The sequence below is a fragment of the Collinsella sp. HCP3S3_E11 genome, assembly GCF_052067375.1.
GTDB lineage: Bacteria > Actinomycetota > Coriobacteriia > Coriobacteriales > Coriobacteriaceae > Collinsella.
In genome coordinates this window covers 1-45,965 of sequence record NZ_JBQHQI010000013.1, presented here as the reverse complement: position 1 = coordinate 45,965, position 45,965 = coordinate 1, and the positions used below count along the sequence as shown (strand labels likewise).

General features: G+C 59.1%; 42 protein-coding genes. 35 read left to right on the top strand and 7 right to left on the bottom strand.

Going from position 1 to position 45,965, the window contains the following annotated elements; translation table 11 throughout:
- Window positions 1-180: 180 nt before the first annotated feature.
- The 29 genes from ACTM86_RS07555 (at window position 181) to ACTM86_RS07415 (ending at window position 31,387) form a co-directional block, all read left to right on the top strand.
- Entirely contained in the window at window positions 181-1,662 is a 1,482-nt protein-coding gene (locus tag ACTM86_RS07555) for a DUF1846 domain-containing protein (protein ID WP_441016666.1), read from the top strand.
- A 193-nt stretch (window positions 1,663-1,855) separates the two neighbouring features.
- Complete coding sequence (locus ACTM86_RS07550) at window positions 1,856-2,239, top strand: hypothetical protein (protein ID WP_154515229.1); 384 nt, start codon at window positions 1,856-1,858, stop codon at window positions 2,237-2,239.
- A 180-nt stretch (window positions 2,240-2,419) separates the two neighbouring features.
- Complete coding sequence (locus ACTM86_RS07545; protein WP_154515231.1) at window positions 2,420-4,081, top strand: CTP synthase; 1,662 nt, start codon at window positions 2,420-2,422, stop codon at window positions 4,079-4,081.
- Window positions 4,082-4,083: 2 nt separating this feature from the next.
- Window positions 4,084-5,025 carry a site-specific tyrosine recombinase XerD gene (xerD, locus tag ACTM86_RS07540; RefSeq protein WP_441016669.1) on the top strand — a complete coding sequence of 314 codons (942 nt, stop codon included), beginning with the start codon at window positions 4,084-4,086 and terminating at the stop codon, window positions 5,023-5,025.
- A gap of 463 nt (window positions 5,026-5,488) precedes the next feature.
- Window positions 5,489-5,923, top strand: a complete 435-nt coding sequence (locus ACTM86_RS07535; protein ID WP_035137949.1) for a division/cell wall cluster transcriptional repressor MraZ — start codon at window positions 5,489-5,491, stop codon at window positions 5,921-5,923.
- A gap of 20 nt (window positions 5,924-5,943) precedes the next feature.
- The gene (rsmH, locus tag ACTM86_RS07530) at window positions 5,944-6,909 is read left to right on the top strand and encodes a 16S rRNA (cytosine(1402)-N(4))-methyltransferase RsmH (protein ID WP_441016672.1); all 966 of its coding nucleotides are present in this window, start codon (window positions 5,944-5,946) and stop codon (window positions 6,907-6,909) included.
- A gap of 90 nt (window positions 6,910-6,999) precedes the next feature.
- Window positions 7,000-7,470 (top strand): hypothetical protein, encoded by a 471-nt coding sequence (locus ACTM86_RS07525; RefSeq protein WP_427719178.1) that lies wholly within the window; start codon window positions 7,000-7,002, stop codon window positions 7,468-7,470.
- Between the two features lie 239 nt (window positions 7,471-7,709).
- Window positions 7,710-9,353, top strand: a complete 1,644-nt coding sequence (locus ACTM86_RS07520) for a peptidoglycan D,D-transpeptidase FtsI family protein (protein WP_427719181.1) — start codon at window positions 7,710-7,712, stop codon at window positions 9,351-9,353.
- Between the two features lie 124 nt (window positions 9,354-9,477).
- Entirely contained in the window at window positions 9,478-10,902 is a 1,425-nt protein-coding gene (locus ACTM86_RS07515) for a UDP-N-acetylmuramoyl-tripeptide--D-alanyl-D-alanine ligase (RefSeq protein ID WP_441016678.1), read from the top strand.
- Between the two features lie 3 nt (window positions 10,903-10,905).
- Window positions 10,906-11,925, top strand: coding sequence for a phospho-N-acetylmuramoyl-pentapeptide-transferase (gene mraY, locus ACTM86_RS07510; protein WP_154515238.1), 1,020 nt, complete (start codon window positions 10,906-10,908; stop codon window positions 11,923-11,925).
- A gap of 9 nt (window positions 11,926-11,934) precedes the next feature.
- Complete coding sequence (gene murD, locus ACTM86_RS07505; RefSeq protein ID WP_427794730.1) at window positions 11,935-13,341, top strand: UDP-N-acetylmuramoyl-L-alanine--D-glutamate ligase; 1,407 nt, start codon at window positions 11,935-11,937, stop codon at window positions 13,339-13,341.
- Between the two features lie 36 nt (window positions 13,342-13,377).
- Entirely contained in the window at window positions 13,378-14,871 is a 1,494-nt protein-coding gene (gene ftsW, locus ACTM86_RS07500) for a putative lipid II flippase FtsW (RefSeq protein ID WP_441016681.1), read from the top strand.
- Window positions 14,861-15,976, top strand: coding sequence for an undecaprenyldiphospho-muramoylpentapeptide beta-N-acetylglucosaminyltransferase (murG, locus tag ACTM86_RS07495; protein ID WP_441016684.1), 1,116 nt, complete (start codon window positions 14,861-14,863; stop codon window positions 15,974-15,976). The genes ftsW and murG overlap by 11 nt, the downstream gene beginning before the upstream one ends.
- A gap of 96 nt (window positions 15,977-16,072) precedes the next feature.
- Window positions 16,073-17,491, top strand: a complete 1,419-nt coding sequence (murC, locus tag ACTM86_RS07490) for a UDP-N-acetylmuramate--L-alanine ligase (protein WP_427719194.1) — start codon at window positions 16,073-16,075, stop codon at window positions 17,489-17,491.
- Window positions 17,492-17,496: 5 nt separating this feature from the next.
- Window positions 17,497-18,408 (top strand): UDP-N-acetylmuramate dehydrogenase, encoded by a 912-nt coding sequence (gene murB / locus ACTM86_RS07485; protein ID WP_154515248.1) that lies wholly within the window; start codon window positions 17,497-17,499, stop codon window positions 18,406-18,408.
- A gap of 205 nt (window positions 18,409-18,613) precedes the next feature.
- Window positions 18,614-19,630 (top strand): cell division protein FtsQ/DivIB, encoded by a 1,017-nt coding sequence (locus ACTM86_RS07480; protein ID WP_427719196.1) that lies wholly within the window; start codon window positions 18,614-18,616, stop codon window positions 19,628-19,630.
- A 200-nt stretch (window positions 19,631-19,830) separates the two neighbouring features.
- On the top strand, window positions 19,831-20,982 hold the full coding sequence (ftsZ, locus tag ACTM86_RS07475) for a cell division protein FtsZ (protein ID WP_441016690.1): 1,152 nt from the start codon (window positions 19,831-19,833) through the stop codon (window positions 20,980-20,982).
- A 210-nt stretch (window positions 20,983-21,192) separates the two neighbouring features.
- Window positions 21,193-21,993 carry a polyphenol oxidase family protein gene (locus tag ACTM86_RS07470; protein ID WP_441016693.1) on the top strand — a complete coding sequence of 267 codons (801 nt, stop codon included), beginning with the start codon at window positions 21,193-21,195 and terminating at the stop codon, window positions 21,991-21,993.
- Window positions 21,990-22,826, top strand: coding sequence for a phosphate ABC transporter substrate-binding protein (locus tag ACTM86_RS07465; RefSeq protein WP_154515256.1), 837 nt, complete (start codon window positions 21,990-21,992; stop codon window positions 22,824-22,826). Before ACTM86_RS07470 ends, ACTM86_RS07465 begins: the two co-directional genes overlap by 4 nt.
- 1 nt (window position 22,827) lies before the next feature.
- Window positions 22,828-23,754, top strand: a complete 927-nt coding sequence (gene pstC, locus ACTM86_RS07460) for a phosphate ABC transporter permease subunit PstC (protein WP_427719203.1) — start codon at window positions 22,828-22,830, stop codon at window positions 23,752-23,754.
- 3 nt (window positions 23,755-23,757) lie between these two features.
- A complete protein-coding gene (gene pstA / locus ACTM86_RS07455) occupies window positions 23,758-24,663 on the top strand; it encodes a phosphate ABC transporter permease PstA (protein ID WP_427727613.1) in 906 nt (301 codons plus the stop codon).
- A 12-nt stretch (window positions 24,664-24,675) separates the two neighbouring features.
- Window positions 24,676-25,479 (top strand): phosphate ABC transporter ATP-binding protein PstB, encoded by an 804-nt coding sequence (gene pstB / locus ACTM86_RS07450; protein ID WP_089571588.1) that lies wholly within the window; start codon window positions 24,676-24,678, stop codon window positions 25,477-25,479.
- 92 nt (window positions 25,480-25,571) lie between these two features.
- Window positions 25,572-26,429: a phosphate signaling complex PhoU family protein gene (locus tag ACTM86_RS07445; RefSeq protein ID WP_427719211.1), complete on the top strand. Its 858-nt coding sequence runs from the start codon at window positions 25,572-25,574 to the stop codon at window positions 26,427-26,429.
- A 120-nt stretch (window positions 26,430-26,549) separates the two neighbouring features.
- Window positions 26,550-27,323 carry a YggS family pyridoxal phosphate-dependent enzyme gene (locus ACTM86_RS07440; RefSeq protein ID WP_441016696.1) on the top strand — a complete coding sequence of 258 codons (774 nt, stop codon included), beginning with the start codon at window positions 26,550-26,552 and terminating at the stop codon, window positions 27,321-27,323.
- A gap of 342 nt (window positions 27,324-27,665) precedes the next feature.
- Window positions 27,666-28,886, top strand: coding sequence for an MFS transporter (locus ACTM86_RS07435; protein WP_002584949.1), 1,221 nt, complete (start codon window positions 27,666-27,668; stop codon window positions 28,884-28,886).
- A 301-nt stretch (window positions 28,887-29,187) separates the two neighbouring features.
- Window positions 29,188-29,493, top strand: a complete 306-nt coding sequence (locus ACTM86_RS07430) for a hypothetical protein (protein ID WP_007886038.1) — start codon at window positions 29,188-29,190, stop codon at window positions 29,491-29,493.
- 131 nt (window positions 29,494-29,624) lie between these two features.
- Complete coding sequence (gene sepF, locus ACTM86_RS07425; protein WP_154515266.1) at window positions 29,625-30,353, top strand: cell division protein SepF; 729 nt, start codon at window positions 29,625-29,627, stop codon at window positions 30,351-30,353.
- Between the two features lie 15 nt (window positions 30,354-30,368).
- Window positions 30,369-30,656, top strand: coding sequence for a YggT family protein (locus ACTM86_RS07420; RefSeq protein ID WP_427727642.1), 288 nt, complete (start codon window positions 30,369-30,371; stop codon window positions 30,654-30,656).
- A gap of 62 nt (window positions 30,657-30,718) precedes the next feature.
- Window positions 30,719-31,387: a DivIVA domain-containing protein gene (locus tag ACTM86_RS07415; protein WP_154515270.1), complete on the top strand. Its 669-nt coding sequence runs from the start codon at window positions 30,719-30,721 to the stop codon at window positions 31,385-31,387.
- 165 nt (window positions 31,388-31,552) lie between these two features.
- Here ACTM86_RS07415 and ACTM86_RS07410 read toward each other — a convergent pair whose 3' ends face one another.
- From ACTM86_RS07410 to ACTM86_RS07400, 3 genes are all read right to left on the bottom strand, one after another.
- On the bottom strand, window positions 31,553-32,074 hold the full coding sequence (locus tag ACTM86_RS07410; protein WP_441036931.1) for a nitroreductase family protein: 522 nt from the start codon (window positions 32,072-32,074) through the stop codon (window positions 31,553-31,555).
- Between the two features lie 291 nt (window positions 32,075-32,365).
- A complete protein-coding gene (locus ACTM86_RS07405) occupies window positions 32,366-32,989 on the bottom strand; it encodes a DUF47 domain-containing protein (RefSeq protein ID WP_427719219.1) in 624 nt (207 codons plus the stop codon).
- A gap of 66 nt (window positions 32,990-33,055) precedes the next feature.
- The gene (locus ACTM86_RS07400; protein ID WP_441016702.1) at window positions 33,056-34,105 is read right to left on the bottom strand and encodes an anion permease; all 1,050 of its coding nucleotides are present in this window, start codon (window positions 34,103-34,105) and stop codon (window positions 33,056-33,058) included.
- Between the two features lie 249 nt (window positions 34,106-34,354).
- Between ACTM86_RS07400 and ACTM86_RS07395 the strand changes: the two genes are divergently transcribed.
- The 4 genes from ACTM86_RS07395 (at window position 34,355) to ACTM86_RS07380 (ending at window position 37,459) form a co-directional block, all read left to right on the top strand.
- Window positions 34,355-34,693: a hypothetical protein gene (locus tag ACTM86_RS07395; RefSeq protein WP_154515278.1), complete on the top strand. Its 339-nt coding sequence runs from the start codon at window positions 34,355-34,357 to the stop codon at window positions 34,691-34,693.
- Between the two features lie 80 nt (window positions 34,694-34,773).
- A complete protein-coding gene (locus tag ACTM86_RS07390; RefSeq protein WP_154515280.1) occupies window positions 34,774-35,469 on the top strand; it encodes a Bax inhibitor-1 family protein in 696 nt (231 codons plus the stop codon).
- 136 nt (window positions 35,470-35,605) lie between these two features.
- Window positions 35,606-36,721, top strand: coding sequence for a TIGR02452 family protein (locus tag ACTM86_RS07385; protein WP_441016705.1), 1,116 nt, complete (start codon window positions 35,606-35,608; stop codon window positions 36,719-36,721).
- 78 nt (window positions 36,722-36,799) lie between these two features.
- Window positions 36,800-37,459: an SGNH/GDSL hydrolase family protein gene (locus ACTM86_RS07380; protein ID WP_441016707.1), complete on the top strand. Its 660-nt coding sequence runs from the start codon at window positions 36,800-36,802 to the stop codon at window positions 37,457-37,459.
- Between the two features lie 73 nt (window positions 37,460-37,532).
- Here ACTM86_RS07380 and thiD read toward each other — a convergent pair whose 3' ends face one another.
- Both thiD and thiC read right to left on the bottom strand, forming a co-directional pair.
- A complete protein-coding gene (gene thiD / locus ACTM86_RS07375) occupies window positions 37,533-38,363 on the bottom strand; it encodes a bifunctional hydroxymethylpyrimidine kinase/phosphomethylpyrimidine kinase (RefSeq protein WP_441016710.1) in 831 nt (276 codons plus the stop codon).
- Between the two features lie 177 nt (window positions 38,364-38,540).
- Entirely contained in the window at window positions 38,541-39,875 is a 1,335-nt protein-coding gene (thiC, locus tag ACTM86_RS07370; protein WP_427727600.1) for a phosphomethylpyrimidine synthase ThiC, read from the bottom strand.
- A 171-nt stretch (window positions 39,876-40,046) separates the two neighbouring features.
- On the opposite strand from thiC, the gene ACTM86_RS07365 reads away from it, so the two are divergent.
- Entirely contained in the window at window positions 40,047-40,562 is a 516-nt protein-coding gene (locus tag ACTM86_RS07365; RefSeq protein ID WP_441016713.1) for a hypothetical protein, read from the top strand.
- Between the two features lie 40 nt (window positions 40,563-40,602).
- Here ACTM86_RS07365 and ACTM86_RS07360 read toward each other — a convergent pair whose 3' ends face one another.
- Together ACTM86_RS07360 and ACTM86_RS07355 are read right to left on the bottom strand one after the other, a co-directional pair.
- Window positions 40,603-41,412 (bottom strand): YaaA family protein, encoded by an 810-nt coding sequence (locus ACTM86_RS07360; protein WP_441016716.1) that lies wholly within the window; start codon window positions 41,410-41,412, stop codon window positions 40,603-40,605.
- Between the two features lie 103 nt (window positions 41,413-41,515).
- A complete protein-coding gene (locus ACTM86_RS07355; RefSeq protein WP_427794724.1) occupies window positions 41,516-42,913 on the bottom strand; it encodes an aminopeptidase in 1,398 nt (465 codons plus the stop codon).
- Between the two features lie 166 nt (window positions 42,914-43,079).
- Here ACTM86_RS07355 and polA point away from each other — a divergent pair, with 166 nt between their 5' ends.
- Window positions 43,080-45,830, top strand: coding sequence for a DNA polymerase I (polA, locus tag ACTM86_RS07350; RefSeq protein ID WP_441016719.1), 2,751 nt, complete (start codon window positions 43,080-43,082; stop codon window positions 45,828-45,830).
- Window positions 45,831-45,965: the final 135 nt, after the last annotated feature.

The window sequence follows — 45,965 nt, the reverse complement described above, 5'->3', positions numbered from 1 at the left end:
CGGCATACCAGATCAACTTGGGTCTCGTGGGCTCGGAGATGGTATAAGAGACAGCCCCCACATAAAGGGTAGTCAAAAAAGCCCCGTCCCAAATTAGCTGCCCCGGCCTCGTCGGTGGGGGAGGGTCTGCTCCGCTATAATCGCCTAGGACATTAAATGGAAACGGGACGGGAGCCATACATGCGCCAGGGTTTCGACAACGCGAAGTATATCGAGCTGCAGGCTGCTCACATTAAGGAGCGCATCTCGCAGTTTGGCGGCAAGCTGTATTTGGAGTTTGGCGGCAAGCTGTTCGATGACTATCATGCGAGCCGCGTGCTGCCGGGTTTTGAACCGGACAGCAAGTTCCGCATGCTCAAGAGCATTGCCGACGACGTCGAGGTCATCATCGCAATCAATGCGAACCATATCGAGAAGAACAAAGCCCGTGGCGACTTGGGCATTACCTATGACGAGGACGTCCTGCGTCTGGTCGATCTGTTCCGCGGGAACGGATTTGCCGTTGCCGCTGTGGTTATCACGCAGTATGCCGGTCAGCCCGCTGCCGACGTCTTCCGCAATCGTCTAAACGCGCTCGGCATTCCCGCCAAGCTGCACTATCCCATCGAGGGCTATCCGCACGATGTCGACCTGATCGTTTCTGATGAAGGCTACGGCAAGAACGAGTTTGTCGAGACCACGCGTCCGCTCGTTGTCGTGACGGCGCCCGGCCCTGGCTCGGGTAAGCTCGCCACCTGCCTGTCGCAGCTGTATCACGAGCACAAGCATGGCACCGCTGCCGGCTATGCCAAGTTCGAGACCTTCCCGGTCTGGAATCTCCCCCTCACGCATCCGGTGAACATTGCCTATGAGGCTGCCACGGCAGACCTCGATGACGCCAACATCATCGACTCGTTCCACCTTGAGGCATATAACAAGACCACGGTCAACTACAACCGAGACGTTGAGGCGTTCCCGGTTGTTCGTGCCCTGATGGAAAAGATCTTGGGCGAGAGCCCCTATCAGAGCCCTACGGACATGGGCGTCAATATGGTCGGTTTTGCCATTACCGATGACGATGCATGCCGAGATGCCTCCAAGATGGAGATCGTGCGCCGCTATTTTGCCGCGGTTGAAAGCGTGCGCCGTACTGGCGTGGGCGATGAGCAGGTCGACCGTCTCAAACTCATTATGAAAAAAGCCGGCATCGACAAGAACTATTCGCCGGCACGCTCGGCTGCTCTCACCAGGGAGCAACTGACGGGCGGTCCCGTGGGTGCCATGGTGATGCCGGACGGTTCGGTAGTGACCGGAAAGACCTCAACGCGTCTGGGTGCCGCGAGCTCGCTCATCATGAACGCGCTTAAGCATGTTTCGGGCGTCGATCTTGAGCTCGAGGTCATCAGCGATGAGGCGATTGAGCCTATCAGCAAGCTCAAGACGCATTTCCTTGGCAGCAAAAACCCGCGTCTCCACACCGACGAGACGCTCATGGCGCTCTCTATCACCTCGGCCACGAGCGAGACGGCTACTCGTGTTCTTTCGGGTCTTGAGCAGCTGCGCGGCTGCGACGCCTTCTTTAGCGTGATTATCTCGCCTACGGACGAGATGGTGCTGCGCAAGCTGGGCATTAACGTGTGCTGTGAGCCCAAGTTTGAGCGCCGCGGCTTCTTCCATCGCTAAGATTGAGATGAGACGCCGCATCGGAGTGCGCACCCGATGCGGCGCTTAGGGGGTTTTAGGGCTATATTTGCCGAAATTTAGGCCGTTTACCTGCCCAAAAGCGATTTGCGCGGTATACAATTACCTCAGTGGATACATCCTTTGCGGGGCTACCCATGATGGATGTTGCCGGCCATCGAGGGATGCGCCGGTCATGCGCGGTGCTTTTGATGCTCGTGCTCGGTTTGAGGAGGCTGCCATGGCGGGCAAGGGTCGTGCGAGTGTCAACGATATGAAGCGTGTCGAGGTGCTGGTGCTGATGGAGATCGCTCGGCAATCTAAGGGAAACGGTGTGCCGTACGGTTTCTCGCGCAAGACACTCTCCGAGTGCGTAGGGGTTTCGCCGTATCGTGCCCGCGCTGCAATCGACCGTTTGGATTCTGATGGCCTTATCGAGGTCGTTTCTCGTTATAACGATGATGGCGGCCAGCTTGCAAACGGCATATGCCTGACCGGGCGAGGCGAGTGGTACCTTAAGGGTGTTCGTGCCGGCATGCTTGTTCAAGATATGTTGAAGGATGAGACTGCCGATCGGTAACAACACGGCAGTTTCGACGAGCCTGCACCGCCCAAAGCTACTTGGGCGGTGTTTTGTTTCGAGATGGAGAAATGCGGACATGCGGGTGAAAAATAGCGAGCGGCTTGCTTTTCGAGTATTACAATGAAGACCCGTAAGATGTGAATGGAAAACTTCTACGGGAAGCGCAGGTAATTCAATATGACCAAGCATGTGTTTGTAACCGGCGGCGTAGTTTCGTCCTTGGGTAAGGGCATCACCGCGGCCTCGTTGGGCCGTCTGCTCAAATCGCGCGGCTACAAGGTGACGATGCAGAAGGCCGACCCGTATCTGAACGTCGACCCCGGCACCATGAGCCCGTTTCAGCATGGTGAGGTCTTCGTGACCGAGGATGGCTACGAGTCCGACCTGGACCTGGGCCATTATGAGCGCTTTATTGACGAGAATCTGACCCGTGATTCCAACTTTACGACCGGCGCTATCTACAAGAGCCTGATTGCCCGCGAGCGTCGCGGTGACTTTTTAGGCGGCACCGTTCAGGTGATTCCGCACGTCACCAACGCCATTAAGGATAAGTTCCGCCGCATCGAGGAGCAGACCGGTTCCGACGTGGTCATCACCGAGCTGGGCGGCACGATTGGCGATATCGAGTCGCAGCCGTTCGTGGAGGCCATCCGCCAGTATCGTAAAGAGGCCGGTCCCGAGAACGTCTGCTACATCCACGTGTCGCTCGTCCCCTATATCGCCGCCGCGCACGAGGTCAAGACCAAGCCCACGCAGCATTCGGTCAAGGAGCTTCGCAGCTTTGGCATTCAGCCCGACATCATTGTGCTGCGTTCTGATCACCATATCGACGATGCCATCCGTGGCAAGATCGCAAGCTTCTGCGACGTCGATACCGACTGCGTCTTTACCAACGAAGATTGCGCGAGTATTTACGATGTGCCGCAGCTGCTCGCCGAGCAGGACTTTGACCTGCGCATTTGCGAGCGCCTGGGCTTGGACCCGCGCGAGCGCGACATGAGCGAGTGGAACGAGTTCCTGCGCAAACAGAATCATGCCAACCACCATGCCGACAAGGTCAAGATCGCCGTTGTGGGCAAGTATACCCAGCTCCCCGATGCCTACCTGTCGGTTATCGAGGCCCTGCATCATGCAGGCGTTTTCTATGATCGTCATGTGGACGTGCAGCTGGTCGACGGCGAGAGCCTCGACGAGCAGAACGTCTCCGAGGTGCTGGGCGACGCATCGGGTATTTTGGTGCCCGGCGGCTTTGGCAAGCGTGCCCTGGAGGGCAAGATTCTTGCTGCCGAGTTTGCTCGCGAGCATAAGATTCCATATCTGGGCATTTGTCTGGGCATGCAGGTCGCCGTGTGCGAGTTTGCCCGCAACGTGGTCGGCCTTGCCGGCGCTAGCTCCTCCGAGTTCGATCCGGACGGTCCGTTTAGCGTAATTGACCTGATGAGCTCGCAGGAGGACGTGACCGAGAAGGGCGGCACCATGCGCCTGGGCGCCTATCCGTGCAAGCTCGCTGCCGATACCCTTGCGCGCGAGGCCTATGGCGAGGAGCTTGTCTATGAGCGCCACCGTCATCGCTTTGAGTTCAACAATGCCTTCCGCGACCAGCTCGAGGACGCGGGTTTGGTTATCTCGGGTCTTTCGCCTGACGAGCGTCTGGTCGAGATGGTCGAGCTGCCGCGTGACGTGCATCCGTGGTATGTGGCCACCCAGGCCCACCCCGAGTTTAAGAGCCGTCCGACCAAGCCGCAGCCTCTGTTCCGCGAGTTCGTGCGCGCCTCGATTGGCCAGCACGAGGGTGTCGATCGCCTGCAGGTGACGCCCATGAACCTCGCGACGGACTAAGGGTGCCAGCGAACGAAAGACATACCGAAGATACTCCCTCGTTGCTCGATACGGTGACGGGGGAGTATCTTGATTACCTTGCGGTCGAGCGAGGCTTGGCGCGCAATACGATCGCGGCATATCGTCGTGACTTGACGACTTACTGTTCCTACCTGGAGCGGGCCGGTGTTGAGTCCTTTGAAGGCGTGAACCGTCAGATAATAGAGGGTTTTGTCGGTGATCGGCGCGACGGGGGCTACTCCGATGCCTCGGTGGAGCGTGCAGTTGCGGCCGTGAAAGGTTTGCATGCCTTTTTGGTTCGCGATGGAATCGTCGCCCAAAACCCGACGGCTGCACTGCGCCTGCCCAAAAAGGCGGAGCGCCTTCCGGAGTGTCTCTCGGTAGGGGATGTCTCGGCGCTCCTCGACCAAGATTTCCCGGAAGGGGAGATGGGTTTGCGGGACCATGCCATTTTGGAAGTGCTCTATGGATGTGGCCTGCGCGTGAGCGAGTTGGTGGGGCTCGATGTGGGCGACGTTCATTTTGACGACGGCTTTGTGCTGGTGCGCGGCAAGGGCTCGAAGGAGCGGCTTGCCCCACTCGTGGGAAGTGCCGCACGGGCTATGGCTCAATATATTGCTGATGGGCGTCGGCGCCTGGCCGCTCATGCCCGCGGGTCAAAGACGCCGGCAGTCTTTTTAAATAAGAACGGTGGTCGCCTGTCGCGTCAGAGTGTTCACGTCATATGCGAGCGATACGGGCGTCAGGTGGGACTGGTGGGGCTTCATCCTCATACCTTGCGTCACTCCTTTGCGACCCATATGCTTGCGGGCGGTGCCGACCTGCGCGTGCTACAGGAGATTTTGGGACATGCCGACATTTCGACCACACAGGTCTACACGCATGTCGACCGCACGCAGCTGACCGAGGTCTACCTGGCGGCTCATCCGTTGGCGCATCGCTAGCGACTCTTTGACCTGCATATTTACAACTAATGGGGGACGGACCCCAGGTTGTCGTGACGCGGTTTTGTGCGCGTATCGGCAATCTGGGGTCCGCCCCATCTTTTGTCTTGCGCCGATGCGCCGGTGGGTCGCGCGTGACGTTGGTGGGGAAGTTTGGGGGGTGATGTGAACGGCGCGTAAAGGGACACAAAATTCGCCTCAAGGTCAACTTGAAGGTTGAGGTTGAAAGCCGGGCTGCTACAGATGGCATCCCGGCTTTGCTGTAAACACAACATATTGTGTTTTCGAACATATGAACGAGGGTGTTTTACAGCATATAGAGGGTGGAGTGGTGGGGTGTTGTGGGGGAAGGTGTGGGGAAAGATGTTGAAAAATGGGGCAGTTCCCCATATTATTAATGACGTCGACAGGCGGGGTGGTTCCCCGCGTACGTGCCATCTGAGTAACCGAGGGGAGGGCGCACATGGGAATGACGGGTGCATACGAGCGCAATCTCGATGCAAAAGGTCGTCTGTCCCTGCCTGCACCCCTTCGCGAGGAGCTTGGAGAGCATGTTCGCGTGTTCAAAGCCCTGGATGTCGATGCTCTGTACGTGTTCTCTGCCGAGGCCTTCGATAAGTGGGTCGAAGGACTCTTCGCGGGTCGTGAGGGCCACGAGGGTTTTAACCCGCGTGACATCAACGACCAGAAACTCATGAGGGCGATCAACAAGCGCACCACCTCGATGGATGTGGACAGCGCCGGTCGTATCGGTCTTTCTGAGTCTCTCCGCAAGCAGGCGAACCTCGACCGCGAGGTCACGGTTGTGGGCAACTACGACCACCTCGAGGTTTGGGACCGTGCTACGGCCGATGAGGACGATGACGATGAGGCTCTGCTGGACCTCTTCTTCTCGTAAGGGCAAGGCATGAGTAACGGATGGAGCGTGGGATCTTGACACAAGAATATCGGCATGAACCTGTCATGCTCGGCGAAGTGCTTGAGTCGCTGCAGCTAAAGAGCGGATCTGTCGTCTGCGATTGCACCCTTGGCGGTGCCGGTCATTCGGTAAAGATGGCCGCGCAGGTGGGAGAGACGGGTCTTTTGCTCGGCGTCGATCAGGACGACATGGCCCTCGAGGCCGCTGGTGCCCGTCTGGACCGCGAGGTCCCCGGCGTCCCGCATCAGCTGCTGAAGGGCAACTTTGGCGACTTGGACGAGCTGCTTTGCTCGGCCGAGGTGCCCGGGGTCGATGGCTTCCTGTTCGACTTGGGCGTTTCGTCACCGCAACTCGATATCCCTGGCAGGGGCTTTTCGTATAACGAAGATGCCCCATTGGACATGCGGATGGATCCGGGTAACAACACCCTAAACGCAGCTGAGGTCATCAACACCTATAACGAACACGACCTCGCCCGGATTCTACGCGTCTATGGCGAAGAGAAGTTCGCCTCGCAGATCGCACGCGAGATCGTGCGTCGACGCGAGTCCGAACCGATTGAAACCACCGGTCAGTTTGTCGAGATCATCAAGGCTGGCATTCCGGCTGCCGCTCGTCGGCATGGCGGACACCCGGCCAAGAAAAGTTTCCAGGCCATTCGCATCGAGGTCAATCATGAACTCGATGTGCTCGAGAGAGGACTTGACGCCGCCACCAGGTGGCTCAACCCGGGCGGACGCATCTGCGTCATCTCGTATCACTCGCTCGAGGACCGTATCGTAAAGAACCACTTTAAGGAGATGAGCCAGGGGTGCACGTGTCCGCTGGAGATTCCGGTGTGCGTGTGCGGCAACGTGCCGATACTCAAGGTCATCACCCGCAAACCCTTGGTTGCCCAACCCGATGAGGTTGCGCGCAACCCTCGGGCGAGATCAGCCAAAATCCGCGTGGCGGAGCGCTTGTAGCGTTACGCGCGCGATATTGGACCTCCCGCTCGCACCATAAACGAAGCTTAAACACACTACCAACGTACTCGGGATGGGAGGCGGCATATCATGGGCTACAACACCTCAAACGCAGCGCTCGCCTATGATATGAACGCCATGCCCGCCTACCGCGAGGCACCGCAGGCGCCCGCTGCTCCTCGTGAGCAGCGCACACCGCGCTTTGATGTCTACACGGGCGCGGGCCGTCAGGCAAACCAGGCGGTAAGCCCGGTTTTCATGAGCGTTCTTAAAACGTTTTGCATCATTGCGGCTATCTTCATGACGATTGGCGTCGCCCGCGTGGCGCTTGCAAGCGTTACGGCCCAGGTGCTCAACAGCAACGCCGAGCTTACCAACACGCTCGAGAAGGCGACCGATGAGAGCTCTGACCTTGAGGTCATGCACTCTGTTTATGGTGCCGATACACGCATTCGCGATCTTGCGGGCGCTTATGGCATGGTGGAGCCCAGCGAGAGCGTTACACTTGATTTTTCGCAGGATGCAGCCGCGGGCGCTAGCTCGGCTGCGGCTGTCCAGTAATAAGACGGTAGCTGAGTATGACAAATGATTATCGCCGCGGTCCAGACGGGAGTCGCGGGCAGGGACGTCCCTCTTCGCGGGGACGTTCTGGTTATCAAGGATCGGGTCGGTCATCTTACAACTTGGGGTCGAATCGCGGCAACGACCCAACGTCGCGCCTTCGCGGCTCGGATGACCCTCAAGTACGCAATAGCAGATCGAATAGACGATCTTCGACCGAATGGCTTACGGGGACGCCATTGCCTCGCCGTAATGCCGTCATGGGTTGTATCGGTTTGGGCCTGGCTGCGGGCGCCATCCGCCTTGCCGACTACCAGATCGTAAATGCCGATGAGTTGCGCGGGCGCGCCGATGCTCGACGCCTGCTTGCGGAGACGCTTTACGCCAAACGCGGCACGATCTACGACCGAAACGGCAACGTGCTGACGTCATCGGTCGAGTGCAGCAATGTCGCCGTGAATCCACAGCTGATCGAGGATGTCGATAAAACGGTATCGGCCTTGGTTAAGGCGACTGGAATCGATAAGAAGACTTGCCGCAAGCTGGTTCAGTCCGATGGCACCTGGGTGTATATCAAGCGCCAGGTGGACGAGGACGATGCCGCGGCATTGAAGAAGAAAAATCTGCCCGGCGTGCTCTTTGAGCAGGCGATGAAGCGGGTGTATCCATACGGCAATCTGGCTTCGCAGGTTCTAGGCGTGGTGAACGTTGACAACGTGGGCCTAACGGGACTTGAAAAGCAATATGACAAATTGCTGACCGGAACAAACGGCACGCTGGTACGAGAGCGTGCGAGGGACGATAGCTATATTGCGGGTGGCGCCTATAAAAAAGTCGCCGCCATCGATGGCGTTGACATCGTGACGACGCTGGATGTCAATATCCAGCGTGCAGCAGAGGACGCTCTGGCGGAGGCGGTCGAGAAGACCAAAGCCAAGAACGGTTCGGCTTTGGTGACAGACCCTACTACCGGCGAGATTCTGGCCGCCTGTTCGTATCCGACCTACGACCCGACCAATTTGGAGAACGCCAAGACCGAGGATATGAACTTGCGCTTGGTCACCGATGCGTATGAACCCGGTTCGGTCTTTAAGACGCTCGTTGCAGGTGCGGGTTTCGACTTGGGCGTCGTGCGCTCGAGTACGTCGTTTGAGGTGCCGGCGAGCATTAAGGTCGGCGACGATACCGTCACCGATGCCGATAAGCGTGACTACGCCATGACCATGGATGTGCGCGAGATGATGCGCCGCTCATCCAATGTTGGCTTTGTATTGGTCGGGCATAAGATCGGCGCGGACGATTTTGCCGCGTACGTGGACAAATGGGGCGTTGGACACAGTTCGGGCATCGATTTTCCCGGCGAGAGCCTTGGCATTGTCAAGGAGCGTGACCAGTATGACGGCGCCACGTTGGGCTCGATGAGTTTTGGCCAAGCGCTGTCTGTCTCGCCGATCGAGATTGCGCGCGCCGTGGGCGGCATTGCCAACGACGGCGTGATGATGACGCCGCACTTTTATAAATCCAGCAAAGGCGAGGAGAAGGACTGGGGCGAGGGCGAGCAGGCGATTTCTGAGGACGCCGCCGCCCAGGTGATATCGTGCATGCAGACGGTCGTTTCCGAGGGCACGGGTGTCGGGGGCGCCGTCGACGGTTACGACGTGGCGGGTAAGACCGGTACGGCCGAGCGCGCCGATGAAAAAGGCGGCTACCTCAAAGCGAGCTATATGTCGTCCTTTATGGGGTTTGCCCCGGCGCAAGCACCCAAGGTTTTGTGCTATATCACGCTCGACGGAACGCCGAGCGGTTCGGATGCTGCCGCCGTGCCGTTCCAGGTCATTATGGCTAACGCGCTCGATGTGTTGGGTATCCCACGCACCAAGTAGGGGGTTACAATCCTGAAAAGGGCTGTCGATTAATCTGGAGGGTGTTCACATGCCCTGCACCACGCATGCGCGGCGCTGGGATACAATACGCCGATAGCATTATTAGGTTTACAGGGGAGCTGCAATGATAGAGATCGCCGTCAACAACCTCGCGGCCGCAACAGGGGCCCGGACCGTGACGGGAGAAGCCGATCGGGTATGCCGTGGGTGCGTTATCGACTCGCGCCAGGTTGAGGAAGGCACGATTTTTGTTGCCTTTCCGGGTGAAAAAGTCGACGGCAACGATTTTGCTTCCCGCGCCATCGAATCGGGCGCCGGCGCTGTTGTGATGACGCGCGAGCCCAATGCCGAGCTTGTATCGCTGGCTCAGCGTAAGGGCTGCGCCATCCTACACACCGATGATCCCGAGGAATTTTTGCTGCGCCTGGCACATGCCTATCGCACGCAGCTTGGCTGCCTCGTGGTTGGCATTACCGGCTCTATCGGTAAGACGACGACCAAGGATGTCCTTGCGGCAGTGCTTGCCAAGCGCTATCGCGTTTGGGCCACCAAGGGTAATTTCAACAATCTGATCGGTATGCCGCTCACGGTTTTGGCCGCTCCTGCCGACACCGAGGTGCTGGTTCTCGAGATGGGTATGAACCATTTTCACGAGATCGAGCGCCTTTCTCGGTCCGCCAATCCCAACCTTGCCATCGTGACCAAGATCGGCACCTCTCATATTGGAATCCTGGGAAGTCGCGAGAATATCGCCCGCGCTAAGTCCGAGATTGTTGGGGGCATGTGTGCCGCCGACGACCTTCTCCCGTTGCTGGTTTTGGGCGGCGAAGACGACTTCACCTCGTTCATTCGTGAGACGTTTGCCGAGCCCGCGGGTATCGACGTGATGCTGGCGGGTGTTTCGGATGTTGATGAGGTTTGCGCCCGCGGCATTCACATTGATGATGAGGGCCGCCCGGTCTTTACGCTTGACTTTGGCATGGGTGAGTCCGTTGACACCATGCTCGCCATTCCCGGCGTCCAGTCCGTTCCCAATGCCGTTAAAGCCGCCGCAGTTGCCTATCGTTTGGGTGTGACCCCCGAGCAGATCGATGCTGCCTTTAGGGGTATCGCGATTACCGGTCATCGTCAGGAGATCAAACACGCCAAGAGCGGTGCCCGCATTATCGACGACTCGTATAACGCCAGCGCCGAATCCATGGCTGCTGGCCTTGACCTGCTGTGCTCGCTTTCGTGTTCTGGCTCTCGAATGGCGATTCTGGGCGAGATGGGCGAAATGGGCGACGAGGCCCCCCGCATGCATGAGCTGGTGGGCGCCTATGCCGCGGCTAAGAAGCTCGATATGCTGGCGTGCGTGGGCGGTGAGCTGGCCGCTCGTATGGCCGAAGCCGCGCGCATGATGGGCATGGACGAGGACCGCATCCAGGTGTTCTCCGATTATCAGCAGGTGCTCGACCGTATGGCCGGCGCACTTGAGAAACATGACGTTGTGCTGGTCAAGGGCTCTCGCTTTGTCGAGCTCGACCGCTTTGTGGAAGGTGTGTGCTAGCCCATGTTCGGGAACCCCGCGTATCCTACATACCAGGCCTTTTTGGGACTTGGCATCGCCGCCGCCATTGCGCTGCTGCTCATGCCGTGGTGGATCAAGCTTCTTAAGGTCGAGGGTATCGGCCAGCAGGTCCGCGCCGATGGACCCAAACGCCACCTGATTAAGCAGGGCACGCCCACCATGGGCGGCGTTGTCATTCTCGTAGCCGTTTCGCTGACGTGCCTTTTGATGGGCAAGCTCACCACCGAGCTTGTGCTCGTGCTGCTTGCCACGCTTGCAACCGGCGTTCTGGGCCTTATCGATGATTTGACCTCTGTCACGCACGGTCGTTCGCTCGGCCTGACGCCCCACGCCAAGATGATCGGTCTCACCATCATCTGCGTCACGTTTACCGTGCTTGCCGTCAGCTGGTGCGGCGTTGCCCCCGAGATTCGTTTTCCCGGCGGTCTGACGATTGACCTCGGTATCTTCTCGACCACCATTGGTGGCCTTACCTTTCCGTGGCTCTACATCGTCTTTTGCTGGTTGATGATCGCCGGTCTTTCTAATGCCGTGAACCTGACCGATGGCTTGGACGGCCTTGCCGGTGGCACCTCTATGATTGCCATGCTTGCCATGGCTGCCATGGCGTTTTTGCACGGTGACGTAAACCTGTCTATCTTCTGTACCGCATGTGCTGGTGCTTGCCTGGGCTTCCTTTGGTTCAACTGCTATCCGGCGAGCATCTTTATGGGTGATACCGGCTCTCTTGCCTTGGGTGCAGCCTTTGCCTGCACGTCCATTATGACCAACACCGAGGTCGTCTCGCTCATCATCGGCGGCCTGTTTATCGTCGAGACCCTGTCGGTCATGATTCAGGTCGTCTACTTCCACTTTACGCATAAGCGCGTCTTCCTTATGGCGCCCATTCATCATCATTTCGAGAAGAAGGGATGGGCCGAGACTAAGGTCGTCATCCGTTTTTGGATTGTCGCTGCCGCTTTTGGCGCTCTGGGCCTTGCCCTGTTTTTCCAGTTGGGATAGTGGTTTTTTATGCCTCTTGCAGATTCCTTTAGCCTGCTCGTCTTGGGCCAGGGTAAGTCCGGTCTAGATGTCGCTCGCTGGGCGCTTGCGCACCCCGAGCGCGTGAGTACCGTTACCGTGTACGGTGGCGGCACGTCCGAGCCCAATGATGCCACGCGCTCGCTCGAGGCGCGCGGGGTATCGTTTGTCTACGGAACCGAGCAGGTCGAGGGCGCGTTTGATGTATGCGTGACGTGTCCGGGCATCTCGGAGTTCTCGGCATTCTTTAAGGCTGGCCGCGATCACGCTGTCCAGATCATGGGTGAGCCCGAGTTTGCCTACCGCCTGTCTCCCCAAAATTGGATCGCCATCACGGGCACCAATGGCAAGACGACCACCACGTCGCTGACCGACTACCTGCTTAAGGCAGCGGGCGAGGCGAGCGTTGCTGTCGGTAATATCGGTGAGCCTCCGGTGAACGAAATCGACGACCGCGCGCATAACGAGTGGTTTGTAGCTGAGCTTTCGAGCTATCAGATCGCAACGACCCAGGAGCTTCACCCCCGTGTGGCGGTGCTGCTCAACATCACCCCCGACCATCTGGGCTGGCACAAGAGCCATAAGAACTATGCGCTCGCCAAGATTAAGCTCTTCGAGAATATGGTCGATGATGACCTTGTGGTTATCGACGTCGAGGATGCCGGTATCCATGAATTCGATGAGTATGTCTACACGCCGGGTCGTCGCATCTGCAAGGTCGCCTTTGACGAGCCTGCGGGCGAGGACGCCGCATTTGTGCGCGATGGCAAGATGGTCATTCGCCTGAAGGGCGTCGAGACCCCGCTCATCGCCACGTCCGAGCTCAAAATCTCCGGACATCACAATGTCATCAATGCCCTGTGCGCTGCCACGGCTGCCCTGGCCGTCGGTGCCGATGTCGACGGTGTGTGTCGCGGCCTGGCCTCATTCCAGCCGCTGGAGCACCGCGTTGAGCCCTGTGGCGAGATCGATGGCGTGCGCTACGTCAACGATTCCAAGGCAACGAACACCGATGCGGTCGAAAAGGCCCTGACGGCGTTTCCCGACGACGACGTGATCTTGCTGCTCGGTGGTCACGATAAGGGCACGCCACTCGAGTCCTTCGCCCGCGTTGTCATGGACAACGTGCGATCGGTCGTCTGCTTTGGCGATGCGCGCGAGCGCTTTACCGCCGCTATGGACGAGGCCGATGTCGATGGTGACGTTGATATCGCTCAGGCTGACGACCTGCGCGACGCCGTCGACGTTGCCCGTTCGCTGTCGAGCCGAGGCGACGTGATCCTGCTTTCTCCCGCCTGTTCTTCGTTCGATGAGTTCTCGGGCTACGAGGAGCGCGGCCGCGTGTTTAAGGACTACGTGGCCCAGCTTGCCGCCGCAGCGAAATCGCAAATGGAATAGGGGCCGCCGGTGAGAGAGGAGAGCCCCCGACAAGGTATGAGGAGGCCCGACTCGGACCGTGCTTCCTCGCAGCGCAGTACGCCGCGTTCCGGTCGCGGCGGGCAGACGCTCAGCGAACGCTATATTGCCGGCGTCCCCGCCCGCATCATGCGCCCTCGTTTGATATTCATGGCGTGCCTGTTTACTTTAGTGTGCTTTGGTCTGCTGATGGTGTACTCGGCGTCATCGGTCGAGGCATTGCACGAGAACGGCTCGGCGACGTTTTTCCTGGTTCGACAGGCTACCTTTGCCGGGGTTGGCGTGCTTGCCATGGTTGCGATCGTTCGCGTCTTGCCGGACAGCTGGTTTGGGGAAAATGTACTTAGGATCTTCCTTATCGGCATGATTCTCTTGCTGTTTGCGGTATTTCTTGTCGGCAGTGGCAGCCGTGGCGCCACGCGCTGGCTCAACATCGCCGGTATTCAGTTCCAGCCGTCTGAGTTTTTAAAGCCGTTTGCCATCGCGTATTCGGCCATCATACTCGACCGTTTCTTTTCGCCCGGTGGCAACATCAACGAGTTCCTTCGTAAGATGGTCGTCTACTTGGGCATTTCGCTCTTTTTGATCTTTATCCAGCCCGATTATGGCACCGTCTTGATCATCTCGCTGACCCTCATGTGTATGGCGTTATTTGCGGGCCTAGACCCCAAGTTTATCATCGGCGTGATCATTCTCGTCATTGTCATGAGTGTGTTTGCGCTTGTTGCAGAGCCGTACCGCATGGTGCGTGTTCAGGTTGCCCTGAACCCTTGGGCCGACGAGTATGGCGATGGCTATCAGGCAACGCTTGCCATCATGGCGTTTGCTTCGGGCGGCTTGTTCGGCCGCGGCATCGGTAACTCCACCATGAAGTATTCGTATCTGCCCGAGGCACACAACGACTATATTCTGGCCATTATCGGCGAGGAGGTCGGTTTTGTCGGGACCGCGCTGCTCTTCTTGGTCTTTGCGATGCTGATTTACTCAGCGTTTCGCATTGCCGAACAGGCTGCGGACCGTCGCGGAGCGCTCATGGCATCGGGTTCCGCAGTCATTCTCGCGGTACAGTTTTTGATCAATGCGCTGGGCATCCTCAACGTGTTTCCCATGACGGGTAAGCCGCTGCCATTTATCAGCTACGGCGGTTCGTCGATTATCGTATCGCTTATGCTTGCGGGGCTGATCTTGCGCGTCTCGCACGAGAGCGCCCGTCGTGATGAGTACGACCGTCGCCGCGAGAGCTTTGCCGTTATGGACGAGAGCACCGCCGGCGTGCCCCATGTGCGCGGCGATCGCCCTTCGCGCAACGGTTTTACCGTCTTGGATGGCTCTGCGTCCGAGCCGGCGGCTCGTCCGCGCCCGCGAACGGCTCCGCAGGGGCGTCCCCAACGCCCGAACCCCCGAAGCTCGGGCGGCGGATATAATCGAATCAATTTGAATTCGGACCCGTCGGCGCGTCTGCGCACTGACGATCAGGGACCGCGCGTACGAAGGGATTTTCATGACCGATAAGATGACCGTTGCTATCGCAGCCGGCGGCACGGCGGGACATATCAACCCTGCGCTTGCCTTGGCTGAGGAGTTGCGCGACCGCGGACATCATGTTGTGTTCGTGGGCCAGTCGCACAAGCTCGAGGGTCGTTTGGTTCCCGAGGCCGGGTTCGATTTTGTACCTATCACGGTCACGGGCTTCGACCGTTCCCGTCCTTGGACCGCGTTGAGCTCGCTGTGGCGCGTCAATAAGGCCAAGCGCTCGCTCGCCAGCCATTTCTCAAAGGTTGGCAAGCCCGATGCTGCCATCGGTTTTGGTGCCTACGTCGAGGTCCCGCTGCTGGGCTGGTGCAAGGATGCGGGCGTTCCGTATCTGCTGCACGAGCAGAACTCTGTTCCGGGCCTGGCCAATAAGATGATGAGTTCCCATGCCGCCCGCGTGTGTATCTCGGTGCCGGCTGCGCGCTCTGTCTTTGAGCGCGAGGGCGACCCCGAGCATGTGCTCATGACCGGTAATCCGGTGCGCCGCTCGGTCATTGAGGGCGATCGCGCCCGCGGCCGCGAGGCACTTGGCGTGCCCGAGGATGCGACGCTTCTGCTCGTCTTTGGTGGTTCGCTCGGTGCCCAGCATCTCAACGAGCGCGTAGCCTCGCTCAAGAGTGAGCTGCTGACCCGCGAGAATCTCTACATTTTGCATTCGACGGGAGCCGAAGGCTTTGAGGACACCGAGCGTGCTTTGGCGCTGACGTCCGATGAGACGAAGCGCTATCGCGTCCAGCCCTACATTGACAACATGGGCGACATGCTAGCTGCAGCTGACCTGGTGCTCTCGCGCTCCGGCGCCTCGAGCGTGGCCGAGATTGCCGCCCTCGCCGTGCCTTCGGTGCTCGTGCCGTATCCGCATGCCACGGCCGACCACCAGACGACCAATGCGCGTTATCTGGTCGATGCCGGTGCCGGCGTGCTTTGTGCCGATGCCGATATCGATGCTCCGGCGTTTGCCGAGGAGCTGCTGCATCTGGTCGATGACGCCGCAGCGCGCGATGCCATGCGTCAGGCGGCGCGCGGGTTGGCTCAGGACCGCGCCGCCGCACTTTTGGCCGATGCGGTAGAGGGTTTGCGTTAGTTAGACGGGATATCGAGCTTGCGCTCGCGCGGATGCGGTAGGTGCGGTACAGTTAACGGGTTACAGGCAGTGTTTACGCAAGGAGTACACGAGCACATGGCTGATTCCCAGACTGCAACCTCCGCGCCCGAGTTCAAGAGCGCCCACTTTATCGGTATCGGTGGCGCCGGCATGAGCGGCATCGCTCTCGTTTTGCACGAGCGCGGCTATGCCGTTACCGGTTCCGACCTTAAGACCTCGCGCTACATTCGTCAGCTTACCCGTGCTGGCGTGAAGGTTCATGTGGGCCACGAGGCCGCCACGATCGATGAGGTCAAGCCCGACGTGGTCGTGGTCTCTACCGCTATTCCCGAGTCCAACCCCGAGCTTGTGCGTGCTCGCGAGCTCGGTATTCCTGTGTGGCCCCGCGCCAAGATGCTCTCGGCTCTGGGCCACGGCTACACCACCATCGCTGTTGCCGGTACGCACGGCAAGACCACGACGTCCTCGATGTGTGCCACCATGCTCGACCGCATGGGTCTGGATCCCAGCTTTTTGATCGGCGGTATCGTCGAGGGTTACGATACCAACGGAAAGAACGGCTCGGGTGACTACTTTGTCGCCGAGGCCGATGAGTCCGACAGCTCGTTCCTGTTCCTGAACCCCAACGTGGTCATCGTGACCAACGTCGAGGCCGACCATCTCGACCACTACTCGGGCATCGAGGAGATCGAGGCCACCTTTGCCAAGTTTATGGGCCTGGTTGGAGAGAGCGGTACCGTCATCGTTTGCGGTGAGGACCCGCATCTGGTCGAACTCGCCAAGTCGACGGGTCGCCACGTGCTTTCCTATGGCTTTGCCGAAACCAACGACGTCGTCTGCGTGCATCCGGATGTCAAGGGCATTCAGAGCGACTTTACCGTTCGCTTTGAGGATGGGACCGAGCATGCTGTCGAGATCAAGAGCAACCCCGGTCGCCACAACATGCTCAACGCCACGGCAGTGCTAACCGTTGCCCATGTCCTGGGTCTCGACGTCGATGCCGCAGCCGAGGCGCTTTCGAGCTTTGAGGGCGTCCGCCGCCGCTTTACCCATGTGGGCGATATTGACGGCATCACCGTGGTCGATGACTACGGCCATCACCCCACCGAGATCAAGGCGACGCTTGCCGCCGCCTCGTCGCTGGGCTATAAGCATGTTGACGTCGTGTTCCAGCCGCACCGCTATTCGCGTTTGCAGGCGCTGTGCGATGACTTTGCCGATGCCTTCGCCAATGCCGATAAGCTGCTGCTCATCGATGTGTTCTCTGCCGGCGAGATGCCGATTCCGGGCGTAACCTCCAAGATGCTCGCTGATACTGTGCGCGCCAAGCACCCTGGCAAGGAGGTCGTGTACTGCTCCAGCCGTCTCGAGCTCAATCGTGAGCTCGAGAAGATGGTAGGTGAGGGCGATCTGCTGCTTACTATGGGCGCCGGCGACGTTACGACCGTTGGCCCTGAGTTTATCGAGTATCTGACTGCCAAGAAAGACGCTTAGCCCCTATGGGTCTGTTTAACGCCGTCATGGCGCTTTCGGGCATGATCGACACGGATGTAGTCGAGGATGAACGCCTTGCGCGTCATACGAGTTATCGTATCGGCGGCAAGGCCGACCTCTTCGTGACGTGCCATAGCTATCATGCCCTTCGTCGTGCCGTGGCAGTGCTCGACCGTGAGCAGGTGCCGTGGGTCATTATCGGCAAGGGATCTAATCTGCTCGTTGCCGATGCGGGCTATCGCGGCGCCGTCATTTCGCTGGGGCGTGAGTTTCAGCGCACCGTTGTTGCCGAGGACGGTTGCACGCTGACCGTTGGCGCGGGCGTTATGTTCGCACGTTTGGTCAACGATGCCCTGTCGCGCGGGCTTTCGGGCCTTGAGTTTGCGGTTGGCATCCCCGGCTCGGTCGGCGGCGCCGTATCTATGAACGCCGGTACGCGTACCGAGTGGATAGGTTCGCTTGTCGAGGATGTGGTCACGTTTGACCCGGCATCCGGCATTAAGCATTATGCGGGGTCCGAGATTGCCTGGGGCTACCGTGAGTGCAGCCTGCCGCGTAACGAGATTATTCTCGAGTGCGTGCTTAAGCTCAAGCCTGCGCCTAAGGCCGACATTCGCGAGCGTATGGAGCGGTACCTGACGAGGCGCAAACGCACGCAGCCCATGGGTCGCGCTTCTTGCGGGTCGGTCTTTCGCAATCCACCCGACGCGAGCGTTGGCAAGCTGATTGAGGATTGTGGATTAAAGGGTTTTTCGGTTGGCGGTGCGGAAGTTTCGCCCGTACACGCTAATTTTATCGTTAATAACGGTACCGCCTCGGCCGATGACGTGGCCGCGGTTATCAGGCATGTGCACGGAAAGGTGAGGGAGGCGTATGGCATCGAGCTCAGACCGGAAGTCAAATTCCTCGGCTTCTAGAGCATCGAAACCTACCTTCCGCCGCGCCGGAGGGCGTTCCGGCGCACCCGTCCAGCCTCAACGCAAGCCCCCTGTGTCCTCCAAGCCCGCTGGATCCGTACGGTCCGCCAAACGTCCGGTCGTCGGCTCGCAACTTGGTGGACGCACTGCCGCAAAAAAGACGGTTTACCCGGCTCCGCGCCCCTCGGTGACGTCTAAGTCGGCGATGGGTGCCAAGCCCTCTCGCCCCATAGTGACGCCCAAGCCCTCGCTGGGGGCTAAAGCGACGCATCCCGGTCGTACGTTGGGCGCTGCCAAGCCGCGTTCGTTGACGTCGGTGCCCGCCACTAAGGCACCTGCGACCAATAAGGGTATCAATCCGCTGTCGTCGCTTGGCGCCATGGCGAGTAAGACGTCCGAGGCCGCCTCTGCCGTTAAGGGCAAGGGCAAAATCGTGGGCGGTATCTTGGCGGCTGTGGCCGTGCTTGCCGTCGTTGCCATCGTCGTTATCAATTCCGGCCTGTTTGCCGCTACCGATATTCAGATCGAGGGCAGCGAGCATGTGACCAAGCACGATGCCATGCAGCTGATCAGTCTGCCCGAGAACACATCGCTCTTCAACGTAAATCCCGACCAGATTACCGAAGATCTCAAGCAGAACCCGTGGGTTTCGGGCGTGGACGTTCAACGGCAGTTTCCCCACACGCTCGTCATTACGCCGACGGAGCGCAAGGTCACCGCGATCGCTTATATAAGTTCCGACGATCTTGCCTGGGCCATCGGCGACGATGACACCTGGATCGCACCGCTTTCGACCTCTGTGGAGGTGGACGACCAGGGAAATGTCGTCACTTCGGGTGAGGGCGCCAACACATTGAGCGGTATCGATGCTGCGTTGGCGCTGGCCAAGCACTACGGGGCCGTGCTGCTTACCGATGTCTCGGCTGATGTCGAGCCGGTTTCGGGGCGGGCTGTTTCTTCCAAGGCCGTTAAAGCGGGCCTGGATTACGTGCGTGGTTTTTCCGGCGAATTCTTGGCGCAGATCAAGGATATTTCTATACCTTCGGTCGAGGCCATCTCGGCGAATCTTGATAATGGCGTTGAGGTCTCGCTGGGCGATTCTGATGATATCGCCAAGAAGGAACGCGTCGTGACCAAGCTTCTGTCGCAGGTAGAGGGCGTAACCTACATCAACGTTCGGTCTCCCGGCAACTATACGTTTAGAAACGCACCGACCGCTTAGCGTCGGTGCGTGGCTTTGTTGAGGGGCCATACCACGCCGTTTATCTGGTTTGTTTGGTTTTCACGGTCAATTATTTGACTGATACGTTCATAATGTGCAAACATAATACGGTTTACCTTTGCATTTACTTTCAACCTGAAGGTTAATGTGCGCAGGGGTCAACCCATGCTATGGCTATAACCTTTGTTCGGAGGACCGACATGCACGAGACAGAGATCAACAACTACCTTGCCGTCATTAAGGTGGTCGGCGTCGGCGGCGGCGGTACCAACGCGGTCAATCGAATGATCGAAGAGGGCATTCGTGGCGTCGAGTTTGTTGCCATCAACACCGATGCTCAGGCGCTCGCGATCTCTGATGCCGATATCAAGGTCCACATCGGCACCGACCTTACCCGCGGCCTGGGCGCTGGCGCCAACCCCGAGGTTGGTCGCAAGGCTGCCGATGAGTCCCGCGATGACATTGCCGAGGCACTCGCTGGCGCCGACATGGTGTTCATCACCTGCGGTGAGGGCGGTGGCACCGGCACCGGCGCCGCTCCCATCGTTGCCGATATCGCGATGAACGAGGTCGGTGCGCTGACCGTCGCCGTCGTGACCAAGCCCTTCACCTTCGAGGGCCGCAAGCGTAAGAAGAGCGCCGAAGAGGGCATTAAGACCCTTTCCGATTGCGTCGACACCATGATCGTTATCCCTAACGACAAGCTGCTCGACATCGCCGAGAAGAAGACCACCATGCTCGAGGCCTTCGCGATTGCCGATGGCGTCCTTTCCCAGGGCACCCAGGGCATTACCGACCTCATCACCGTCCCGGGCATCATCAACCTGGACTTCGCTGATGTTAAGACCATCATGAAGCAGGCCGGCACCGCCATGATGGGTATCGGTACTTCTTCTGGGGACACCCGTGCCGTCGACGCCGCCCAGCAGGCTATTTCCAGCCCGCTGCTCGAGAGCTCTATCGATGGTGCTACGCGCGTCCTGCTCTCCATCGCCGGCTCCAAGGATCTGGGCATCCAAGAGATCAGCGACGCTGCCGACGTTGTCGCCAACGCCGTCGATCCCGAGGCCAACATCATCTTTGGTACCGTTGTTGACGAGTCCCTGGGCGATCAGGTGCGCATCACCGTTATCGCTACGGGCTTCTCCGACTCTAATGTCAACCGTCAGGATGAGCTCTTCGCTGCCCAGCAGTCCCAGAGCAAGGCTTCCGTTGCCGAGCCTCAGCGTACCGCTCCCGCTGCAAACTCGGCTCAGTCTGCCCCGACCCGCAACGTCGGCGGTACGGAACTTCCCAATTTTGGTAACGACCAGTTCGAGCTTCCCGACTTCCTTAAGCGTGGTAGCTTCTAGTTCGTTTTTCTCAACGACCTGCACGGGGTGTATCCATTTGGATGCACCCCGTTTTGTTTCTCGTTTGTAAACGAAAGCCTCCAATCTCTTTACGTTCCCCTTACGTTTGGTCCCTACCGCTGCGGGTATCCTTTTGTAGAAGTATGGCAGCCGTATGGCACGGACTGCTGCGGCTTGGCCGCGATACTTGTGTTATTAGGAGGCTTTAGTATGGCAGCACGTGCGGACAACGTTTCGCGTGTCGACCATGATGGAGTTACGTTGGTAGAGGGCGCGACGCACGATGTCCGCTTTGCCTTCACCGAACGCACTGGCGGTGTTTCCGAAGATGCGTACTCCTCACTCAATCTGGGCTCGCATGTTGGCGATGACCCCTTTGCCGTTCAAGAAAATCGTCGCCGCGTACTCGAGGCCATGGGTATTGCCGAGTGCGAGCACAACCTGCTTGTCCCCAATCAGGTACACGGTGACAATGTCGTGACGGTGACCTCGAACGGCGCCGATGATCTCGAGAACATTCGCGAGCAGATTGCCGAGGGCTGCGATGCCCTCGTCTGCACGGCGCATGAGGTGCCCGTGATGCTTTGCTTTGCCGATTGTGTTCCCGTTGTGCTGGTGGCTCCCGGCGGCTTTGCCGTGGTGCATTCTGGCTGGAAGGGCACGATTGCGCGCATTTCCGCCAAGGCGTGCCAAGCGCTCTGCGAGGCGGCTGGCTGCAAGCCAGACGACATCTCTGCCTATATTGGGCCTCATATCCTGGGTGACGAGTACGAGGTGTCCCAAGAACTTATGGACCGCTTTGCCTCCGAGTTCGCGTGCATCGATGCTGCCGCTTCTCGTATGCTCGATCTTTCCGCCGCCATTCGCGAGGCGCTGATGGACGCCGGCGTCGAAGCGAGAGGCATTGTGGACACCAAGCTCTCCACCGTTCGTCAGAACGACCGCTTTTATTCCTACCGTAACGAGGGCGGCACCTGTGGGCGCCATGCTGCGATCGGCGTGATGCTATGAGAAAGATCGCATCGGTCCTAAGCGCGGCAGTGCTCACGCTTACGCTGTGTGCCTGCTCCTCGGGATCTTCCACGTCTTCTATCACCGTGGCCGGCTCGACCACCTGCCTTCCCATTGCCGAGATTGCGGCCGAGGGCTTTAAGGAGGAGACCGGCACCGACGTGCTCGTCTCTGGCCTTGGCTCTTCTGCCGGTATCGAGGCCGTCAGCAACGGCACGGCTGACATCGCCAGCTCGTCTCGTGGCCTCAATGCCGACGAGCAGAACCTGGGCCTGACCCCGATTGTAATCGCGCACGACGGCATCGCAGTCATCGTGAACGACGATAATCCGGTCGACAACCTCTCGACCGAGCAGCTTCGCGACATATACGCCGGTAAGATTACCAACTGGAAGGAAGTCGGCGGAGAGGACCTGAAGATTCAGGTTATTAACCGCGATGAGGCGTCCGGTACGCGCGAGGCCTTCCGTACCATCGTGATGGACGGCACGCCGTTCGATCGTCGCTCTGCCGTTCTTTCGGGCACGGGCCAGGTGCGCGATGTCGTGTCCCGTTCGCGTGGTGCCATTGGCTACATCTCGCTGGGTTTTGTCGAGAGCCTCAACGCTAAGACTTCGGTTAAGGCTGTTTCGGTCAACCATGTCGAGGCATCCGAGAAGACGGTCGCAAGTGGCGGCTACCCCATCTCGCGCGACCTTTACTTCTTTGTGAAGGGTACGCCTTCGCAGCGTGCACAGGACTACATTGACTATGTGACGTCGGAGAAGATGGACAAGCAGATTCGCGAGGCGGGCTTTATTCCCGTCACCAACGACGGAAAGGGGAGTGAGTAGCATGGAAGCACAGGAAACCCCCCAGATTGAGCGAGAGGCTCAGGCGCCAAAAAAGCGTGAGTTGGCGTTGGTGTCGCGCAGCACCTATCTCAAAGAGAAGGCGCTGCAGTGGATCTTCTTTGCTTGCGCGTTCTTGGCGGTCGTTACCGTCATCCTGATTTTTGTCTTTACCACGTACTCGGCGTTGCCCGTCTTTACCGACATCGGTCTGGCGGACTTCTTTAGCTTTACGTGGGCGCCCTCCGAGGGCCACTACGGCATCATGTCGCTGCTGGCGGGCTCTGGTCTGGTGACGGTCGGTGCGCTCGCCATGGGTGTGCCCCTGGGTGTGGGCACGGCCGTGTATCTGGTCGAGATCGCCGGCAAGCGCGTGCGCAGTCTCATCAGCCCCGCCGTCGACCTGCTGGCGGGTATCCCCTCCATCATCTACGGTTTCTTTGGCATGGTCATCATCCGTCCGTTTATCGCGCAGCTGACCGGCGGTCTTGGCTTTGGTGCGCTGACGGCGTGGTTCGTGCTCGCCATCATGATCGTTCCCACCATCACCACGCTCACCATCGATGCCCTCAATTCCATTCCCATGGGCATTCGCGAGGCATCCTATGCCATGGGTGCCACCAAGTGGCAGACCATCTACAAGGTCGTGCTGCCTGCAGCCAAGTTGGGCATCGTCGATGCGATTGTCTTGGGCATGGGTCGTGCCATCGGTGAGACCATGGCCGTGCTCATGGTCGTTGGCAACGCTCCGGTCATCCCGGACAGCATCTCGAGCCCCATCTCGACGCTCACGAGCCAGATCGCGCTCGACATGAGCTATTCCTCGGGCCTGCACCGCTCGGCTCTGTTTGGCATGGGCGTGGTCCTGTTTATCATTTCCGCCGCATTGGTGGGCATCGTCCGTCTGATTTCCAAGAAGAAGAGGGGGTAGGCTATGTCCGATTCCGTTGACACGACGGTCGATACGACCTCGTCGCGCGAACGCATCAAGCGTGCCCTTTCCCATGGTAAGAAGGGCCGCATCAACAAGGATCTGTCCAACAAGATTATGCTCGGCGTGTTTCGTGCCGCGGCCTATATCACCACGCTGGTGCTGGTCGCCATCATCGCCTATGTAGTTATCAACGGTCTGCCGCACATCTCGCTCGACTTTATCTTTGGCTGGCCGCAGGGAGTAAACGCCGAGGGCGGCATTTGGCCCACTATCGTCTCGACCGTCTACGTGACGGCGCTCGCCATGCTCATCTGCACGCCGGTTGCCGTCTTGGCTGCGGTCTATCTGGCTGAATATGCCAAGCAGGGCAAGGTTGTCGACATCATTCGCTATGCTGCCGATGCCCTGGCCTCGGTGCCCTCCATTGTTATGGGCCTTTTTGGCTACGCCTTGTTTGTCGAGGCCATGGGCCTGGGTCTTTCGATGGTTTCGGCCGCCCTGGCGCTCGCACTTCTGATGCTGCCCATTGTCATGCGTACCACCGAGGAGGCAATCCGCGCCGTTCCGCGCTATATCCGTTGGGGCGCATATGGCCTGGGTGCCACCAAGTGGCAGGTCGTCTCCAAGATCGTGCTTCCTTCGGCTTTTGGTCGCATCGCCACCGGCATCGTACTTGCCATCGGCCGCGCCATCGGCGAGACCGCCGTGGTGCTCTACACCATGGGCCAGGCCATCAACCTGCCTATTTCGCCGCTCGATTCCGGTCGCCCCATGACCGTTCACCTTTATCTGCTTGCCAATGACGGCATCAACATGAACGCAGCCTACGGCACCGCGCTTTTGCTGATGGCGATTATTCTGGCCTTCAACCTGTTTGCGCGTTATCTGTCGCGCAAACGCCGCTAGTTAAGGAGTCCCATGTCCGTCTATCAGTCCGCTCCCACGCTGGAGCAAGCGGCCATCACGGCCAAGGATTTCAACTTTTGGTACGGTGACTTTCATGCGCTGACGGGGCTCGACCTCAACATCGCCAAAAACGCCATTACCTCGTTTATCGGCCCTTCGGGCTGCGGCAAATCGACGTTTTTGCGCTGTATCAACCGTATGAACGACCTTATCGAGGGCACGCGCGTCGAGGGCACCATGACGCTCGACGGCAACGATATCTATGCCGAGGGCGTCGACCCGGTCGACCTACGCCGCCGCGTGGGCATGATTTTTCAGCAGCCCAACCCGTTCCCTAAATCCATCTACGAGAATGTTGCTTTTGGCCCTCGTCTGCAGGGCGTGACTAGCAAAAGCGACCTCGATGACATCGTGGAAGAATCGCTCAAGCGCGCCAACCTCTGGAAAGAGGTATCCAATCAGCTCAACAAGGATGGTTTGGCGCTTTCGGGCGGTCAGCAGCAGCGTCTGTGCATCGCGCGTGTGCTCGCGGTGCAGCCCGATGTCCTTCTGATGGACGAGCCCTGCTCCGCCATCGACCCCACGTCCGTCTCCAAGGTCGAGGATCTGATGGCCGAGCTGGCGCCCGAGATGACGATCATTATCGTCACACATTCAATGCAGCAGGCAGCTCGCATTAGCGACTACACCGCCTTCTTCTTGCAGGAGGTTGCCGGCGAGCCCGCCACGCTCATCGAGTATGGTCAAACCGACGCGATCTTCACCAGCCCGGTGGATTCGCGGACGGAAGACTATATCACCGGCCGCTTTGGCTGATCGGTGCGACTAGTCCCAAGCCGATCGGACCTGGTCCGGTGCGTATTCACTGTGCGGGCGGCATGACCGCACCCAACTGATTGGAGTGAACCATGCGCAAACTGTTTTCCCGTCAGCTCGTCGAGGCTCGTCACGAGATGTTGAGCATCTACGAGGCTGTAGACCTGGCTCTTCACGACGCCGTGAAGGCCTATGTGACCGACGACCGCAAGCTCGCCACCAAGACCAAGAAGCGCACGCTTTCGATTGACGCGCGCTGCGCCAACCTGGAGGCCGTGTGCTACAACCTGATCGCTACGCAGTCGCCGGTCGCCTCCGACTTCCGCTTGCTGCAGACAATCATCTACGTCGACTTTAACCTGCAGCGCATGACCGATAAGGTTCGCCAGATCTGCCGCGCCACGCGTCATATGGTCAAGGCCGATATCTCGCTGCCCCAGGAGCTCGTCGGTACGGTTGAGGCCGAGGCCGAAGCCGTATACCAGGTGCTGGGCTCGTCGCTTTCCGCGCTCGTCACCAACGACATGTCCATCATCTGCAACCTGGCCGTCGAGGACGAGCCGGTGCATGCGGCCTATGAGAAGTTCTTCCGTACCTTCAACCGCATGGACGCGGGCGAGTTTATGGACGACGACAGCAACTATGACGATCTGCGCCGCGCCATCATGGTTTCGCGCTACCTCGATCGCATCGCCTCGATTTCCATCGATGCCGCCTGCCGTTTGACCTTCCTTTTGACCGGCCAGCGCATGAACGCCGGCGATATCGCCCGTACGGACGAGGATGAGCTCGAGAGCATGCGCGTACCTTCGGGCGAGGGCGTCATCATGAGGCCCGCTGTCGATGCGCGCTTTGTTGCCAAGGTGCCCGCTAACGAGGTGAGCGAGGGTCTTCGCTACCTGCTCGAGCACCTCGAGGACGAGGACGATACCGAGGATGACGAGGAGTAGGGTAGCTCCGTTCGTCGAAAGATTGTAAATACCTAAGTGAGCGCGGCCTTGCACATGCAGGGCCGCGCTCTTGCGTTAGCATGGGACTACTTGTATGGCTGTTAGCGGAGGCGATTGGCAATGGATAATTATTTGGACGTGATGCGCGCTCGCCGCGAGCAGATTCTCGAACGCTTTTATGCCGCACTCGATCGCGCGGGCCGTTCTCACGATGCCGCACGTCTGATTGCCGTCTCCAAGACCGTTGGCGTCGATGAGACCGTTGCCGCCATCCAGGCAGGGTATCGTCATTTTGCCGAGAACCGTCCGCAGGAGCTTGTTCGCAAGCTTGCGGGGCTGGCGGAGCATCCGGAGCTGCCCGAGGTGCGCTTCGATATGATCGGTAATCTTCAGACCAACAAGATCAATGCGGTGCTGGGTGCGGCCGAGCTGATTCATTCGGTGGGGTCGCTTCATTTGGCGCAGGCTATCTCGAGCCGTGCCGTCCGCAAGATTGAGGCGGGCGAGCTTGCCGGTCCTCAGCATGTGCTGATCGAGGTCAATGTAAGCGGCGAGGAGTCCAAGGGCGGCTTTTCGCCCGATGAGGTTCGTGCCGCGGCTGGCGAGCTTGCGGAGCTTGAGGGAATTTGTGTGCAGGGGCTTATGACCATGGCGCCCCGGGGGAATAAGGATGTGGCGCGCCGCACCTTTGCCGGGCTGCGTGAGTTGAGGGATGAGCTGGAGACGGCACACCCCGATCTGTGTCTGCCTGAGCTTTCTTGCGGCATGAGCGAGGACTTTGAGCCTGCCCTTGAGGAAGGCTCGACGCTTGTTCGCCTGGGCAGGGTAGTATTTAGCCCGGAGTTTAGGTCAGTTTACAAGGAACTACACGCAGACCGTGAAACGGGCTGCTGACAACAAACGGCGCTATGCTCCCGGCTGGGTGCATAGCACCTGTTTGCTATCGGATGTGTGTTATACTGTGCGACAGTTTGAGATTGGAAGGAGGCTTACGTGTGTTAATTTGTGTACGCTAATAAGCAATAAAAAGTAGAAGTACCTTTCCACATGATGGTGGGCTTTTTTTGCGTGCGTATGCAAAGGAACACGTAGGTTTGACACGAGCAGTCTTTGAACTGTATCGTGGTGTTTTTTCGTGCTTTGTTGTTATGCAGGCGTCTGCCCTCTCTGTGGGACAACGCCTGCTTTTTATTGCAGAAACAAAGGAACAATGCAATAAAAAAGGAGGTTCGCATTATGACCCAAAACAACAATTCATGGAGAAAAACTTATTTTACACTTCTTGCCGGACAAGCAATATCCTTTATTAGCAGCGGTATTTTGCAAATGGCCATTATCTTTTATTTGGTTGCGAAAACTAATTCTGCAATCATATTGACGGCGGCAACACTGATTGGATTTTTGCCGCAAGCCTGTTTAGGCCCGTTTGCAGGTGCTTTTGTTGACCGGCACAGCCGTAAAAGCGTAATGATTGGTGCGGATTTGATAATTGCCGCCGCTGGCGGTATTCTGGCGCTGGTGGCGTTTTACATGGAATTGCCCGTATGGTCTATTATGGTTGTCCTGTTAATCCGAAGTGCGGGAACTGCTTTTCATTCTCCAGCATTCAGCGCAGCAACACCTATGATTGTGCCAAAAGAGGAACTTACAAAATGCGCTGGTTACACGCAGACCATGCAAGCAGTAAGTGCGATTATCAGTCCAGCTGCCGCAGCGTTTTTATATGCTGTTTGGCCTCTTAATGCAATTATATTGTTAGATATTGTGGGTGCAATCCTTGCCTGTGTGACTGTTGCGATTTCGTCCATACCAACGCCTGAACTATGTCCAGAAACGAAAAGACAACAGTTTTTACAGGATATGAAAGAGGGGTATGTGGTATTAAAGCAAAACAGGGGCCTCTTTGCTCTGCTCTGGATTGGTGTAATTTATATGTTCTTTTATATGCCAATCAGTACGCTTTTTCCTCTCATCTGTATGTCATACTTCAAAGGAACACCGGCCCATGCCTCTGCCGCTGAAATTGCTTTTGCGGTTGGTATGCTGCTTGGCGGAGTCATTCTGAGCATTTGGGGCGGTTTTAAGAAACGGCGGTACACCATCGGTCTTTCCGTTCTCCTGATGGGCGTTAGCAATATGCTCTCCGGGCTTTTGCCGCCAGACGCATTTCTTGTCTTTGTTGTGTGCTGTACTGTTATGGGAATTTCCGCTCCATTTTACGGTGTGCAAAATGCGATTTTTCAAGAAACGGTCAAACCAGAATATCTGGGGAGAGTTTTTTCTCTACTGACAAGCGCCGCTTCCCTCGCCATGCCGTTTGGCCTTGTCATTTCCGGGCCTCTGGCGGAGCGGCTGGGAGTTGAGAAATGGTTTGTCATTTGCGGAATTGGCATTATCATCGTTGCGCTTGCCGTATTTTTACTACCCGGTTTGAGAGAGATTGACAATACGCAATAATCAACTGCACCTTTTTCTATTACTAAACAAAATGCCTGGATGGTGGTTCTGAAAAACCAGAACCGCCGTTCAGGCATTTTTTATCTTCGTCCTCTCTGCGGTTTTGGATTCTTCAGCAAGTCGGATTTTTCCGCAATCTTTTTCAGCCACTTCCGTTCTTCTACTGACAGCTTCCTAAAATTCAGCTTGAGCCGTTTGCAGATAAACGCCAAGTACGCTTGTTCCGTGTCGCTGTCCTGGCAGACTGGATTTTCATGTTGTTCATCAGCTTCTTGCGGCAGGTCAGATCACCGCCCTGCAAGTGGAACTTGCCCATGTAGACAGCGAGATTGAAAAGCTGGTGGACAGTCTGACGGGGGCAAACAATGTCCTGTTCTCCTATGTGAATGTGAAGATAGCGGAACTGGACGGGCGCAAGCAGGAACTTCTGGCAAGGATAGCGGAGTTGACTGTGGAGGCCATCAGCCCGGAACAGGTCAGCCAGATTTCCGGCTACCTCGATACCTGGGAGAATGTATCTTTTGATGACAAGCGGCGTGTGGTGGATTTGATGATCACCACCATAGCCGCCACAAGCGACAGCTTGAACATCACATGGAAAATCTGACTGGCGGCACCCCTCCCGTCAGATACCTACCCTGTGTAGTCCCTTGTAAACTGTACTTTGAAGTAAAATAAGAGCCTGAAGTGCGCGCTGATTATCAGAGCGCCTGCATTAGACCGTGAGAGGACACAACCATGGGTTTCCTTGACGAAATTAAAAATAAAATGCACCTAGGCGGCCAGCAGGGTTATGACCAGGGTTATGGCCAGGATGATGACTACGGTTACGATGACGGCTATGACGACGGCTATCAGAACAACGGCTACAGCGGTGCTTCGGGCGAGGGCTTCTACACGCAAGATGAACCGAGCAATGGACTGCTGGGGCAGACACGCCGCGGAGAGGCTGAGTCGGTTGCTGTGTACACGCGTTCCGGTCAACTGATCGGCGACGACTCCCGTCACGCTACGACGTACAATCCGCCTTCGCGCTCTCAGGATGCCGCTGCGGGCGGTTATCGTCCCGGCGCCTATGACACGCCGTCAAGCTACGCCGAGAACGCTCGGGTCCGCGCTGCCGCTGTGCCCGCTCCTGCTTCAACGCCGAGCGATGCCTCTGCCTATGCGAGCAATATCATCAACGCCACGCCTCAGTTGCCGGCCTACGTTCTTCGTCCGGAGAGTTATGACGACGTGGAGACGGTCGTGCGCCGCGTGCGTACCAAGCAGCCTGTCGCGCTGATCTTTGTGGGCGTTCGCACCGAGGTCGCCAAACGCGTCCTGGACTTTAGCTATGGCTTTGCCTGCGGCCTGGGCGCTTCGGTCAAAGAAGTGGGCGATCGCGTGTTTATGGTGCTGCCCGCCGGCTGCGAGGTCAAGGATTCGGATCTCAAGAAGCTTCGCGCCGACGGCTATCTCAAGTAAAGACAAGGCGAGGAGATTCCCATCAACATCTACACCATCGTTCAGCTGGTCAACACGCTGTTTAATTTTTATTCCACGTTGATTGTGGTCTACTGCTTTATGACGTGGATTCCCATGAAGCAAGGTGGTTTGCTACAGGATATCGCGGCGGTGCTCGACAGCGTTTGCGGCCCTTGGCTCAACCTGTTTCGCCGGTTTATGCCGCCGATGGGCGGTATCGATTTTTCACCGGTCGTTGCGATTATTGCGTTGCAGTTGGTGCAGAAGCTCATTCTGCAGCTACTTATAGGTATACTCGTATAGGACTGGCTCAGTAACCTATGTCGGGCGCTTAGCGCCAAGGCGATGATAAAGGAGAACTTGTTATGGCTATTACCCCTGCTGACATCCAGGCTCAGACCTTCTCTGAGGCCAAGCGCGGCTACGATCCCGCCGAGGTCGACGTCTTCCTGGAGACCCTGTCCTCCGAGGTCGACGCTATGCTTGCCAAGATCGTTGATCTTAAGGGTCGCCTGACCGCCACCGAGCAGCAGCTTGCCGATACGCAGGCTCAGCTTGCGCAGGCCCAGGATTCTGCCGCTCAGGCTGCCCCTGTCGCCACTCCCGCTCCCGATTTCTCCGCTCAGGAGCGTCAGATTTCCGCCGCTCTCATTGCGGCTCAGCAGACCGCCGAGGCGATTGTCAACGACGCTAACGAGAATGCTGACCGCATCCGCAACGAGGCCGACGCCAAGGCCCGCGAGGTCATCCGTCAGGCCCTGACCGAGAAGCAGGCCGAGCTCGAGGAGATTGACCGTCTGAAGGCTTCCCGCGAGGAGTTCAAGGCCGAGTATCTCAAGCTCATTCAGCACTTTATGGACGATGCTCAGAATTCCTTCCCGGCCGATCTGCTGGCTTCTACGCCGGTCGGTTCCGCGGCTTCTCCTGCCGTGACCATGCCTGCCGCCGAGCCGCTGCCTGTCGCTGATCCGGTTGTCCCCGTGGCCGACCCCTTCGCCCCGATTGACAACTTTGCCGCGGACGACCTGGACTAGCGCCAAAACTACAATCTAGCTCTTAAAAGGAGCTCGCGCTTGCGAGCTCCTTTTTTGTAGCTGTATACGGGTTGGGAAACAAAACGCCGAGCTCTGCGTGCGATAGGGCAGAACTCGGCGAACGTTTGAGCGGTAAAAGGTAGGTTTTAGGGCATGGGCCAAAAACTACTTGAGGAGGAAATTGGATAGGGGAATGGTGCGGGCCTCGCGATGCTCGGGGTCGGCGATATGGTCGGCGGGATAGCCGCAGACGAGCATGTGGTAGGGATAAACGCCCTCGGGCAGGTTGAACTGCTCGCGGGCTAGCTCGGGCTTAAAATGGCATACCCAGCACGTTCCCAGGCCCTGTTCCTCGGCCTCCATCATCATCTGATCGCAAACAATCGAGGTGTCGATAGCGCTGGAGTTCATCTGGTCATAGGGACGCACCCAAGCATCGTTGGTAACGCCGCAAACGAGGAAGATGAGCGGAGCGCCAAAGATGGACCCATCACGAGCAAACCGAGGCTGACAAGCAGTTGCCTTTTCCAGAAGCTCAGGCGTATCCAACACCATCACACGGGTTGGATGATTATTGCAAGCAGAAGGAGCAATGCGCCCAGCCTCAACAATGGTATCCACTACAGCCTGCTCAACAGAACGATCCTCAAACAAACGACAAGAATACCGAGACCGAGCCAGATCCATATACGACATACAAGCCCTCCAACAATTAAAAATCAAACAAACCCAAAGTAACCTAAAGAGTGCCCAAAGCAGCAATCAGTCAAACGCTCACCAAGGGCCAAAGTGTCCGAGCGGGTACCAAAGGGCCCTTCAGCCAAACCCCCATTGCGCTAAAACTATCAGCCAAAGTTCCAATGGAGGTACGTAAGGCGAAGGGCCGGCCACGGTTTACTTTCGAACGACTCTGCAAAGCAGCCGGAGTGAGAAAGCAAACCGTGGCCAGCCCTTCGCCGCCGGGACGCGTACCCCCAATTAACTGTTCTTCATGACAATCGAATCCACGACATCGGCCACATTCTCGCAGCAGTCGGCGCAGTACTCCAAGAAGGCGTACACGTCACGCCAGGCGATGACCTCGAGCGGGTCCTTGCCGTTGACGTGCAGGTTACGCATGGCGTTGATGTAGAGTTCGTCGGCCTCGGACTCGATGGTGTTGATCTGGATGACGAGCTCGCGCAGCGTTTTGGACTTGCGGTAGTTGGGCAACTCGACCATCAGGTCCTTCATGGCGCGGCAGGCGTCGGTCACCTTGTGGGCGATCACGATGGCATCGGGGTGGATGCTCTGGATGTTGGTGAAGTAGAGGCGCTGCACGACGCCCTCAATACGGTCGAGCACGGTATCGAGCGAGCAGCTCATTAGGTTAAGGTCCTCGCGCTCAAGCGGGGTGATAAAGGCCGTGAGCAGGGCGTCTTCGAGCTCATGGTGCTTCTTGTCTGCTGCATGCTCAATCGCATGCATCTTCTCGAGCATGTCGTGGATCTGCGCGGGGTCAAAGTTCTCAAAAATCTTGGTGAGCAGCTCGGCTGCCTGAACGGCGAAGTCGGCGCAGGCGACGTAGTTGTCAAAGTAGAACGAATCGGGTTTCTTTGCCATGAGTGATCCTTTCGGGGCGAAGACGGGTGGGCGAGGTAATGCGGTCCGGATGGACGTTCGGTTTGACTAGAGGAACATCATGAACAGCCTGGCCATAACAAAGCTGATGAGTCCACAGGCGGGGAAGGTGAAGAACCACGTGAACATCATGTCCTTGACCACGCCGAAGTTGATGGCCGAGAGGCGCTTGACGGCGCCAACGCCCATGATGGCGCAGGTCTTGATGTGCGTGGAGGACACGGGGATACCGGTGAGCGTGGCAAGCAGCAGGTTTGCGGCTCCTGCCAGGTCGGCAGAGAAGCCCTGATACTTCTCGAGCTTAACCATGCTCTGGCCGACGGACTTGATGATACGCTCACCGCCCACGCTGGTGCCGATGCCCATGGTGGCCGAGCACAGCAGCATGATCCAGATGGGGATGCCGGCGTCGCCGACGCCGGTCTGTCCGTTGGCAAAGGCGACACCTAAAAAGAGCACGCCGATGAACTTTTGTCCATCCTGCGCGCCGTGCATAAAGCTCATGGCCGCGGCGCTCGCGATCTGAGCATATTTAAAGAAGACGTTGGCACGTCGCCTGTTGGCGGCAGCGAAAAGAATCGAGACGAGCTTGCACAGGATCCAGCCCATGACAAAGCCCAGACCGATGGAGAGCGCCAGGCCGTAGATGACCTTCATCCACTCGTGGACATTGACGCTGCTGGCGCCGCCGAGGGCGATGGCAGCGCCGGTCAGGCCGGCGATGAGGCTGTGGCTCTGCGAGGTGGGGATGCCAAAACGCGATGCCGTGGCGCCGTAGACGACGATGGAGAACAGGGCCGCGCAGAGGCACGCGAGCGCCATGGTGCTGTTTCCGCCAAAGTCGACGATATGGGAGATGGTGTTGGCAACGCTGGCATTAAAGTGCGTCATGATGAGCACGCCCAAAAAGTTGAACGCGGCACTCATGAGAATGGCGGCGCGGGCGGGCATGCAACGCGTGGTGACACAGGTCGCGATGGCGTTGGGCGCGTCGGTCCATCCGTTGACGAAGATGGCGCCGAGCGCGAGGAACACGGTGACGGCAAGGACTGGGTTCGAAACAAGTTGGCCGAGGAAGGCTGAGAACGTTACGTCCATATATGGGCTTTCTCGAAGTTTGCAGAAACGTTACAAAAACATGATAAATCGTATCACCTCCTGCGGGTTTCTTTACCGAGTTCTGACGGGAGAAGTGAATTTTTTGGCACTAAAATTGAATATTAGCCCTGTTGACCGCGGGTGTTCTTTTTGCTAACACGCCGTGAGGACACGTGCGCTCGCTCCGACACCCCAAAACCACAGTCTGTTCGCTTTACAATATGCAAACATGCGTTCGATAATAGGGGCATGGAATATCGACAGACAGATGGCAAAACTCGGCGCGTGCACAAGCAGTATGTGGACGTCGTGGCCCGCATCCTCGCGGGCGGACAAGTTGTGCCGGTTACCGTCTGCTGGGTCGACGGCCGCTGCTTTACGATTGACGAGATTGTCTCGTCTACCGGTTTTGGCCTGACGGTTCACGGCATTCGTACGGCAACCTATAAGGTTCGTTTTGGCGGACATACGACCGAGCTGTATCTGGAAGACCAGGCGCGTGAGCGACCGGATGGCTCGCAGGCTCATCTGATGCGGTGGTGGGTGTGGGCGTTCGACCGCACACTCGAGAGTGAGCGCCGCGGGTAAGAGCGCGCGCCATTCGGGTACAATGGCAGGAATCTTGTCACCTACGGCGCTGTCGCGGCGCTTTTTGAAAGGACGAAATTATGAACGATATCCAGGGCTATCAGAACGGCCCCATCGAGACCGGCGCAAGCCGTGCCAAGGAGATGTCGCCGCGCGCGTACAACCTTGCCATGTCTGCCCTGATCTTTTTGGGTTTTTGCGCTATGGGCGCTGGTGCCTACTTTACGGGCACCATGTCGTTTGCGCGCATGATGATGAGTGGCGCCGCCCTGCCGCTGGTCTTTGGCTCGTTTATCCTGACCATTGTCGGCATCGTCATGATGTCGGCCGCCGCCAGCAAGCAGTCCGTGGGCCTGTCGCTCGCGGGTTACGCGATCTTTGCGAGCACCTTTGGTCTGACCGCGTCGTTTGGCCTTGCCAACTACGACCTGCCCACCATCAACACCGCCTTTATCGCCACTGCCGCCATCACCTTTGTCTTTGGCGCACTGGGCGTGACCTTCCCCAAATTCTTCCAGCGTGTGTACGGCATTGGTTTTGGCATTCTGCTTGCCACGATTCTGGTCGAGATCGTGCTGATGTTCATGGGCGTCTCGCAGACCATCACCGACCTGATCGTGATTGTGGTGTTCGCCGGCTTTATTGGCTACGACACCTATGTGGCCACGACGGTGCCGCCCACGCTGCCCAACGCCGTGCTCATGGCGTCCAACCTGTTCGTGGACATTATCAACGTGTTCCTGCGCATCCTGAACATCCTTGGTCGTCGCGACTAGCGCCAGATTGCAGCGGTGCTTGCCGCGTGCAAATCGATGCGAAAGGCGGTCCTTCGGGGCCGCCTTTTTTGTACGCGGCGGGGTATCATGGATGGGAAAAGCCGATAGCGGCAGCGACCGAGAAAGGTGACCACTTATGGCAGACGTCGACAACAGGAACCGTAACCGTAGGCCCAACCGCGCGGGACAGCCCAATCCCAAGCGCGAGGCCCGTGCCAAGGCCGCCGAGCGTCACGTGGCGACTGTGTCCGAAGCGTGCGCAAAGGATATCGAGCGCTCGCTTGCCGGCGTGCGCGAGTTCGAGGGCATGCCTGCCGGATTTGTCGCGGCGATGAAGGCTAAGGCCCAGGTGGCTGCTGCCGAAGAGCAGGTTGCCGATGAGTCTGAGTCCGCCGAGGTTGCGCCTGCCGAGACCGAGGTCGTGGCCGAGCCTGTGCCCGCAGAGGAAGCCACGGAGACCGAGCCCGCGCCTGCTGCCGAGGAGCTCGCTCCGGTCCTGCCCGAGGTCACCGTGCTCGACGCCTCTGCCACGCAGGCCATTCTGGATAACGGCCGAGGCTACGCGCAGTTCTGCGACATGGCCGTGCTCGCCTTTGCCTCGTTCACCAACCCGGGCGGTGGCTACATCCAGGGCTATCTGGGTCAGGAGGCCACGCTCTGTGCCGATTCGTATCTGTACAATGTGCTCGATAAGCAGCGCAAATGGTACGGCGAGAACCGTCGCCGCAACATCAACTGTGAGCTGTACCGCAACCGTGCGCTGGTGGTGCCTGCGGTGCGCTTCGACCGCAACCACGTGCATGCGTACGCCGACGTGATCGTTGCCGCTGCGCCCAACGCCAAGCGCGCTCGCCAGGAGTATCGCGTGGGTGACGATGTCCTGCTGGACGCCCTGCGCGATCGCATCCGCTTTGTGCTGGCCATCTGCGACGAGCTTGGTCGCGAGAAGCTCGTGCTGGGCGCCTGGGGCTGTGACAACAACGGCTTTGACGCCGAGGCCGTGGCCGAGCTCTTCCGCAAGGAGCTCGCATCGGGCGACTTTAAGGTCAAGCAGGTCTTCTTTGCTGTGCCCTCTACGCGCTGGGACGAGGATTTTGCCAAGTTCGAGCACGTGCTGGCAAGCTTCCCCGAGCGCAACGAGGAGTCCTATGCCCAGGTTGCCGCCCGTGCCGCAGCCGCCCGTGCCGCCGAGCAGGCTCATGCCGCTGCCGAGGACGACGAGGATGATGACGACTGGCGCAAGTATCTGTAATCGGTGCGCGCTGACAGATAGGTCGAGCCGGCGGGAGGGGCTGCTCCCGTCGGCTTTTTGCTGAAGGAGGGGCTTGCGATGAAAAACGTCCTGTGCTTTGGTGACAGCAATACCTATGGCTACGATCCGGCGGGCATGCGCGATGGCACCGCGGTGCGCTATGCGCACGATGTGCGCTGGTGCGGCGTGGCCCAGCGCGACCTGGGCGAGGGCTGGCATGTGATTGAGGAAGGCCTAAACGGCCGCACAACGGTGCGCGACGATATGTGCCATCTGGACACCAATCTCAACGGCATCCGCGCGTTGCCGATGCTGCTCGAGGCCCATAAGCCGCTGGACGCCATTGTGATCATGCTGGGCACCAACGACTGCAAGACGGTCTTTAACGTGACAGCTTCCGATATCGCCCGTGGCGCCATGGCGCTGATTCGCGCCGTCCGCGCGTTTCCGTGGACCGACGCTGCGCCCTGCCCGCGCATTCTGCTGATGGCGCCTATCAAGATTAAACCGCAGATCGCCGATGTGTACATGACCGACTTTGACGAGCGTTCCGTCGAGGCCTCGGAGCATTTTGCCGAATACTATGCGTATGTCGCTGAGCAGTTTGGCTGCGACTTTTTGAATGCCGCCGATTTTGCCGAGCCGGGCGATATCGATTATCTGCACATGATGCCCGAAAGCCACGAGAGCCTGGGCCACGCCGTGGCAGCCAAGCTCCAAGAGATGCTCGGTCAGTAGCGCAGCCCCAAACCACCACAAAGGGACGAGCGCCTTTGTGGTGGTTTGTGCGGTGGTTTTGGTTGCTGGCTTTTTAGTACTGCCACATGTGGTTGACGGGGCCGGAGCCTTTGCCCATGTTCAGGCCGGCGGCGAGAGCGCCGGTTAGGTAGGCCTTGCCGGCGTTGACGGCATCGGCAAGATCCATGCCCTGGGCCAGCGCGCAGGCGATGGCGGACGAGAGCGTGCAGCCAGTACCATGCGTGTTGGCGGTCTCGATGCGCTTGTGGCGGAACCACGTGGTGAGCGGATCGCCCAGGTGGTTGCCCTCGTCATCGAGCGGCGCGGGCTCTGCTAGCACATCGTTGGCCTGGTTGACAAAATGCCCGCCCTTAACGAGGGACGCGCAGCCAAAGCGGCGGGTGAGGAGCATGGCAGCGTTTTGCTGTGTGCGCTCGGAATCGACCTCGTAGTCGAGCAGCGCCATGGCTTCGGGAATATTGGGCGTGATAACGCTTGCCAGTGGGAACAGGCGGCGTGTAAGCGCTTCGGCGGCGTCCTCGGCGATGAGACGAGCGCCCGAAGTGGCGACCATGACGGGGTCGACGACGATATTTTGTGCGTCCCAGGCGCTCAGGCGGTCGGCTATGACTTCGATAATCTCGGCAGAAGAAACCATGCCGATCTTGACGGCACTGGGGCGGATATCGTCAAAAACGGCATCGATTTGCGCCGCGACAATATCCGGGGAGATGTTCTGCACGGCGGTGACGCCTAGGGTGTTCTGTGCGGTGATGGCCGTGATGACCGTCTCGGCATACAGGCGGTGCGCCGTGATGGTCTTGATGTCGGCCTGAATGCCGGCACCGCCGCTGGAATCGGATCCTGCGATGGATAGAACGGCTGGTACCTTACTGCGATCCATGTTCGCTCCCTTGTTCGGTCGGATTCAAATGGGTCTCCTGCCCACATTATAAAGTTGCCCGGGCCGGCTGTATGCCGATCCCGGGCGGGTGGTGCAATCTTTACGTAAATGTAAGAAAATGTTCACACGTCAACAATTGACGAACGCCTTGTGGCCGATTATGGCTCCGGTGACGAGTTAGTCCTCCATGCCGAGGTCGATCGTCGTGCCTTCGAACACCTTGTTGACGGTGCGGACGGCGCACATCTTGCCGCACATGGTGCAGGTGCCCTCGGTGGCGGCGGGGGATTCCTCGTAGCGCTTCTTGCCGGTGACCGGGTCGAGCGCGCACTTCCACATGGCGTCCCAGTCGAGCTTGCGGCGTGCCTGGCCCATCTTGTCGTCCATGTCGCGGGCGTGGGGCACCTTTTTGGCGATGTCGGCGGCGTGTGCGGCAATCTTGGTGGCCATGAGGCCGTCGAGCACATCCTGGGCGTTAGGCAGGCATAGGTGCTCTGCCGGTGTCACGTAGCACAAAAAGTCGGCACCCGAGCTCGCGGAGATGGCGCCACCGATGGCTGCGGTGATGTGGTCGTAGCCCACGCCGATATCGGTCACCAGCGGCCCGAGCACGTAGAACGGGGCGTTGTGGCACAGGCGCTTCTGCAGTTTCATGTTGGCGGCGATCTCGTCGAGCGCCATGTGACCCGGGCCCTCGACCATGACCTGGACGCCGGCGGCCCAAGCGCGCTTGCACAGCTTGCCCAGCTCGATCATCTCGGCGGTCTCGGTGGCGTCGTTGGAGTCGTAGAGGCAGCCCGGGCGGCAGGAGTCGCCGAGCGAAATCGTCACGTCGTACTCGTGGCAGATCTCGAGCAGCTCGTCAAAGTACTCGTAGAAGGGGTTCTCGTTGCCGGTGACCTCCATCCAGCCAAACAGCAGTGAGCCGCCGCGGCTGACGATGTTCATGAGACGGCCGGTCTCCTTAAAGGTTTTGGTGACCGACTTGTTGATGCCGCAGTGGACGGTCATAAAGTCCACGCCGTCCTCGGCGTGCGCGCGCACGACCTCGAACAGGTCGTCCTTGGTAAGCTTGACAAGCGGCTTTTCCATGTAGCCGATGGCGTCGTACATGGGGACGGTGCCTACCATGAGCGGCGTCTCGTCGATGAGCTGCTGGCGGAATTGGCGCGTCTTGCCCGAGTTGGAGAGGTCCATGATGGCGTCGGCGCCAAAGTCCTCGGCGATCTTGACCTTCTTCCATTCCTCGGCGGCATCGGCCTTGTCGCCCGAGATGCCCAGGTTGACGTTGACCTTGGTAGACAGGCCCTCGCCGACACCAAAGGCGCGCATGCCCTTTTTGATATGCACGATGTTGGCGGGAATGGCGATGCGGCCGTCGGCCACGCGCTCGCGGATGTACTCGGGGTCGCGATGCTCGCGTTCGGCAACCTCCTTCATCTGCGGTGTGATTTGCCCGGCGCGGGCGAAATCGATTTGCGTGACGAGCTTGGGCTCGGTCTGTGTGCTCATTGGCACGGCTCCCTTCGTTGGCATTACCCATATCAGGTTTGCGGGTCAGGGCGGGCGCGCCCAGTCTCAGCCTGCCGTCTTGTCCTGCAAGCTCCCCGTTTATGTGGCGGGCTCAAGTATAGCTCGAATGGGTACGATTGACGCGACGAGCATGCCCGCGGGGAGGCGAACATGGAAGACAAGCATCTGTATCGTGAGACGCAGTGGGATGTGTCGGCCGAGGAGAGCCGCGCCCATCATGGGCTGGTCGCAATTGGTTTCGCGATTCTTGTCGTGATGGTGATTGCCTGTTGTATCTGGACGTTTGGCGGGCGTGGGGGAGTTTCCTGGACGTTTGAGGCGGACGATAGCCTGCCGATTATGACGGCGAAGGTCGCGGGTGGCAATACCGTTGCCGCGCCGGGCGACTATTGGTATCCGCGCGACAAGTTTGTGCAACTGCAGCTGAGCGGTGGTTCCATTCCTGGTGAAGAGATCGAGCACGTGGCCTTCGATACGTCGCTTAGGACGCTGTCGGTCGAGCTCAAAGATCAGGGGGATGTACCCACGACCATGGATATAGCCCTGACGGAATGGCGCCTGGAGCCTCCGTCGGGTGTTGAGGCGTCCGAGGTGGAGCACGTTAAGGTTACCTACCAAGATGGCTCGACGAGCGAGATTGCAAAAGCCGACGGCCTGGCGGAATAGACGCCGTGCCTAGGCAGCACATTCAAAAGTAGCGGTAGTCCTACAAGGCCTGTTCGTTCAGGAAGACCAAAGTGTTTTTATTTGAAAGCTCGGGAAAGTAACGATAACCAACGTCGAACGCGGTGAGCCCGCTTACATCCTCGAACTTGTTTTCTGCCATCCAGCGCACCATGGAGCCGCGCGCTTTTTTGCTGGCGGTCGAGCGTTGGATGGGCTTGCCGTTGCGGATGCCTTCGCCAAAGAGACATGTGACGACCGTGGCGTCGGTGGTGAGGCGGGTCAGAACGGCTTTGGCGTATTCCGCGCTGGCGAGGTTGACGATCGTGGCGTTGGAGCCTGCCGGAGCGATGACCCGTGCGAGCTTGTCGCTCCAAAACGCGTAGAGGTCTCGGGCGTCGTCGACGGCAAGCTTCGCGCCCATCTCCAGCCGATACGGTTCAACGGCATGAAAGGGGCGTACGCATCCGTAAAGGCCCGAGAGGATCCACAGATGGTCTTGCAGCCATGCGAGCTGTGCGGAATCCATCACCTCGGGCGCCATGCTTTGGTATTGAATGCCGTGATAGGACATGACGGCAGGGGAGAGGTGACGGGCGAGTGCGGGATTGTCGAGATCGCCGTTTTGCAAGATGGGCTCGAACTCATGCAGGGTGTTGAGGCAGGGCCCCAGCAGTTTGTCACTCACGTTCCACAGCGCCTGCAGGCTGCCGCTGCCTTCATTCCGCTCGATATCTAGCAGTGCGCGGTGGAGGCGAGCCGTCTCGCGCACAAAGGGTGGAATGCCCAGGACTTCAAAAGCATCTTGGGCCGCGCGCATCTGCTTGGCGGGCGAAATGATGACCTGCAGCATGGACTCTCCTCTGCCAAAAAGGAAGTTGCGGTGTAATACGGTCTGTTTTGGCCGTTTATGGGCCAGTTTAGTCCGTATCTCACCGCAACTGATGAAGGGTTGATTAGGCGCGCTCGATGAAGGCCTTGTAGCCGCGATAGGCCTCGTAGATATCGGCCTTGTTGGCGACCTCCCACAGGGCGTGCATGGACAGGACGGCAACGCCGGAGTCGATGACGTTCATGCCGTACTTGGCCATGATGTAGGCGATGGTGCCACCGCCGCCCGCGTTGACGCGACCGAGCTCGCAGGTCTGGAAGTCCACGCCGGCCTCGTCCATAATGTCGCGGATGAGGGCCATATACTCGGCGTCGGCGTCGTTGGAACCGCCCTTGCCGCGGCTGCCCGTGTACTTGTTAAAGCACAGGCCGCGACCCATAAAGGCTGCATTCTTGGTCTCGAACTTGCCGGCGTAGCCCGGGTCGAAGCCGGCGGACACGTCAGAGGAGAGCATGCGGCTGCGGGCGAGTGCGCGGCGCAGGGCCAGCGGGCTGCCCTCGCCGGCGAGCGTCATGATCTCGGCGACGGTGTTCTCGAAGAAGCGGCTTGTCATGCCGGTGGCTCCCACGGAGCCAATCTCCTCCTTGTCGACGATGAGCGTGATGCTCGTGCGCTCCACGTTGGCCACATTGATCTGGGCGAGCATGGAGGGGTAGGCGCAGACGCGGTCGTCGTGGCCATAGCCCAAAATCATGGAGCGGTCGAGGCCCATGTCGCGGGCGGGGCCGGCGGGCACGACCTCGATTTCGGCGGAGAGGAAGTCCTCCTCCTCGACGTCGTACTGCTCCTTGAGGATATCCAGGAACATCTGCTTGACGGGCTCGGTGGGGGCGTCCTTGTCGTCCTCGTCAAATTTTACGGGACGGCCGCCCACGATCACGTCGAGGATCTCGGCGTCGACGGCGTCCTTGGCGGGCTTGGACATCTGCTCGCTCGAGAGGTGGATCAGCAGGTCGGAGATGGTAAAGACCGGATCGTCGGCCTTGTCGCCGATGTTGATGTCGACGGTGGTGCCGTCCTTTTTGCAGATGACGCCCACGAGTGCGAGCGGGGAGGCCACCCAGTGGTAGCTCTTGACGCCACCGTAGTAGTGCGTGTCGAGGTAGGCCATGTCGCCGGCCTCGAACGCGGGATTCTGCTTGAGGTCCAGGCGCGGCGAATCCACGTGGGCGCCCAGGATGTTAAAGCCCTGCTCGAGCGGGGCGGTGCCCAGGTTGACGAGCATAAGATCCTTGCCGTGGTTGGCGGCGTACACCTTGTCGCCTGCCTTGAGCTCGCGGCCTTCGGCGATCACGGTCTCCAGGTCGACGTATCCCGCCTCCTCGGCCATCTTGATGCCGGTCTTGACGCACAGGCGCTCGGTCTTGTTCTCGCTCAAAAACTGCTTATAGCCGCGGCAAAGCTCCTCGAGCTCCTCGATTTGCTGTGGCGTGTACTTTTTCCATGCGCAGGGACGCTCCATGACGCAGGCTCCTTTCGGATTGGTCGTGTTGGTTGTTGTACCGTGAGCCATCGTATCACGCGCGGGCTCACGGTGGCGGGGGAGCTTGATGTGCGGTGGCCGCGGGGCGGGGAGCGTGTAAACTGGAGTGAGCAAGCCGTGCCCAGTCCAAAGCGAGGTATTCAATATGTCTGACAAGCGCCGCACCTTTGCCGTTATCGACGGCAACTCGCTCATGCACCGCGCCTTCCACGCCGTGCCGCCGACCATGAACGCGCCGGACGGTCGTCCCACCAACGCGATCTTTGGCTTTCTGAACATGTTTCTTAAGATGATCGATGCCTTTAGCCCCGACGGTGTGGTCGTGGCGTTTGACAAGGGCAAGCCGCGCGTGCGCATGGAGATGCTGCCGCAGTACAAGGCGCAGCGCCCGCCCATGGACCCCGATCTGCATGCGCAGTTTCCCATGATTAAGGAGCTGCTCACGGCGCTCAACGTGCCAATTCTGCAGTCCGAGGGCTGGGAAGGCGACGATATCCTGGGAACCATGGCGCGCCTGGGTGAGGAGGCCGGCTGCGACATGCTGCTGGTGACCGGCGACCGTGACATGTATCAGCTTGTGACCGAGCACGTCAACGTGGTCTCGACTCGCAAGGGCCTGTCCGACGTGGCGATCATGACGCCCGAGAGCGTGGACGACCTGTATCACGGCATTACGCCGGCGCTCGTGCCCGATTTTTACGGTCTGAAGGGCGATACGTCGGACAACATTCCCGGCGTACCGGGCATCGGCCCCAAAAAGGCGAGCGCGCTCATCGCGCAGTACGGCAGCTTGGACGAGGTCATTGCGCATGCTGACGAGGTCAAGGGCAAGATGGGCGAGAACCTGCGTGCACACATCGACGATGCGCTGCTGAGCCGCAAGGTTGCGACCATCCGCACCGATGCACCTGTCGAGCTCGACTTTGACGCGACGTCCTTCCCAGCGTTTTCTGCCGATGAGGTGTCCGCGGCGCTGGGCGCACTTGGCATTACGGCCATGCAGAACCGCTTCCTGGCGCTGATTGGCGGCGAGGGCGGGGTCGTGCCCGCTGCCAGCGCGTTCGAGATACCCGCGGTTTCGCGTGCGGCCGCCGGCGATGCTGAGGCACTTGCTGCTGTGGCGGCCGAGATCTCTCGCACGATTGATGCGGGCGAGTGGGTCGCCGCCGTGGTGGACGATGACAAGGAGGAGGGTGCGCTCTTTGGCCTGACGCGTACGCTGTGGCTGGCGACGCCCAAGGGGCTCTTTGCGCTCGAGGAAGCCGATGACGGCACGCCTGCCGCTGTCGAGGGCTTCAATTCTGCCCACGGCGTGATCGCTGGCGTGCTCGCGCGCCTGTTTATGGAGGGCCGCGTGGCGAGCCCGGACATGAAGGCGTTGCTGCATGAGCTTTCGCCCATCGATTCTTCTGAGCCCGAGCTCATGGACCCGCTGGCAGTCGATTCCGTGCGCATCTTTGATACCGTGGTTGCCGCGTACCTGTTGGATTCCGACCGTTCCGAGTTTGACGAGGCATATCTGGCCGATACCTATCTGCAGATGGCGCTGCCTGCGGCGCGCGGTGCGGATGGTGCTGGCGAGGACGCTCCTGCTCCTGCTGCCCGTACCGCGGCGTTGACGCTGGCACTCGTGGCGCCGCTTCGCGACCGCATGGCCCGCGAGAACGCCGCCAACGTGTTCGATGGCATTGAGATGCCGCTCGTGCCGGTGCTTGCCAAGATGGAGCGCGCGGGCATGCTCGTAGATCCCGACCGGCTGCGCAGCCTGTCCGAGGGCCTGGCGACCCAGATCACCGAGGTCGAGCGCAGCATTCGCGACCTGGCAGGTGATGAGACGTTTAACATCGGCAGCCCCATGCAGCTCTCGCACGTGCTCTTTGACGTTATGGGACTTCCGACCAAGGGCCTCAAAAAGACCAAGCGCGGGTACTATTCGACCAACGCCAAGGTGCTGAGCGACCTTGCCCGTGACCACGAAATCGTGCGCCTGATTTTGGACTGGCGTGAGAAGTCCAAGATTAAGTCGACCTATCTGGACACGCTAGGTCCGCTGCGCCGTGGTGACGGTCGCGTGCACACCACGTACAACCAGACCATCACGGCAACGGGTCGCCTGTCCTCGAGCGACCCGAACCTGCAGAACATCCCGACGCGCTCTGAGCTGGGCCGTACCGTTAAGACGGCGTTTTCGGCAGGCGAGGGCAGCGTCTTTTTGGCGGTGGACTACTCGCAGATCGAGCTGCGTCTACTCGCGCATCTCTCGGGTGACGAGCACCTGGTGCGCGCCTTTAACGAGGGCGAGGACTTCCATGCCGAGACGGCCGCGCGCGTGTTTGGCGTTTCGGTGTCCGAGGTAACGCCCGACCTGCGCAGTCGCGCCAAGGCCGTGAATTTTGGCATTGTGTATGGTCAGCAGGCGTACGGTCTGTCGCAGTCGCTGCACATCTCGATGGCCGAGGCGCGTGGCATGATCGATCGCTACTACGAGGCCTACCCGGGCGTTCGCACGTTCCTCGACAACGTGGTGGCGCGCGCCAAGCAGACGGGCTATGCCGAGACCATGTATGGCCGTCGTCGCCATATTCCGGAGCTCAAGGCCAAAAACCCACAGCTCCGCGGCTTTGGCGAGCGCACGGCCATGAACCATCCCATGCAGGGCACTGCGGCCGACATCATCAAGATCGCCATGGCCCGCGTAAGCCGCCGCCTGGAAGAAGAGGGCTTTGCCGCCCACATGATCTTGCAGGTGCACGACGAACTGGACTTTGAGTGCCCCGTCGACGAAGTCGAGCGCCTCACCGCCATGGTCCAAGACGTCATGGAGCACGTCGTAGACCTCCGCGTACCCCTCATCGCCGAAGCCAGCACCGGCATAACCTGGGCCGACGCGAAATAGGAAAGCAACCACAGTTCCAAAGTAAGGGACTGCGGACGATTTCTTGGACCGTTACGCGGCCCTTCCCAGCGCGGCGCGGAACTCGGCCGGCGTGCGGCCGCCGAGCGCATCGCTGCGCCTCTCCGTATTGTATCG

Excerpts from the sequence above, each read along its gene's own strand:
- ACTM86_RS07555 (WP_441016666.1), top strand. The coding sequence starts at position 181 with ATGCGCCAGGGTTTCGACAACGCGAAGTATATCGAGCTGCAGGCTGCT.
- ACTM86_RS07550 (WP_154515229.1), top strand. The coding sequence starts at position 1,856 with ATGCGCGGTGCTTTTGATGCTCGTGCTCGGTTTGAGGAGGCTGCCATG.
- ACTM86_RS07545 (WP_154515231.1), top strand. The coding sequence starts at position 2,420 with ATGACCAAGCATGTGTTTGTAACCGGCGGCGTAGTTTCGTCCTTGGGT.
- ACTM86_RS07535 (WP_035137949.1), top strand. The coding sequence starts at position 5,489 with ATGGGAATGACGGGTGCATACGAGCGCAATCTCGATGCAAAAGGTCGT.
- rsmH (WP_441016672.1), top strand. The coding sequence starts at position 5,944 with ATGGAGCGTGGGATCTTGACACAAGAATATCGGCATGAACCTGTCATG.
- ACTM86_RS07525 (WP_427719178.1), top strand. The coding sequence starts at position 7,000 with ATGGGCTACAACACCTCAAACGCAGCGCTCGCCTATGATATGAACGCC.
- ACTM86_RS07515 (WP_441016678.1), top strand. The coding sequence starts at position 9,478 with ATGATAGAGATCGCCGTCAACAACCTCGCGGCCGCAACAGGGGCCCGG.
- mraY (WP_154515238.1), top strand. The coding sequence starts at position 10,906 with ATGTTCGGGAACCCCGCGTATCCTACATACCAGGCCTTTTTGGGACTT.
- murD (WP_427794730.1), top strand. The coding sequence starts at position 11,935 with ATGCCTCTTGCAGATTCCTTTAGCCTGCTCGTCTTGGGCCAGGGTAAG.
- ftsW (WP_441016681.1), top strand. The coding sequence starts at position 13,378 with ATGAGGAGGCCCGACTCGGACCGTGCTTCCTCGCAGCGCAGTACGCCG.
- murG (WP_441016684.1), top strand. The coding sequence starts at position 14,861 with ATGACCGATAAGATGACCGTTGCTATCGCAGCCGGCGGCACGGCGGGA.
- murC (WP_427719194.1), top strand. The coding sequence starts at position 16,073 with ATGGCTGATTCCCAGACTGCAACCTCCGCGCCCGAGTTCAAGAGCGCC.
- murB (WP_154515248.1), top strand. The coding sequence starts at position 17,497 with ATGGGTCTGTTTAACGCCGTCATGGCGCTTTCGGGCATGATCGACACG.
- ACTM86_RS07480 (WP_427719196.1), top strand. The coding sequence starts at position 18,614 with ATGGGTGCCAAGCCCTCTCGCCCCATAGTGACGCCCAAGCCCTCGCTG.
- ftsZ (WP_441016690.1), top strand. The coding sequence starts at position 19,831 with ATGCACGAGACAGAGATCAACAACTACCTTGCCGTCATTAAGGTGGTC.
- ACTM86_RS07470 (WP_441016693.1), top strand. The coding sequence starts at position 21,193 with ATGGCAGCACGTGCGGACAACGTTTCGCGTGTCGACCATGATGGAGTT.
- ACTM86_RS07465 (WP_154515256.1), top strand. The coding sequence starts at position 21,990 with ATGAGAAAGATCGCATCGGTCCTAAGCGCGGCAGTGCTCACGCTTACG.
- pstC (WP_427719203.1), top strand. The coding sequence starts at position 22,828 with ATGGAAGCACAGGAAACCCCCCAGATTGAGCGAGAGGCTCAGGCGCCA.
- pstA (WP_427727613.1), top strand. The coding sequence starts at position 23,758 with ATGTCCGATTCCGTTGACACGACGGTCGATACGACCTCGTCGCGCGAA.
- pstB (WP_089571588.1), top strand. The coding sequence starts at position 24,676 with ATGTCCGTCTATCAGTCCGCTCCCACGCTGGAGCAAGCGGCCATCACG.
- ACTM86_RS07445 (WP_427719211.1), top strand. The coding sequence starts at position 25,572 with ATGCGCAAACTGTTTTCCCGTCAGCTCGTCGAGGCTCGTCACGAGATG.
- ACTM86_RS07440 (WP_441016696.1), top strand. The coding sequence starts at position 26,550 with ATGGATAATTATTTGGACGTGATGCGCGCTCGCCGCGAGCAGATTCTC.
- ACTM86_RS07435 (WP_002584949.1), top strand. The coding sequence starts at position 27,666 with ATGACCCAAAACAACAATTCATGGAGAAAAACTTATTTTACACTTCTT.
- sepF (WP_154515266.1), top strand. The coding sequence starts at position 29,625 with ATGGGTTTCCTTGACGAAATTAAAAATAAAATGCACCTAGGCGGCCAG.
- ACTM86_RS07415 (WP_154515270.1), top strand. The coding sequence starts at position 30,719 with ATGGCTATTACCCCTGCTGACATCCAGGCTCAGACCTTCTCTGAGGCC.
- ACTM86_RS07410 (WP_441036931.1), bottom strand. The coding sequence starts at position 32,074 with ATGGATCTGGCTCGGTCTCGGTATTCTTGTCGTTTGTTTGAGGATCGT.
- ACTM86_RS07405 (WP_427719219.1), bottom strand. The coding sequence starts at position 32,989 with ATGGCAAAGAAACCCGATTCGTTCTACTTTGACAACTACGTCGCCTGC.
- ACTM86_RS07400 (WP_441016702.1), bottom strand. The coding sequence starts at position 34,105 with ATGGACGTAACGTTCTCAGCCTTCCTCGGCCAACTTGTTTCGAACCCA.
- ACTM86_RS07395 (WP_154515278.1), top strand. The coding sequence starts at position 34,355 with ATGGAATATCGACAGACAGATGGCAAAACTCGGCGCGTGCACAAGCAG.
- ACTM86_RS07390 (WP_154515280.1), top strand. The coding sequence starts at position 34,774 with ATGAACGATATCCAGGGCTATCAGAACGGCCCCATCGAGACCGGCGCA.
- ACTM86_RS07385 (WP_441016705.1), top strand. The coding sequence starts at position 35,606 with ATGGCAGACGTCGACAACAGGAACCGTAACCGTAGGCCCAACCGCGCG.
- ACTM86_RS07380 (WP_441016707.1), top strand. The coding sequence starts at position 36,800 with ATGAAAAACGTCCTGTGCTTTGGTGACAGCAATACCTATGGCTACGAT.
- thiD (WP_441016710.1), bottom strand. The coding sequence starts at position 38,363 with ATGGATCGCAGTAAGGTACCAGCCGTTCTATCCATCGCAGGATCCGAT.
- thiC (WP_427727600.1), bottom strand. The coding sequence starts at position 39,875 with ATGAGCACACAGACCGAGCCCAAGCTCGTCACGCAAATCGATTTCGCC.
- ACTM86_RS07365 (WP_441016713.1), top strand. The coding sequence starts at position 40,047 with ATGGAAGACAAGCATCTGTATCGTGAGACGCAGTGGGATGTGTCGGCC.
- ACTM86_RS07360 (WP_441016716.1), bottom strand. The coding sequence starts at position 41,412 with ATGCTGCAGGTCATCATTTCGCCCGCCAAGCAGATGCGCGCGGCCCAA.
- ACTM86_RS07355 (WP_427794724.1), bottom strand. The coding sequence starts at position 42,913 with ATGGAGCGTCCCTGCGCATGGAAAAAGTACACGCCACAGCAAATCGAG.
- polA (WP_441016719.1), top strand. The coding sequence starts at position 43,080 with ATGTCTGACAAGCGCCGCACCTTTGCCGTTATCGACGGCAACTCGCTC.